This window comes from Pseudomonas sp. Tri1 (assembly GCF_017968885.1).
GTDB lineage: Bacteria > Pseudomonadota > Gammaproteobacteria > Pseudomonadales > Pseudomonadaceae > Aquipseudomonas.
The window spans coordinates 690155-747825 of sequence record NZ_CP072913.1 but is presented as its reverse complement, the minus strand read 5'-3'; the positions used below and the strand labels follow the sequence as shown (position 1 = coordinate 747825).

The 57671-nt window shown below is 61.9% G+C and carries 43 protein-coding genes (2 of these 43 running past the window's edge); 28 read left to right on the top strand and 15 right to left on the bottom strand.

The genetic code is table 11. From position 1 onward, the window contains the following. A protein-coding gene (locus J9870_RS03215; RefSeq protein ID WP_210642675.1) for an MATE family efflux transporter crosses the window boundary here: on the top strand, nucleotides 1-226 show its final stretch. The gene continues 1124 nt to the left of window position 1, outside the view; the window shows 226 of its 1350 coding nt (coding positions 1125-1350); its start codon lies beyond the left edge, outside the window; the stop codon is at nucleotides 224-226. A 4-nt stretch (nucleotides 227-230) separates the two neighbouring features. Here the strand turns inward: J9870_RS03215 and J9870_RS03210 are convergent, their stop codons facing one another. From J9870_RS03210 to J9870_RS03185, 6 genes are all read right to left on the bottom strand, one after another. After that, nucleotides 231-1028, bottom strand: a complete 798-nt coding sequence (locus tag J9870_RS03210; protein WP_210642674.1) for a DUF4123 domain-containing protein — start codon at nucleotides 1026-1028, stop codon at nucleotides 231-233. Next, on the bottom strand, nucleotides 1025-2332 hold the full coding sequence (locus tag J9870_RS03205) for a contractile injection system protein, VgrG/Pvc8 family (RefSeq protein ID WP_210642673.1): 1308 nt from the start codon (nucleotides 2330-2332) through the stop codon (nucleotides 1025-1027). The genes J9870_RS03210 and J9870_RS03205 overlap by 4 nt, the downstream gene beginning before the upstream one ends. A gap of 234 nt (nucleotides 2333-2566) precedes the next feature. Further along, nucleotides 2567-4480 carry an arginine decarboxylase gene (speA, locus tag J9870_RS03200; RefSeq protein WP_210642672.1) on the bottom strand — a complete coding sequence of 638 codons (1914 nt, stop codon included), beginning with the start codon at nucleotides 4478-4480 and terminating at the stop codon, nucleotides 2567-2569. A gap of 211 nt (nucleotides 4481-4691) precedes the next feature. After that, nucleotides 4692-5063, bottom strand: coding sequence for a translation initiation factor Sui1 (locus tag J9870_RS03195; protein WP_025211628.1), 372 nt, complete (start codon nucleotides 5061-5063; stop codon nucleotides 4692-4694). A gap of 170 nt (nucleotides 5064-5233) precedes the next feature. After that, nucleotides 5234-5791, bottom strand: a complete 558-nt coding sequence (locus J9870_RS03190; protein WP_210642671.1) for an NUDIX hydrolase — start codon at nucleotides 5789-5791, stop codon at nucleotides 5234-5236. 4 nt (nucleotides 5792-5795) lie between these two features. Further along, the gene (locus J9870_RS03185; protein WP_210642670.1) at nucleotides 5796-6863 is read right to left on the bottom strand and encodes a DUF2333 family protein; all 1068 of its coding nucleotides are present in this window, start codon (nucleotides 6861-6863) and stop codon (nucleotides 5796-5798) included. A 285-nt stretch (nucleotides 6864-7148) separates the two neighbouring features. Here J9870_RS03185 and J9870_RS03180 point away from each other — a divergent pair, with 285 nt between their 5' ends. The 5 genes from J9870_RS03180 (at nucleotide 7149) to accC (ending at nucleotide 13469) form a co-directional block, all read left to right on the top strand. Continuing rightward, nucleotides 7149-8819, top strand: a complete 1671-nt coding sequence (locus tag J9870_RS03180; RefSeq protein WP_210642669.1) for a PleD family two-component system response regulator — start codon at nucleotides 7149-7151, stop codon at nucleotides 8817-8819. Nucleotides 8820-8871: 52 nt separating this feature from the next. Beyond that, nucleotides 8872-10818 carry a methyl-accepting chemotaxis protein gene (locus J9870_RS03175; RefSeq protein WP_210642668.1) on the top strand — a complete coding sequence of 649 codons (1947 nt, stop codon included), beginning with the start codon at nucleotides 8872-8874 and terminating at the stop codon, nucleotides 10816-10818. Between the two features lie 306 nt (nucleotides 10819-11124). Next, on the top strand, nucleotides 11125-11577 hold the full coding sequence (aroQ, locus tag J9870_RS03170) for a type II 3-dehydroquinate dehydratase (protein ID WP_210642667.1): 453 nt from the start codon (nucleotides 11125-11127) through the stop codon (nucleotides 11575-11577). Between the two features lie 48 nt (nucleotides 11578-11625). Then, a complete protein-coding gene (gene accB / locus J9870_RS03165) occupies nucleotides 11626-12090 on the top strand; it encodes an acetyl-CoA carboxylase biotin carboxyl carrier protein (RefSeq protein ID WP_025211623.1) in 465 nt (154 codons plus the stop codon). Between the two features lie 17 nt (nucleotides 12091-12107). Continuing rightward, complete coding sequence (gene accC / locus J9870_RS03160; RefSeq protein WP_210642666.1) at nucleotides 12108-13469, top strand: acetyl-CoA carboxylase biotin carboxylase subunit; 1362 nt, start codon at nucleotides 12108-12110, stop codon at nucleotides 13467-13469. A 75-nt stretch (nucleotides 13470-13544) separates the two neighbouring features. Here the strand turns inward: accC and J9870_RS03155 are convergent, their stop codons facing one another. Further along, complete coding sequence (locus tag J9870_RS03155; RefSeq protein WP_210642665.1) at nucleotides 13545-17519, bottom strand: DUF6543 domain-containing protein; 3975 nt, start codon at nucleotides 17517-17519, stop codon at nucleotides 13545-13547. A 191-nt stretch (nucleotides 17520-17710) separates the two neighbouring features. On the opposite strand from J9870_RS03155, the gene prmA reads away from it, so the two are divergent. The 7 genes from prmA to J9870_RS03120 all read left to right on the top strand — a co-directional run bounded on the left by prmA (nucleotide 17711) and on the right by J9870_RS03120 (nucleotide 27417). After that, nucleotides 17711-18589, top strand: a complete 879-nt coding sequence (prmA, locus tag J9870_RS03150) for a 50S ribosomal protein L11 methyltransferase (protein WP_210642664.1) — start codon at nucleotides 17711-17713, stop codon at nucleotides 18587-18589. Between the two features lie 30 nt (nucleotides 18590-18619). Continuing rightward, a complete protein-coding gene (locus J9870_RS03145) occupies nucleotides 18620-19855 on the top strand; it encodes a DUF3426 domain-containing protein (RefSeq protein ID WP_210642663.1) in 1236 nt (411 codons plus the stop codon). A gap of 185 nt (nucleotides 19856-20040) precedes the next feature. After that, entirely contained in the window at nucleotides 20041-21048 is a 1008-nt protein-coding gene (gene dusB / locus J9870_RS03140) for a tRNA dihydrouridine synthase DusB (RefSeq protein ID WP_123345044.1), read from the top strand. Continuing rightward, nucleotides 21045-21365 (top strand): DNA-binding transcriptional regulator Fis, encoded by a 321-nt coding sequence (gene fis / locus J9870_RS03135; protein WP_025211617.1) that lies wholly within the window; start codon nucleotides 21045-21047, stop codon nucleotides 21363-21365. Before dusB ends, fis begins: the two co-directional genes overlap by 4 nt. Nucleotides 21366-21448: 83 nt before the next feature. Beyond that, nucleotides 21449-23056: a bifunctional phosphoribosylaminoimidazolecarboxamide formyltransferase/IMP cyclohydrolase gene (gene purH / locus J9870_RS03130; RefSeq protein ID WP_210642662.1), complete on the top strand. Its 1608-nt coding sequence runs from the start codon at nucleotides 21449-21451 to the stop codon at nucleotides 23054-23056. 188 nt (nucleotides 23057-23244) lie between these two features. After that, on the top strand, nucleotides 23245-24540 hold the full coding sequence (gene purD, locus J9870_RS03125; RefSeq protein WP_210642661.1) for a phosphoribosylamine--glycine ligase: 1296 nt from the start codon (nucleotides 23245-23247) through the stop codon (nucleotides 24538-24540). Nucleotides 24541-24639: 99 nt separating this feature from the next. Continuing rightward, a complete protein-coding gene (locus tag J9870_RS03120; RefSeq protein ID WP_210642660.1) occupies nucleotides 24640-27417 on the top strand; it encodes a hybrid sensor histidine kinase/response regulator in 2778 nt (925 codons plus the stop codon). A gap of 37 nt (nucleotides 27418-27454) precedes the next feature. Here J9870_RS03120 and J9870_RS03115 read toward each other — a convergent pair whose 3' ends face one another. The 3 genes from J9870_RS03115 to J9870_RS03105 form a co-directional block, all read right to left on the bottom strand. Then, on the bottom strand, nucleotides 27455-28135 hold the full coding sequence (locus J9870_RS03115; protein ID WP_246883071.1) for a hypothetical protein: 681 nt from the start codon (nucleotides 28133-28135) through the stop codon (nucleotides 27455-27457). Beyond that, complete coding sequence (locus J9870_RS03110) at nucleotides 28132-28836, bottom strand: hypothetical protein (RefSeq protein ID WP_210642659.1); 705 nt, start codon at nucleotides 28834-28836, stop codon at nucleotides 28132-28134. The genes J9870_RS03115 and J9870_RS03110 overlap by 4 nt, the downstream gene beginning before the upstream one ends. A gap of 63 nt (nucleotides 28837-28899) precedes the next feature. Continuing rightward, entirely contained in the window at nucleotides 28900-29709 is an 810-nt protein-coding gene (locus J9870_RS03105; RefSeq protein ID WP_210642658.1) for a hypothetical protein, read from the bottom strand. Nucleotides 29710-29961: 252 nt separating this feature from the next. On the opposite strand from J9870_RS03105, the gene J9870_RS03100 reads away from it, so the two are divergent. Then, nucleotides 29962-30558 carry a MarC family protein gene (locus J9870_RS03100; RefSeq protein WP_210642657.1) on the top strand — a complete coding sequence of 199 codons (597 nt, stop codon included), beginning with the start codon at nucleotides 29962-29964 and terminating at the stop codon, nucleotides 30556-30558. Here J9870_RS03100 and J9870_RS03095 read toward each other — a convergent pair whose 3' ends face one another. The 5 genes from J9870_RS03095 to cobG all read right to left on the bottom strand — a co-directional run bounded on the left by J9870_RS03095 (nucleotide 30559) and on the right by cobG (nucleotide 42199). Next, entirely contained in the window at nucleotides 30559-37614 is a 7056-nt protein-coding gene (locus tag J9870_RS03095) for a TcdA/TcdB catalytic glycosyltransferase domain-containing protein (RefSeq protein ID WP_210642656.1), read from the bottom strand. It abuts the gene before it with no gap. Nucleotides 37615-37835: 221 nt separating this feature from the next. Continuing rightward, a complete protein-coding gene (gene cobJ, locus J9870_RS03090) occupies nucleotides 37836-39530 on the bottom strand; it encodes a precorrin-3B C(17)-methyltransferase (RefSeq protein ID WP_210642655.1) in 1695 nt (564 codons plus the stop codon). Further along, a complete protein-coding gene (locus J9870_RS03085; protein WP_185057686.1) occupies nucleotides 39530-40264 on the bottom strand; it encodes a precorrin-2 C(20)-methyltransferase in 735 nt (244 codons plus the stop codon). The genes cobJ and J9870_RS03085 overlap by 1 nt, the downstream gene beginning before the upstream one ends. Next, a complete protein-coding gene (locus J9870_RS03080; RefSeq protein ID WP_047227378.1) occupies nucleotides 40261-40887 on the bottom strand; it encodes a precorrin-8X methylmutase in 627 nt (208 codons plus the stop codon). The genes J9870_RS03085 and J9870_RS03080 overlap by 4 nt, the downstream gene beginning before the upstream one ends. After that, on the bottom strand, nucleotides 40880-42199 hold the full coding sequence (gene cobG, locus J9870_RS03075) for a precorrin-3B synthase (protein WP_210642654.1): 1320 nt from the start codon (nucleotides 42197-42199) through the stop codon (nucleotides 40880-40882). Before cobG ends, J9870_RS03080 begins: the two co-directional genes overlap by 8 nt. A 369-nt stretch (nucleotides 42200-42568) precedes the next feature. On the opposite strand from cobG, the gene cbiE reads away from it, so the two are divergent. From cbiE to urtC, 14 genes are all read left to right on the top strand, one after another. Next, complete coding sequence (gene cbiE / locus J9870_RS03070; RefSeq protein ID WP_210642653.1) at nucleotides 42569-43780, top strand: precorrin-6y C5,15-methyltransferase (decarboxylating) subunit CbiE; 1212 nt, start codon at nucleotides 42569-42571, stop codon at nucleotides 43778-43780. Beyond that, nucleotides 43773-44870, top strand: coding sequence for a cobalt-precorrin-5B (C(1))-methyltransferase (locus tag J9870_RS03065; protein WP_210642652.1), 1098 nt, complete (start codon nucleotides 43773-43775; stop codon nucleotides 44868-44870). The genes cbiE and J9870_RS03065 overlap by 8 nt, the downstream gene beginning before the upstream one ends. Then, nucleotides 44867-45589, top strand: coding sequence for a cobalt-precorrin-6A reductase (locus J9870_RS03060; protein WP_210642651.1), 723 nt, complete (start codon nucleotides 44867-44869; stop codon nucleotides 45587-45589). The genes J9870_RS03065 and J9870_RS03060 overlap by 4 nt, the downstream gene beginning before the upstream one ends. A gap of 246 nt (nucleotides 45590-45835) precedes the next feature. After that, entirely contained in the window at nucleotides 45836-46234 is a 399-nt protein-coding gene (locus J9870_RS03055) for a DUF2946 domain-containing protein (RefSeq protein WP_210642650.1), read from the top strand. A 46-nt stretch (nucleotides 46235-46280) separates the two neighbouring features. Then, nucleotides 46281-46760: a copper chaperone PCu(A)C gene (locus tag J9870_RS03050; RefSeq protein ID WP_210642649.1), complete on the top strand. Its 480-nt coding sequence runs from the start codon at nucleotides 46281-46283 to the stop codon at nucleotides 46758-46760. Between the two features lie 57 nt (nucleotides 46761-46817). Then, the gene (locus J9870_RS03045) at nucleotides 46818-47222 is read left to right on the top strand and encodes a DUF2946 domain-containing protein (RefSeq protein ID WP_210642648.1); all 405 of its coding nucleotides are present in this window, start codon (nucleotides 46818-46820) and stop codon (nucleotides 47220-47222) included. 83 nt (nucleotides 47223-47305) lie between these two features. Then, nucleotides 47306-49432: a TonB-dependent copper receptor gene (locus J9870_RS03040; RefSeq protein ID WP_210642647.1), complete on the top strand. Its 2127-nt coding sequence runs from the start codon at nucleotides 47306-47308 to the stop codon at nucleotides 49430-49432. 192 nt (nucleotides 49433-49624) lie between these two features. Then, the gene (locus J9870_RS03035) at nucleotides 49625-51004 is read left to right on the top strand and encodes a PepSY domain-containing protein (RefSeq protein WP_210642646.1); all 1380 of its coding nucleotides are present in this window, start codon (nucleotides 49625-49627) and stop codon (nucleotides 51002-51004) included. Nucleotides 51005-51204: 200 nt separating this feature from the next. Next, nucleotides 51205-51993 (top strand): ABC transporter ATP-binding protein, encoded by a 789-nt coding sequence (locus J9870_RS03030; RefSeq protein ID WP_210642645.1) that lies wholly within the window; start codon nucleotides 51205-51207, stop codon nucleotides 51991-51993. Further along, nucleotides 51990-52937 (top strand): ABC transporter substrate-binding protein, encoded by a 948-nt coding sequence (locus tag J9870_RS03025; protein ID WP_210642644.1) that lies wholly within the window; start codon nucleotides 51990-51992, stop codon nucleotides 52935-52937. Before J9870_RS03030 ends, J9870_RS03025 begins: the two co-directional genes overlap by 4 nt. Next, nucleotides 52934-53944, top strand: coding sequence for an iron ABC transporter permease (locus J9870_RS03020; RefSeq protein ID WP_210642643.1), 1011 nt, complete (start codon nucleotides 52934-52936; stop codon nucleotides 53942-53944). The genes J9870_RS03025 and J9870_RS03020 overlap by 4 nt, the downstream gene beginning before the upstream one ends. A 324-nt stretch (nucleotides 53945-54268) precedes the next feature. Further along, entirely contained in the window at nucleotides 54269-55534 is a 1266-nt protein-coding gene (urtA, locus tag J9870_RS03015) for an urea ABC transporter substrate-binding protein (RefSeq protein ID WP_025211599.1), read from the top strand. A gap of 160 nt (nucleotides 55535-55694) precedes the next feature. Then, nucleotides 55695-57197 carry an urea ABC transporter permease subunit UrtB gene (gene urtB / locus J9870_RS03010; RefSeq protein WP_210642642.1) on the top strand — a complete coding sequence of 501 codons (1503 nt, stop codon included), beginning with the start codon at nucleotides 55695-55697 and terminating at the stop codon, nucleotides 57195-57197. Beyond that, nucleotides 57197-57671, top strand: the start of a protein-coding gene (gene urtC, locus J9870_RS03005; RefSeq protein ID WP_210642641.1) for an urea ABC transporter permease subunit UrtC. 605 nt of this gene lie beyond the right edge of the window; only the first 475 of its 1080 coding nucleotides appear in the window; the start codon lies at nucleotides 57197-57199; its stop codon lies beyond the right edge, outside the window. The genes urtB and urtC overlap by 1 nt, the downstream gene beginning before the upstream one ends.

The following is a 57671-nucleotide window of genomic DNA, read 5'->3' as shown; positions in this document are numbered from 1 at the left end:
GCTTGACGGCTTGTTCATCGGCGCCACCCGCGCCCGGGAAATGCGCAACGGCATGCTGCTGACCCTGTTGCTGGTGGTGCCGTTCGCCTGGGCGCTGCAAGGGCTGGGCAATCATGGGTTGTGGATTACGTTCCTGCTGTTCATGGCATTGCGCAGCCTGACCCTTGGGGCTATCGCCTGGCACTTGCAGCGGCGCGACAGCTGGCTCGGCGCCCAGGCCCAATAACGCGTCAAGCTTGGTCGTCCTGCCACAGCCGCCGCAGTTGCTCGAGCCGCTCGCGTTGCGAGCCGCCCGTCAGCTCCGACATTGGCCTGGCGTTAGGGTATTGCAGACGCAGCCACAGCCAATCGTCGAGCACCGGGCGCTCGGTGAACCCCAGCGCCAGGCCCTGCTGCAAGTCTCCCCAGAGCAAGCGGTAGTCCCGCCCGGTGGAGCGAGACCATTGCCAGGCATGACGCTCCAGCAGGCATCGCTGCAACTGACGCTGCTGGCGGTCGCTGAGGCCGTGTTCGTTTTCCAGCGCCGCCACCGGCAGCCCAGGGTTGGACAACTGCTGCCAACCCTGGCTGCCAATCGCCCGATCCGCCCAAGAACCACCGAACCAGCGCAACAGGTTGATCGGGCCCAGCCAGCAACTGAGTTCCTGAGGGTCACAGCCGTCGAAGAAATAGCTGGCGGTGTGCGGGTTGTAGTAGTTCAACAAGGCTTTGTGATGCAGGCCCAGGGTCACCGTGAGCATACGACGCAAATGCACCAGCAATGGCGCGGCTGCCGACGCGCTTACCAATAGCAGCCCCGGCCAGGCATGTGGATCCAGATGACACAGGCTGATCAGCGCTGGCGATTGCCGTACATCCACCAGCAGCGGGCCGTGTTCCCTCAGGCCGTGCAACTCGGTGCCTTCGAACAACGCAAAGCGTCGAGTTTCTGGGAACTGCTCCTGCAGAAACCGCGTGGCCCTGGGAGCGCCCGGCACGTCGAGCAGCAGCCATTGAGGCGAGGCTCCCGGGATGGCGGCGGCGCTCATGGCGCAACGTCCGAGCCACGTCGTGTGAGCATGCGGCAGGTACATACCGCCTGAGCGCAGGGGCTGAAGCTGCCGCCGCCGGGCAACAGGCACAACAAGACCAACGGCTCGGCATTCTGGATCGCGGACAACAGCGCTGGATCGACAACAGACTGCCAGAGCGTTTCGCTCGAAGATGGCTCATCCACTGTCTCTGCCGATGCAGGCTGGTCGAGGAACGCACTGATCAATGGGCGATCAGGGTCGCCTTCGATAAAACTCACCAGCACCTCGGTGCCGTCACGAATGGTGCCGGGCCCGCCAGCGGCCAATTCGGGTGCCAATGGCAGCCAGCAATGGCTGGGACTGGCGCCCTCCCCCTGATAGACCCAGTCGAACTGCACCGCCACCCGTCCTGTCATCTGCAGCGCCGGCTCATCCACCGCGACCACCCAGCCACGTTGCCGGCTCACCATGCGCGGCTTTGCAGGGACCCTGGATGCCACGAACGGGACGCCCCAGGGGATGGCCTTGAAGTGATTGCCATACACGCCGCTCTGGCCGCGATGCTCGACCTTCGTCAACAACCAGCGCTGGTTCCAGCCTTCAAAAGGATGGGCCGTCAACAACACTACCTGACCGCAATGCAAGTGCCTCAGATCACTGCGACCCTGGGCGACCTGCTCCCCCGACACATCGGTCTGCACACTGAAAGTGCGCACCGCAGCGGCCTGCTCATCGCCCCCGTATACCGCCTCGCCGAGAGGAGGAAAACTGCCCGCACTGTCCGCGAATACCAGGCAATGCCCGTCCCCGCCCTGCTCGAAATGGAAATGGATGCCCGCCTGGGCGCACACCCGCTGAAGAAACTGCAGGTCCGACTCGCGATACTGGGTACAGAAATCCTGCGGTGGATAATCGCCACTCAAATCCAGACACAGGCTGCGACCGCTGATGCCATGGGCCTTGAGCACCTGGCGGATGATCTGCGGTACCGAGCGGGCACTGAACACCCGTTGATTGAAACGTTGCGCCAGACAAGCCAGCTTCGGCCCGATACGCACCCGGCAGCCGGCCCCATGACAGAGCTGCACGAGCTCGTGGAGCTGCCCATGGATCCCCGCGCCCGAGGCCCCGAAACTTAACCAGACGTTGCGGTACAACAGCCCCGCCAGGTCCAGGCGGGTGTCGCTGACCAGCAGCTCCACCTCATAGACGAAGGGTTCACTGATGGCTTCGCTACCCGTGAAGGCCACGACGACAAAGGGTTCGGGCAGACCGGCTATCTCCAGACGAAATGATGGCTCGCTGGCTGGATCGGACATCGGCGTTTCTCTACAGGAGGGGCGGCCAGGGATTCTCGCTGAGAGCCATGGCCGAGTAGAGGGCCCAAGTACAAGTTAGGAAAGGGACTACACGAAATAAGGACACTGCCGGTTAAACGCAGCGGTATGCGGAAATAACGGTGGCACAAATGAAAACGCCCTCCGGGACTATCCGAAAAAACCCGCAGCACACGGAGTATTTTCTGACAGTCCCGGCGGGCGTTCAGTTGCCTATCAGGAAGACAGGTAGGACGAGCGAGTCAGCCCCAGGCGCAGCGCATCCAGGAACTGGGTGCGCTCGGCGGCGCTGATACGGGCGCTGGCGCACTTGTCGCGGTAGTGCGTCATCAATTCCTCCGGCGACAGGTGCACGTAGCGCAGCATGTCTTCGATGGTGTCGTGGGTTTCGATACCGGCGTGGTACACGCTGCCGTCGGCATTCTGGTAGATGTTCACCGAATCGGTGTCACCGAACAGGTTGTGCATGTCGCCGAGAATTTCCTGATAGGCGCCCACCAGGAAGATGCCCAGCAGATAATCTTCACCCGGGTTGAGGGAGTGGACCGGCAAGCTGGTCTCGATGCTTTGCTCGTCGACGTACTGCTTGATCTTGCCGTCGGAGTCGCAGGTCAGGTCTTGCAGCACGGCACGGCGCAGCGGCTCTTCGTCGAGACGATGCAGCGGCAGGATCGGCAGCACCTGGCCGATGGCCCAGGTGTCCGGCAGGCTCTGGAACACCGAGAAGTTGCAGATGTACTTGTCGGCGAGCTTGTCGTTGAGTTCATCCAATACCTGGCGATGGGAACGCTGACGGGCTTTCAACGAGTTGTGCAAGCGACGGCACACGGCGAAGTAGCACTGCTCGGCCAGGGCTTTTTCGGCCAGGGTCAGCTTGCCGTCGGCGTACTGGGCAGCCACGTCGCTCATGTAGTGGGTAGCGCGCCAGTAGGTTTCGGTGACCATTTCGATGTCGGTCGGGCCCAGCAGGTCCACCAGCCATTGCACGGTTTCCGGCAGTTCCTGCTTGTTGTCGATCACAGGCACGTCGTCGTGGTGTTTCTCGACGTCGGTCACCTGCACCACCAGCATTGCGTGGTGGGCGGTCAGGGAGCGACCGCTTTCGGAGAAGATGTGCGGATGCGGCAGGCTCTGGGCATCGCAGAACTCCTTGAGCATGCCGACCACGACACCGGCGTAATCGTCCATGTCGTAGTTGATCGAGCTGGCGTTGCGCGAATGCGTACCGTCGTAGTCCACGCCCAGGCCACCGCCGACGTCGATGTGATCCACCGGCAGGCCGAGGTTGCGCAGTTCACCGTAGTAACGGATCGCTTCCTTGAAACCGTGCTGGTAGTCCGCCAGGTTGGCGATTTGCGAACCCATGTGGAAGTGCAGCAGGCGAATGCCCTGGTCCAGGCCCGCGCTGCGGAAACGCTCGACCACCGAGAGCAGTTGCGCGGCAGACAAACCGAACTTGGACTTCTCGCCACCGGTGTCGGCCCACTTGCTCGACGCCAGGGATGACAGGCGTACTCGCAGGCCAACCTGTGGCTTGACCTTGAGCGCAGCGGCCTCTTCGATCACCAGGCCGACTTCGGACTCCTTCTCGATGACGATGAAAACGTTGTGCCCCAGCTTCTGGCCCATCAGTGCCAGGCGGATGAACTCACGGTCCTTGTAGCCGTTGCAGACGATGGTCCCGCCCTTCGGCGCCAGGGCCAATACGGCCAGCAACTCCGGCTTGGAACCGGCTTCCAGGCCGATGGAGACGTTCTGGGTGGCGATGATGTTCTCGATCACCGCTTCCTGCTGGTTGACCTTGATCGGATAGAGCGCGGTGTACTGGCTCTGGTACTCCAGGCGCGCGATGTTGCTGTCGAACGCGCCGGTGAGCTGGCGCACACGGTCTTGCAGGATGTCAGGGAAGCGCACCAGCAACGGCAGCGAAAGGCCGCTCTGGCGCAACTGATCGACTTGCTCGAACAGGTCGATGGGCGAGCTGTCGGGGCCATTCGGACGAACTTCGACGCGACCGGCGTCATTGATCGCGAAATACCCGGCCCCCCAATGGCGAATCCCGTAAACACTGCGGCTGTCCGCAACTGTCCATTGGCTGCCATCGTCTTTGCGTGTGCGTCGTACGGACATCGAAGTCCCCTATAAAGAAGTCAAAATGCACCATCCGGTCGGAGGCTGGCGCAGTCTAAAGAGTGAAAATGACGGATTGTCTGTCAGCAAGGTAGACCCTGCTCGCAGCGCTGAGTTTAGAAGCCCGTTCAGAACAGGCTCTGTGAAAACCATGTGGGCGATCTCGAACATCGGGTTCGGATCGGGCCGAGGGTGGTTTTCACAGAGGCTGCTAGCCGCCGGATTTTTTTGCCTTGAAACCGTGTTTGGTCAGTTCCGCCAGCAACAGCTCGACGTGATCGCCCTGGATCTCGATGATGCCGTCTTTCAACGCGCCACCGGTGCCACAGCGTTTCTTCAACGTGGTGGCCAGTTCCTTGAGCGCGTCTTCGGCCAACGGCACGCCGGTGATCGTCGTCACCGTCTTGCCACCGCGGCCTTTGCTTTCGCGGCGCACGCGAGCGATGCCATCACCTTCAGGGATGGCGGTCTGTTTGCAGATGCAGGCATCCACCGGTTGACGGCAATCAGGGCAATGACGACCGGCGTCGGTAGAAAATACCAGGCCGCCCAGGGCGGCGAAGGATGCGGCTTTTTTGGCCACCGGCAATCCTCTCGGGAGGACAAAGACTGGTCGAGGGGAGACAGTACCTCGACCGCGAAGCCCCACTCAGGCAGGGGCAGCGCTACTGGACCGCAGAGGCGATTCAGCTTGGAAAAGTCGCGCAGTGTAACGGCAAAAAGCCGACTTGCTAAGGGCCAATCGGCGCCAATTTATAGCTTCTTTGCGACGCCATCGCCATGGGCGCGCAAATAGCGCTCAAGCGCCGCCAGGGAGTCCGGGCAGTATGGCTTGTGCTGGATTTCATCGAGCACTTGATCGACGGGCAGGAAACGCGCCTCGAGCACTTCTTCAGGTTGCAGGATCAGCGGACCATCCCACACGGCCGAGAACGCCGAACACCACAGGCGGCTGCCGGTGTCTTCGAAGTAGAAATGGTCATGGGCGATAAGTTCGACACCACTCACGCCCAGTTCCTCCGCCAGCTCACGGGCGGCCGACTCGGCGTAGGTCTCGTCCGCCTGGACCATGCCACCCGCCGCCACGTCCCAGAAACCCGGGTAGATCGCCTTGCTCAAGGTCCGCCGATGAACGCACAGCTCACCGGCCGAGTTGAACAGCAGGATGTAGGTACCGCGTCCGATCAGGCCACGCTCACGCAGATCGGCACGTACCAGGCTGCCGAGCGGGTTGTCGTGTTCGTCGACCCAAGCGATCAGCTCGGCATCCGAGGCCGCCCGATGAGCGACCTCGCGGCTGCTTTCGTCCATCGAATCAGCCCTGGTTCAGCAATTGCCGCAAGTCGATCACCGCCGCGTTCGCGCGGGAGATGTAGTTGGCCATCACCAGCGAGTGATTCGCCAATACGCCGAAGCCGCTGCCGTTGAGGATCATCGGGCTCCAGACGGGCTCCTGGGAGGCCTCCAGTTCACGAATGATCTGCCGCACGCTGACCGTGGCGTTCTTTTTCGCCAGTACATCGGCGAAGTCCACCTCGATGGCGCGCAGCAAGTGCGACAGCGCCCAGGCCTGGCCACGCGCTTCGTAGAACACGTTATCGATTTGCATCCATGGGGTTTCGACCACCTCTTCATCCACCTGCGGCACCTGGCCCGGAACCGGAACTTCGGTTTTCAGCGAGGTGTTGAGCTTGACCCGGCCGACACTGGCCGACAGGCGCTGGGACAGCGAGCCCAGGCGGGTACCGACGTCCCCCAGCCAGTTGTTCAGGTTGTCGGCGCGAGCGTAGAACAAGGCGTTTTTCTGGGTTGGGTCGGACAGACGCGCCTGATAGCGGCTCAGGGAGTTGATGCCTTCCTGGTATTCCGACTCGCTGGAAGGCAGCACCCAGCTGCGGTTATCGAAGTTGAAACGCGGCTCGGCCTTAGCCAGGTCAGCATCCTCGGCGGACTGGGACTGGGAACGGGCAAAGTCCTTGCGCAAGGCGCGACTCAGGTCGCGGACCTGCACCAGTACGCCGTATTCCCAGCTCGGCATGTTGTCCATCCACAGGCCTGGCGGGAAGCGGTCATTGGAAATGTAGCCACCCGGCTTGGTCAGCAAGGTCCCGGCCACGGTCTTGAGGGTTTCGACGGTGGTATAGCCCACCACCATTTGCCGACCGTCCTTCTCGGCCGCCGCCTGGGCATTTTGCTGCACGGGGAACAGCGCCGGTTCCTGGCTCCAGTACCAGCCGACAGCAATGGTCACCAGCAGGTAAAGGCCGACCAGCGTGGCCAGTGCCCGACTGAAAAACAGCCCACCCAGGTAGCTGCGGGTGGCCGATTTCGGTTCGGCGGCACGTTCAGGCGCGCTGCCCGCGCGGTTTTTCCAGTCCAGCATGGCGATGTCCCTTCAATCACTTGAGTTCACGGTTCGACCACAACCCTACGCCATCGTGCCTGATTTGAAACGCGATAATGCGGCGCAAACCATACCGGCCACGACAGGGCAATCGATCTGCCACTATAAAGGAAGCGTCGTCATCGGCCTATGAGACTGACGGGTCATAAACTGAATTTCGCGCCCAGACATAATATTGACGTATGACACTCATGACTGGGGAAAGAGGTGCTAGCATAGAGCCACCAGTCGATCTCAGCATGCACCCTAACTAGTAGTCAGGATATGACCGAGCCAGAAGACCCCAGCCGTGAGCGCCTCAAGCACCACTTTGCCCAGCGGGTAATTCATCAGGCTCGCCAGATCCTGGAAATTTGGCAGCGCCTGCAACGCACAGAATGGTCAAGCACCGATCTGTCCGAACTCAGCGAAGCCAATCTGCGCCTGCTGCGCTTTGCCGAGCGCTTCGAACAGCCGGAGCATTCCCAGCTTGCCGAGGGCATCCACCAATCACTGCAAGCGGTGGACGCCAATCGCGGGCGCCTGAGCAGCCAGCTGATCACCGAAATCAATCGCCTGATGCAGCGCCTGTCCCGCACCGGCCTGCGTCATGGCGACCAGCTCGAACAAACCTTCCTGCCGCCGCTGCGCAAACCTATCTACGTGCTGCTGCAGGACCACGACCGCGCCGAGCGGCTGGCCAAGCAGTTGGAGTTCTTCGGCCTCAGCGCCCAGGCCCTGGACAGTGTCGCGGCGTTCCGCGCCTCAATGGTCGAGCGCCTGCCGGCAGCGATTGTCATGGATGTGGACTTCAGCGGCCCCGGCATCGGCCTGAAACTGGCGGCCGAAGCCCAGGAAGGCCTGGAACAGCCACTGCCGCTGTTGTTCTTCAGCCTGCTGGAGACCGACACCCCGACACGCCTGGCGGCCGTGCGCGCTGGTGGCCAGGAATTTCTCACGGGCACCCTCGAAGCCTCGAGCCTGCTGGAAAAGATCGAAGTGCTGACCTGCGTCGCCCAGTACGAACCCTACAAAGTGTTGATCATCGATGACTCCCGCGCCCAGGCCCTGCACACCGAACGCCTGCTCAACAGCGCCGGCATCGTCACCCGCACATTGATCGAGCCGATCCAGGCCATGGCCGAACTGGCGGATTTCCAGCCCGACCTGATCATCCTCGACATGTACATGCCCGCCTGCACAGGCACGGAACTGGCGAAGGTCATCCGCCACAACGACCGCTACGTCAGTGTGCCGATCATTTACCTGTCCGCCGAAGACGACCTGGACAAGCAGCTCGACGCCATGAGTGAAGGCGGCGATGACTTCCTGACCAAACCGATCAAGCCCCGACACCTGATCACCACAGTGCGCAACCGGGCGGCCCGGGCGCGCAACCTCAAGGCGCGAATGGTGCGTGACAGCCTTACCGGGCTGTATAACCACACCCACATCCTGCAATTGCTCGAAGATTGCAGCTTCCGCGCTCGCCGCGAAGGCAAACCCCTGAGCTTCGCCATGCTCGACATCGACCATTTCAAGCGGGTCAACGACAGCCATGGCCACCCCATGGGTGACAGGGTGATCAAGAGCCTGGCGCTGTTTCTCAAGCAGCGTCTGCGCAAGACCGACTTCATTGGCCGCTATGGCGGTGAAGAGTTCGCCATCGTCATGCCCGACACCGACATCGATGCCGCCTGCAAGGTGCTCGATGAAATCCGCCAGCGCTTTGCCGAAATCCATTACCCGGCCCAGCCCCATGACTTGTGGTGCACCTTCAGCGCCGGTGTGGTGGAAATGAGCGACGACTCCGACAGCCTGATGATGGCCAGCCAGGCAGACGAAGCGCTGTACCGTGCCAAGCACGCCGGACGCAACCGGGTGCAGAGCGCCCGGCAATCAAAGCAAAGTGCCACCTTTTCATCAGAATCGACCGATTCGGTCATAAACCTGTAACGCAAACGCAATAACTTCAGGCACTTACGATTCTGCCCCTGGTAGACCTTTGATGCGCCTGAAGCTGCTGACCAATCTCAACACCCTCCTTTTAGTCGCTGTGTGTCTTGGCCTGGGCGCCACGCTGTGGTGGTCGCAAATCGCCCTGGAGCGCCCCTATCTTCTGATGGAGCGCTACCTGGGCCTGTCGCGGCAGTTCCAAGGCGAAGTGGCGCGCAACATCGAGGAATACCTGGCCAGCGGCGATGCCTTGCGCCTGAGCGCTGCCACCCAGGCCTTGGAAACGCTGCAAAAAGGCCTGGATCAATTCCCCCCGGAATTGGCCAAGACCCTGCGCCCGAGCCTGTCGAACCTCGACGGCTTCAGCAAGACCGATCTGCTGGCCGCCGGCAAACTGGCGGGCGACCCACAGGCATTGCTGCTACAGGCCGAACGTGAGCTGAGCGCCAGCCTGGAGCAACTCGCCCAATATGCCAATGGCGCCCCAGCTTACTTGCCACCCCTGTTCGCCGCGTCGCAGCATCTGGGCCGGTTGTCCCTCACCCGGGACAAACTGGTCAGCAGCGGTCGCAGTGAACTGGCCGCCGATGTCGAGCGAGAGTTGGCCAGTATCCGTACCCAAGCCGAACGCCTGGATAACCTGCCGCTGCTTGGCGTAACAACCAACAACGAATCCGGTGGTGATGACTTCGCCGCATTGATGGGCTTGGAAACCCAGGAAAAAGCCGTCGCCGAAGATGCCGGCATCGCCCTCAAGCGCGAACTCAATAGCCTGCTTGGCCGCTACCCCGCAGAACTGGAGCGCACCCGCGAACTGATCCAGAAACGCACCGAGCTGAGCAACGCTACCCACCTGAAAACCGCTGATGTGCAACGAGCGATCGATGCCATGGAGCCTGCGGTTCGCGCCCAACACGGGCAGATCCAGGGCGAGGTACGGATGATCCAGGGGCTGATGATCGGCCTGATCCTGTTGATCGCGCTGCTGATCGACACCTTGCAGCGGCGCCTGGCCCGGACCTTGACGCACCTGGCACCGGCCCTGTCGACCTGGGCCGAAGGGGATTTCAGCCACGACATCCATGTAGGCGCCAGCAATCGCGAGCTGCAAGACATCGAAGCGTCGCTCAATCGCCTGCGCGCTTACCTGGTGGACCTGGTGGGCACCATCCGCGTCAATGCCGAACAGGTCGCTGGCAGCAGCCGGGCCCTGGCGGAACTGAGCGGCGAACTGCACAGCGGCGCAGAGGATCAGGCCGATGACACGGCACTGATCCGTGATTCCCTCAGCGAACTGGAAGCGACGATCCAACAGGTAGCCGGCGATGCCAGCCAGGCCGCCGACGCCAGTCGCAGCGCCGGACATGCCGTGGAGCAAGGACAGAAAGTCATCGGCCTGAGCCTCACCGGCCTGCACGCGTTGGTGGGGGAAGTGCAAGGCAACGCGCAAATGATCGAACAACTGGCGCAGGAGTCCGCCACCATCGGCGGCGTGTTGACGGTCATTCGCTCGATTGCCGACCAGACCAACCTGCTGGCTCTGAACGCCGCCATCGAAGCCGCACGCGCCGGGGAAATGGGCCGGGGCTTTGCGGTGGTGGCCGAGGAAGTTCGCTCCCTGGCCCAACGTACTGCTGGGGCCACGGCCGAGATCCAGACACTGATCGCCCGCCTGCAACTGGCCGCGCGCCAGTCGGTGGACGGTATGCGCGCTCAGGTCGAGCACGCCGAAGCCACCGCCAGCCAGGCACAAGCGGCTGACGGCGCGCTGGATGAAATCGTCGGCGCCATCCAGACCATTTCCGATACCGCAGTGCGCATCGCCGATGTCACCGCCCAACAAAGCGGCGCCGTCAGCGAAATCCGCGATCACAGCGAGCGGATTCATCAGTTGGGTGGAGATAACCTGCTGCGTATCGGCCAGGGGCGGGAACAGGGTGACAACCTACTGGTGTTGGGTGGGCGGTTGCACACCGCCGTGCAGGCGTTCAGGGTTTAAGCACCACAGATCCATTGTGGGAGCGAGCTTGCTCGCGATCGCGGTGGATCAGCTTGCATCGATGTTGGATGTGCCGCCGCCATCGCGAGCAAGCTCGCTCCCACAGTAATTCGGGCTGGTTGCAGGATTAATGTTCACCACAGGGCTCGGGTTCCAACCGTATGACCGGATCAGAGACCTCGGTCACAAATTTCGCGCAAACATCGGTCATCGTGCTGGCTATTGCAGAGAACTGGACAGTCACAAAGGCTTTGCGGCATAGTCTCCGGGTTCTGACACCTGCTCACAGACAACAAGGAACAGCAGATGGCGACCCTATTGGTCCTGCATGGACCCAACCTGAACCTGCTGGGCACCCGCGAACCGGGCGTCTACGGGGCCGTGACACTGGCCCAGATCAATCAGGACCTGGAGCAGCGAGCCCGCACCGCCGGCCACCATTTGCTCTACCTGCAAAGCAACGCCGAATATGAATTGATCGACCGCATCCATGCCGCGCGCGGCGAAGGCGTGGACTTCATTTTGATCAATCCCGCAGCTTTTACGCACACAAGTGTCGCATTACGTGACGCGCTGCTGGCGGTGAGCATCCCATTCATCGAAGTGCATTTGTCTAACGTGCACAAACGCGAACCTTTCCGCCATCACTCTTACTTCTCCGATGTAGCGGTGGGAGTGATCTGCGGCCTTGGCGCCAGCGGTTACCGACTGGCTCTGGAGGCCGCCCTAGAGCAGCTTGAAAGACCGGCAACAGCTTGAACAACAAGCGTTAAACGCCCCTGACCGACCCTTGGGAGTTGATGATTCATGGATATCCGTAAAGTTAAGAAACTGATCGAGTTGCTGGAAGAGTCCGGCATCGACGAGCTCGAGATCAAGGAAGGCGAAGAGTCCGTACGTATCAGCCGTCACAGCAAGACTCCGGCCCAGCAGTTCTACGCACCGGCGCCGATGCATGCTCCGGCCGCCGCGCCTGCTCCGGCAGCAGCGCCCGTTGCCGCCGCCGCTCCAGCAGCACCTGCCGCGCCAACGCTCAACGGCACTGTTGCCCGCTCGCCAATGGTGGGTACGTTCTATCGCAAGTCCTCGCCGTCCTCGCCGTCCTTCGTTGAAGTCGGCCAGACCGTGAAGAAAGGCGACACCCTGTGCATCGTCGAAGCCATGAAGATGATGAACCACATCGAAGCTGAAACCAGCGGTGTGATCGAATCCATCCTCGTTGAAGACGGCCAGCCGGTTGAGTACGACCAACCGCTGTTCACCATCGTTTGAACCGCGGAGAGCTTTCGATGTTGAAACCTGCGAAGTTGGAAAAAGTACTGATCGCCAACCGCGGTGAAATTGCCCTGCGGATCCTGCGTGCCTGCAAAGAGATGGGCATCAAGACCGTCGCCGTTTACTCCAAGGCTGACAAGGAACTGATGCACCTGGGCCTGGCCGACGAATCCGTCTGCATCGGTCCGGCGTCGGCTGCGCACTCCTACCTGCACATTCCGGCGATCATCGCCGCTGCCGAAGTGACCGGCGCCACCGCCATTCACCCAGGCTACGGTTTCCTGGCGGAAAACGCCGACTTCGCCGAACAGGTCGAAAACTCCGGTTTTGCCTTCATTGGTCCGAAAGCCGACACCATTCGCCTGATGGGCGACAAGGTTTCGGCCAAGCACGCCATGATCGCTGCCGGTGTGCCTACCGTTCCGGGTTCCGACGGCCCGCTGCCGGAAGACGAAGAAACCGCTTTGCGCATTGGTCGCGAAGTCGGTTATCCGGTGATCATCAAGGCCGCTGGCGGCGGCGGTGGTCGCGGCATGCGCGTGGTGCACAAGGAAGAAGACCTGATTTCCTCGGCGAAACTGACTCGCTCCGAAGCTGGCGCGGCGTTCGGCAACCCGATGGTCTACCTGGAAAAATTCCTGACCAACCCACGCCACGTCGAAGTCCAGGTGCTGTCCGACGGCCAGGGCCATGCGATCCATCTGGGCGACCGCGATTGCTCGCTGCAACGTCGTCACCAGAAGGTTCTCGAAGAAGCGCCGGCACCGGGCATCGATGAGAAGGCTCGCGAGGAAGTCCTGGCACGCTGCGTCAAGGCCTGCATCGACATCGGCTACCGCGGTGCCGGTACGTTCGAGTTCCTGTACGAGAACGGTCGTTTCTACTTCATCGAAATGAACACCCGTGTTCAGGTGGAGCACCCGGTTTCGGAAATGGTCACCGGTATCGACATCGTCAAGGAGATGCTCAGCATCGCCGCCGGCAACAAGCTGTCGTTCACCCAGGATGACGTGGTCATCCGCGGTCACGCGCTGGAATGCCGGATCAATGCCGAAGACCCGAAAACCTTCATGCCAAGCCCAGGCACGGTCAAGCATTTCCATGCCCCGGGCGGCAATGGCGTACGGGTCGACTCGCACCTGTACAGCGGTTATGCCGTTCCACCGAACTACGATTCGTTGATCGGCAAGCTGATCACCTACGGGGCGACCCGTGACGAGGCCATGGCGCGCATGCGCAATGCCCTGGACGAAATCGTGGTGGACGGGATCAAGACCAACATCCCGCTGCACCGCGACCTGGTCCGTGACGAAGGCTTCTGCAAAGGTGGCGTCAACATCCATTACCTGGAACACAAGCTGGGCAACCAGCACTGATGTTTCAAGTGATGTAAAAAGACCCCGGTCATTGGCCGGGGTCTTTTTTTGCCGGTTTTCAGCCCTGCGAATGGATCAACTCAGCGCCACGGTAGAGAACCCGTGCGCTTCGATCTGCGCCGCCGTCGCCGGCCTGCCCTGCAGGGTGCGAACCGCACCATTGGCATCGGCCACCAGCGGTTCGCTACGCAAGCGTGTCATGAACTCATGAGCACGCACCGACACCGGATCGGAACTCTTTTTCGCCCTCGCCAGCACCGGAATGTAGTAGCGCTCGACCTGGCTTTGTGAGGTCTTGAATACCGAGGTGACCCCGCTGCGCAGATCCAGTGACACGCCGTAGGTATTGCCGAAGCAGGAAGAATACGACCAATGATCCCAGGTGGGCTGCAGCCCCTTGCGCCTCATCGCCGACCTCACCCGCCCGCCAATATCGGCCCCCGTCAACCAGTCTCCACCCACCAAAGTGGCGCGGATATCCTTGGCGGCCCCTCCCAGACGCTGCATCACATCACGAACACTGCGTTCGATCAGAGCGCGGATATTGTGATCGAAATGAATGACCGCCCCCACCCTGGTGGTCGGGTTGTACAACGAAGCAATCACGCAGGTCTGCGCGTTCAGCGAGAACAGATAATTGTCCGCCGCCGCTTCGCTGAATCTCGCCACCACGGCCTCACCTTGCAACGCGCCCCGCGCCACATCCGGGAAAACATGCCCGGGAAACGCCTCCCGCAGATCGCTCACTCGCCCAAGGTTGCGTACGTCATCATTGCCGCCACTCAGGCCGACGGTTTTACGCCCCCACTTGCCATTCGCCATTCTGAATACGGGCGGCTTGTAGAACGCGCCGGGACGACGGGCATCCACCAGGCACAAACCATCGAAATAGATACTTCCCTGTACCTGGTAGTACCTGCCTTTATGCCGTATGTAGAAGGCATTTCGCGGCCGTGTTGCGCTGGACGGGCTGAGATAGGTGCCCTGGAAAGCCCCCTCGGTCACCCGCTGCAAATCCTTGGGCGGTTTCCTGACCGCCTGTTTCGGATTGAAACGAATAGGCTGGATCAGCGGCCCGATCTCCTTGGCGGCGACCGATGGCACATGCCTCAAGCGCTGGGCGGCCAGTGACATCGGCCTTACGGCGAGCTTCAGGCTCCTGACAGCCCGCCCCAGCAGTGTGGCCATGCTCATGACCCCAAGCATGCCAAACAGTGCCCCCCAAGTCGCTTGCAGCCAATGGCCGAGCGCCCGATCCGTGTCGCCCTGCACATGCGCCTCGACCGCCTGCCTGGAACTGAGGGCAATGAGGCCGGCATCCAGCAACAGGGCAAAGGGCGGATAAACCATGCACACGGGAGCAGAGGCAAAAAGCAGCCCCTTGAACACCTGATGCCTGATCATCTCGCCGCGACTTTTGGTGACGTCTTCCACGTCAGTGACAGCGCGCTCGATGTAGGCATCGAACTGCGACGAGATATCCATCACTCGATTGAGCTCGCGCACCGCATCGACACCGGTGCTCGTTACCGCCAAACCCACCAGCGAGCGCCTGACGGCGGCACGGGCGCCGACTGCCACGCGCTCCAGCACGTAATCACGCAGGCGTGCAGCGACCGCCCCGGGGAAGTCCTGGTATTTGCGAAACATGACGTCATCCGGAGCATCGGGGGTGTACAGCCAGTAGGCACCCTTCGGATCAAAGTAGGCGAAGACATATACGCCCAATACGACGTGACCGCCGACGGTAAACCTGAACACCCCTTCGCGCTGTGCGACAGCCTCTGAACTCACTGAGCCGTCCACAGACATCGACTCACTCAGCAGCGTGATTTGCCGGGTGAGCCACCAGAACTCACGAGCGTTCACCAAGGACTTGCCCGTCGCGACGCGCAGGTCGCGGTCCATCCTGGTCAGCAACAGGTTACGGTAAGCATTGCGCCGCTGGGTGTATTCGGGAGCACCGGCATCGAGGAACCGGGCGCGAATCTGGCGCGCATACTGCTCGCCCACGTAAGCCCGTCGAATGTAGGTCGCCAGATCTGCACTGCGGACCTGCCCAAGGTCCTGCCCAACCGATGAACGCACGCCTTTGCCGGGGTTGTCGATGCCCCAATTGTCGTCATACCCATGGACGGCAAGGTCCAACAGGCTAGCAACCTTCGCGGTGCCATCCGCCAACCCCGGGCGGTAGTCGATGAGCACCGTTGCCGGGTCGACCGCTTCTAGCACACCCTTGCTGCGCATGTACGGCGCGATGGCTTGGCTGACAGTACGCTTGGCGAAGTCCACAAAGACTTCATAGCCCGCAAGCTGTGCGTTGAAGACCTGCTGATGAATCCGAAACTCCTGGCTCAAACTGCTGATGATTCGCCGGGATTCAAGCGGCAGGGAGGCGTACCACCGAGGCGATTCGTCCTGCTCCACCTGCGCCAGGTTATTGGCCAAGCCCATTGCAACAGACGCTTGGAGGCAGGCCTTGAAGGCAGTCGTCGTGCTCCTGAGGTCTTTGTTCAAATCCCATGTCGTCGGCTTGTCCGTCACGACGGCAAAGTACTCCCGGGCCACATCACGCTCGGCCACAGAGAGTTGCTGCAGCAGGTATTGGCGACCCGCTTCGCTTTCAATCCATGCACCTATTTGCGCACTCACGGCCCGAAGCGAGGGCAACTCGATCCATTCCTGGCCATCAGGCTTGCCGGGGGCGTGCAACAACAGGTCACTGACCTCCCCCTGCCCGTCTTCGCGGTAAAACAACAGCAGATCGGAACACCTCAGTGCGTTTGGGAGGGCAAGGCAGGTCACCCGCCAATCGTTGGCCGATTGCGCCGAAGCGTCGTCTTCCCACAGGGTTTTGAGAGCATCGTGGTGGGCTGCCTGCAAATGACCGGCACAACGTGCGATAAACGCGCTTTGCTCCAGTCGCGCAACGAGCCAATCGAGCATGGCGTCTTTCAGATCCGCGCGGTCATATTGGCTGCGCAATGCTGACAAGTACCCGGCAGGGGCATCCACATCCGCCAATAGTTGGGTAATGAAGGCTGGCGAAAGTGGCTGGTTACGCAACATGCTGCCGTTTTCCACCAGAAATACCGACACGCTGTCCGGCCTTATCGGCCCTGCTGCCAGCAACTCGCTCAGGCTGTGGGTTTGCACCGGCTGGTCAATGATGGAGCGCCACTGCAACTGCACGCGAATGCTGTCGGGCTCGACCTCCATGTCCAGTTCGCGCCTGACATAGTCCTTGGCCAGATGCCGGGCGAACGCGTGCAGCGAACCCAGGCCATCGAGCAATTCATCCACCAGCGCCTGCGCTTGCGAGGTCTGGTCCTGAAAAGCCCTCAACTGTTTACGCTCGGCTTTGCTCAGGCTCCGCAGCCAATCCGGCAATTGCAACCGGGTTAGCGCCTTGAGACTCTGGCGCTCCCGAGCGGTTGCCAAGGCGGTCAACCGATTCGTCCGACGCCAGGAGTCCTGGAGTTTTTCAATGTTTTCCCGCAGCCCCTCGACATCCATGCCGACCAACTGGTCAGGCTGGAACAGCGTGTCGATCGCGACGCTATGCTCGCCGAGCTTTTGCCTGATCAGCCCCTCAAGCGCAGCGTCGCCCTCGGCCATTCGCCAATGGCGGCGTAGATAGTCCTTATAGTGCTGGATAACACCTGCGGCAGTTCCCTCCACCGCCTGGGCGATGACCTCCCGGCGCTCTACCGGAAAACCCAGGTCAGCCCCGTCCGGCCAGCGGTAGGGCGCATCCCGCTCGTCGTCAGCGACCACAGGCTTGTGGTCGATCATGCATTGCAGCACCGTGTCGAGCAGGGTGCCGATGAAGTGTGGGTCAATGTTGCCCTGGTAATAGTGAGTGCGCAGCTCGACCAACAAATACTCTTCTAGCACCTCCAGCAAGGTCATCTGGCTTTGCAGTCGCGCGTCGATAGCCGCCTGCCACCGGGACAATTTCTCCAAAGTTGCCTGTGCCGTTGCCACCTGCGGGGAAGCTACCGGCCCCGCGCCGTTCACATTTGTTTGCCGCTCGGCCGTGTTGTCCATCACATTGCTCCCTGTTGTGTGGACCCGCACCTTATCCGCCGTTCAACACGCCCATGTCATACATATATATATCGAAACACCAACCCCGCCGGCACAGACTCACTTATCCACTTTGACCGCGACCTGGCGTACACTGCGCGCCTTTGCAGCCCTGCGCTGCCCCCTGTAGATTTTTTCCAAAGGTGCCCGCCATGCCTTGGCTGCAAGTACGTCTGGCCATCAGCCCGGAACAAGCCGAAACCTACGAAGACGCGTTTCTTGAAGTAGGCGCGGTATCGGTGACCTTCATGGACGCCGAAGACCAGCCGATCTTCGAGCCGGAACTCAATACCACGCCGCTGTGGTCCCACACCCACCTGCTGGCCCTGTTCGAAGGCGGCACCGAGGCCGCCAGCGTGCTGGCCCATCTTGAGCTGCTGACCGGCAGCCCGCTGCCCGAGCATCACAGCGAAGTGATCGAAGACCAGGACTGGGAGCGCAGTTGGATGGACAACTTCCAGCCAATGCGCTTCGGCCGACGCCTGTGGATCGTCCCCAGCTGGCACGCCGCGCCGGAACCGGATGCGGTGAACCTGCTGCTGGACCCGGGCCTGGCGTTCGGCACCGGCACGCATCCGACCACTGCGCTGTGCCTGGAATGGCTCGACGGCCAGGACCTGGCGGGCTGCAACGTCCTCGATTTCGGCTGCGGCTCGGGGATCCTGGCAATTGCCGCACTCCTGTTGGGCGCCAGGGAAGCCGTTGGCACCGACATCGACGTCCAGGCCCTGGAAGCATCCCGCGACAACGCCGGGCGCAACAACATTGCCGAAGCACTGTTCCCGCTGTACCTGCCGCAGGACTTGCCACAGGTCCAGGCCGACGTATTGGTGGCCAATATCCTGGCCGGGCCGCTGGTGTCCCTGGCGCCACAGCTGTCGAGCCTGGTCAAGCCGGGCGGGCGCCTGGCATTGTCGGGCATCCTCGCCGAACAGGGCGAAGAAGTCGCCGCCGCTTATGCCGCGGACTTTGACCTGGATCCGATTGCCAATCGCGATGGCTGGGTGCGCATCACCGGACGTCGGCGCTAGAATGGCCGCCTGTATCGACCGGATTGCCGCATGACTGACAGTTTCGTCACCCAGTGTCCGCATTGCCACACCAGTTTTCGCGTCAGCCATGGCCAATTGAGCGTGGCTCGCGGAGTGGTTCGTTGCGGCTCATGCCTGCAAGTATTCAATGCCGCGCGGCAATTGCTGGAGCAACATGCCAGCAAGGAAACCGTCACGCCCCTGGCGCCGCCGATCAAGAGTCCCACCGCAGAAGCACCACCCCGAGCGATCAGCCAGAAGCAGTGGACCGCCGCCGAGCTGGACCTCGATGACCTGGACAAGGAACTGGCTCGCCTGGAACGGCGCGACAAGCGGGCACCGGACACCTTCGGCCGCCGCCGTGAAGACAACCTGAGCGCGCAACGCGACCCTCTCCCCGACGAGCAGGAGCCCTGGTCCGACAGCCTGTACAGCGAATCCCCTGCCGAGCGCGCCGAAGCCGTCATCCAGCCCATCGTCGAGTCGTTCGCGCCCCATGAGCCGGCCCGACCACCTCGCACCGAGCCATCCTTGTCCCTGGCGCTGGAACCGCTGGAGCCGGACGAAGAACCTGTCACCCTGCGCCTGGAACCAGACGACGAGCCCCTCGAACATCTCGAACGCCTGTCCGCCACGGATGATCACGACGATCACGACGAAGAGCCGATCCAACCGGTATCGCCGCGCAAGACACGCGAACGCCATGAGCCCGGGATACGCGCCGAAGCCCTCCACGACCTGGACGACGACCCGCTGCAACTGGACTGGCGCAAGCGCCGCTCGCCCTGGGGCCGACGCTTGTTGTGGGGCCTGTTGATACTGCTCGCCAGCGCAGGCCTGGCCGGCCAGTACATTGCCTACCATTTTGACGAGCTGGCCCGCCAGGACCAGTATCGCCCGTGGTTCCTGCAAATCTGCCCGAGTATTGGCTGCGACGTTCCATCCAAGGTCGACATCGCCAAGATCAAGAGCAGCAACCTGGTGGTACGCAGCCATCCGGAATTCAGCGGCGCCCTGGTGGTGGACGCGATCATCTACAACCGTGCGCCCTTCTCCCAGCCTTTTCCGTTGCTGGAGCTGCGTTTCGCCGATCTGAACGGGCACCTGATCGCCAGCCGCCGCTTCAAGCCCGGGGAATACCTGGGAGGCGATCTGGAAGGCCGCGGCGAAATGCCGCCGCAGACACCCATCCACATCGCACTGGACATCCTCGACCCAGGACCTAAAGCGGTGAACTACAGCCTGAGCTTCCATTCGCCCGAGTGAAACCGGCCAGGGTCGGCCGATTGACGACAGCTTTCTGACTTGGCCCACCCAGACCAAACCGCTGGCGATAACAAAATAGCTGTTCAGATTTTATCCAATCCGACCTTTATCCAGTCATCGAGAGCGGGTATCATGCCAACCCTTTTTCGAAGTCTCATGATCCGGCCCCACTTCAGGGAAGTCCTATGTCGGCGGTACGCATCGGCCCATATACATTGCAGAACGGCCTGGTTCTCGCCCCTATGGCGGGCGTCACCGACCAGCCCTTTCGTCAGCTGTGCAAGCGACTGGGCGCAGGTCTGGTGGTTTCGGAAATGGTCACCAGCGACATGAGTTTGTGGAACACCCGCAAATCGCGTCTGCGCATGATCCACGAAGGCGATCCCGAGCCCCGCTCGGTACAGATCGCCGGTGGCGACGCACAGATGCTGGCGGAGGCGGCCCGGGCCAATGTGGCGCTGGGTGCGCAGATCATCGACATCAACATGGGTTGCCCGGCGAAGAAGGTCTGCAACAAGGCCGCCGGCTCGGCACTGTTGAAAGATGAAGCCCTGGTCACCGAGATCCTGCAGGCCGTCGTCGCCGCAGTCGATGTGCCGGTGACCCTGAAGATCCGCACCGGGTGGGACCGGGAGAACAAGAACGGCCTGACGGTGGCGAAGATCGCCGAACAGGCAGGTATCACGGCGCTGGCGGTCCACGGCCGCACCCGTGCCGACCTGTACACCGGTGAAGCCGAGTACGACACCATCGCCGCGATCAAGCAGGCGGTGTCGATTCCGGTCTTTGCCAACGGCGACGTCGATTCGCCCGAGAAGGCCCGGTACGTGTTGGATGCGACCGGTGCCGACGGCCTGTTGATCGGCCGGGCCGCCCAAGGGCGGCCATGGATTTTTCGTGAGATCGAACACTTCCTGCGCACCGGCGAAAAGCTCGCTGCGCCGCAGTTGTCCGAGGTGGAACGTATTCTGCTAGAGCATCTGGCCGCGCTGCATGCCTTCTATGGAGAAGTCATGGGTGTACGCATCGCACGCAAGCATGTGGGCTGGTATCTCGCAACCCTGCCGGGCGCCAGGGAGTTTCGCGCCCGTTTCAATCGTTTGGATGGTACGCAAGCACAATGCGCCGACGTTCAGGCGTTCTTCGCTGAGCGTTACAAGAGCCTGACAGGGGACGAAGGGGTGGCCGCATGACGATGATGACCGAGACTTTAGTGAGTGGAATAACACCCGTGAGCGACAACGTGAATTTGAAACAGCACCTCAACACGCCCAGCGAAGAAGGTCAGACCCTTCGCGGAAGTGTCGAGAAGGCGCTGCACAATTATTTCGCCCACCTTGAGGGCGCTGCCGTCACGGATGTGTACAACCTGGTGCTTTCCGAAGTCGAGGCGCCTCTGCTCGAAAGCGTGATGAACTATGTCAAGGGTAACCAGACCAAGGCCAGTGAGCTGCTGGGCCTGAACCGCGGCACCCTGCGCAAGAAACTCAAGCAGTACGATCTGCTGTAAGCATTCAATCAAACCAGAAAGGCGCCCGCATAAAAAACGGTCGCCTTTTTTGCTGACTTCCCTTGCTTTTGATGGAAATTGAAATGACCGACCAGACCACCCGCCTGCCGATCCGCCGCGCCTTGATCAGCGTCTCTGACAAGACCGGGATCCTCGAATTCGCCCGCGAGCTGCAACAGCTGGGCGTCGAGATTCTCTCCACCGGCGGGACCTTCAAACTGCTGCAGGATAACGGCGTCGCCGCAGTGGAAGTCGCGGACTACACCGGTTTTGCGGAAATGATGGACGGTCGGGTCAAGACCCTGCACCCGAAAATCCACGGCGGGATCCTCGGCCGTCGCGGCATCGACGACGCCATCATGAACGAACACGGCATCAAGCCGATCGACCTGGTGGCCGTCAACCTCTATCCGTTCGAAGCCACCATCAACAAGCCAGGCTGCGACCTGCCGACCGCCATCGAAAATATCGACATCGGTGGCCCGACCATGGTCCGCTCGGCGGCCAAGAACCACAAAGACGTGGCCATCGTCGTCAACGCCAGCGACTACGCCAACGTACTGGAGAACCTCAAGGCCGGTGGCCTGACCTACGCCCAGCGTTTCGACCTGATGCTCAAGGCCTTCGAACACACCGCCGCCTACGACGGCATGATCGCCAACTACATGGGCACCGTTAACCAGGCCGCGCAAACCCTGAGCACAGAAGATCGCAGCGAATTCCCGCGCACCTTCAACACCCAGTTCATCAAGGCCCAGGAAATGCGCTACGGCGAGAACCCGCACCAGAGCGCGGCGTTCTACGTGGAAGCCAAGCCTGCCGAGGTCGGCATCGCCACCGCCACCCAGCTGCAAGGCAAGGAACTGTCGTTCAACAACGTGGCCGATACCGACGCCGCGCTGGAGTGCGTGAAGAGTTTCGTCAAGCCCGCCTGCGTGATCGTCAAGCACGCCAACCCATGCGGCGTGGCCGTCAGCCCGGACGCCGAGGGCGGCATCCGCCAGGCCTACGAACTGGCCTATGCCACCGACACCGAATCGGCATTTGGCGGCATCATCGCCTTCAACCGTGAATTGGACGCCGAGACCGCCAAGGCCATCGTCGAGCGTCAGTTCGTCGAAGTGATCATCGCGCCTTCGGTCAGCGAAGAAGCCCGCGCCATCGTCGCCGCCAAAGCCAACGTACGCTTGCTGGCCTGCGGCCAATGGTCGGCCGACCGTGCGCCGGCCTGGGACTACAAGCGGGTCAACGGTGGCCTGCTGGTACAGAGCCGTGACATCGGCATGATCGGCAGCGAAGACCTCAAAGTGGTGACCAAGCGCGCCCCGAGCGAGCAGGAAATCAACGACCTGATCTTCGCCTGGAAAGTCGCCAAGTACGTCAAGTCCAACGCTATCGTCTACGCCAAGAACCGTCAGACCATCGGCGTCGGCGCTGGCCAGATGAGCCGCGTGAACTCGGCCCGCATCGCCGCAATCAAGGCCGAACACGCCGGTTTGCAGGTACAGGGCGCGGTCATGGCCTCCGATGCGTTCTTCCCGTTCCGCGACGGTATCGACAACGCGGCCAAGGTCGGCATCACCGCGGTGATCCAGCCGGGTGGCTCGATGCGTGACGCAGAAGTGATTGCTGCGGCCGACGAGGCTGGCATCGCCATGGTATTCACCGGCATGCGCCACTTCCGTCACTAACAAGACGACGGCCGCACTGAAGCCGGTATCTGCTGCGTTGGAGCCGACCTCGATGATGCTCATTGCCAAAAGGCAACTCCGCTCATCGAGGTCGACTCCGCCTTGCATCTACCGACTTCATTGCGACCTCCTACGGCACAAAATGCCCTAGGCTCCAAACAGAATCAGCGTCATCCGAGGTTTTTGAAATGAATGTTTTGATCATTGGCAGCGGTGGCCGCGAACACGCCCTGGCCTGGAAAGTGGCTCAGGATCCGCGTGTACAGAAAGTCTTCGTGGCACCGGGCAATGCCGGCACCGCCATCGAAGCCAAGTGCGAAAACGTCGCCATAGACGTGCTGGCCCTGGAACAACTGGCCGACTTCGCCGAGAAGAACGTCTCGCTGACCATCGTCGGTCCGGAAGTGCCGCTGGTTGCCGGTGTGGTCGACCTGTTCCGCTCCCGTGGCCTGGATTGCTTTGGTCCGACCGCAGGTGCCGCGCAACTGGAAGGCTCGAAAGCCTTCACCAAGGACTTCCTGGCGCGCCACAAGATCCCGACCGCCGACTACCAGAACTTCACCGAAATCGAACCCGCCCTGGCCTACCTGCGCGAGAAAGGCGCACCGATCGTGATCAAGGCCGACGGCCTGGCCGCCGGTAAAGGCGTGATCGTTGCCATGACCCTGGCCGAAGCCGAAGACGCCGTGCGCGACATGCTGGCCGGCAATGCCTTCGGTGACGCCGGTTCCCGGGTGGTGATCGAGGAGTTCCTCGATGGCGAGGAGGCCAGCTTCATCGTCATGGTCGATGGCAAGAACGTCTTGCCAATGGCCACCAGCCAGGACCACAAACGTGTCGGCGACGGCGACAGCGGCCCGAACACCGGCGGCATGGGCGCCTACTCCCCGGCCCCGGTGGTCACTGCCCAAGTGCACCAACGGGTCATGGACCAGGTGATCTGGCCGACCGTGCGCGGCATGGCCGAAGAAGGCAACGTCTACACTGGTTTCCTGTACGCAGGGCTGATGATCGACAAGGCTGGTAACCCAAAAGTCATCGAATTCAACTGCCGTTTCGGCGATCCTGAGACCCAGCCGGTAATGCTGCGCCTGCAATCGAGCCTGGTGTTGCTTGTCGAAGCCGCCCTGGCCCAGGCGCTGGACAAGGTCGAAGCCCAGTGGGATCCGCGTCCAAGCGTCGGTGTGGTATTGGCGGCTGGCGGTTATCCGGGCGACTACGCCAAGGGTAGCGTGATCCGGGGTCTGGACGCAGCGGCCCAGCTCGAAGGCAAGGTGTTCCACGCAGGTACTGCATTGAAGGACGGCCAAGTGGTCACCGCTGGTGGTCGCGTGCTGTGCGCCACCGCCATGGGTACCAGTGTGGACGCCGCCCAGCAGCAGGCCTACAAGCTTGCCACTGAGCTCGATTGGGAAGGCTGTTTCTACCGTAAGGACATTGGCTATCGCGCCATTGCCCGCGAGCGCGGCGAAAGTCTGGAATAATCCGGTCATTCAGACAGGCAAGGGTCGGTGACCCTTGCCTGTCTACTCGGGCGCCGCGCATAGTTATAATCTGGCATCAACCTACGAAGGGATTTCGCCGTGCGCTGGCTCAGGATTGCCATAGGCTTAACCGTCACCCTGCTGACGCTGCTCTGCATGCTCCCGGCACAGGCCGCGCCAGGCAGTGGCTGGGCGGTATTGCTCGACGAACAGGGCGACCTGACGCTCAGCGACATCCGCTCTGCCCGCTACACCAATCAATTCAGCCCCATCGACCTGGACCGGCTCAAAGCAGCCGAACCTGGCGGGGCACTGTGGTTGCGTTTTCGGCTGGCACCCGACAAGCATGAACAAATCCTGCGCATCTTCGCACCCGACCTGTCTCGCCTGAATCTCTATGTGCTGGACGGTGATGCCGTGGTTGACCAACAAATCAGCGGCGATACCCTGCCACGCACCGAACTCCCCGTGCCCACCAGCGATTTCATGCTGGCGCTGCCGCGTAGCGATAAACCGCTGGACGTCTACCTGCGACTGGCATCGCGACACGAACTGCGCCCCTACGTCACCCTGCAACCGGCGGTACTGGCGGCGGCCAATCAGAACCAGACGCTGATCTATGGCTTGCTGTTCGGCTGCATCGCCATGCTGATCCTGCACAACCTCACCCGCTACGCCTATACCCGTTCACGCAGTTGCTTGTGGCTGGCGGCCTGTGAAGGTCTGCTGATGCTGAGCCTGGTACTGCTGCTGAATCTGGCGGGGCCGTGGTTACCTGACTGGCCTGCGATCCAGACACCCGGGGCCTACCTGGCGCTGCTGTTCACCGCGCCCTGTGGCTTGATGTTCGCCTACCGTTTTTTCGCGCCCTTGGGGCCGCATCCGTTGAACCGGCTGCTGCTGGGGGACATTGTGCTGGTCATGCTGTGCAGCCTGTTGCTGTTGTTCGTCAACACCTTGCCGCTCAATATCATGACCTATGCACTGGTGGCCCTGGCCGGCCTGAGCATGTTGTTCGTCAGTGCCTGGCACTGGCAAAAGGGTTACCGCCCGGCCCGGCTGTTCGTCGCGGCGATGGTGGTTTTCAACCTCGGCACACTGATCATCCTGCCGGCCCTGCAAGGTCTCACGGAAGTCCCGCCACAGGGCCTGATCGTCACCTTGCTGGTATTCATCTGCATCAGCGGCCTGCTGATGAGCGTTGCCCTGGGTGAACGCCAGCGCTCCATCAACGAGAGCCGTTTCAGCATCAGCCGCGACCTGGCGGCGAGCAATGCAGAAATCAATGCCAAGGCCGAATTCCTGGCCAAGATCAGCCACGAAATCCGTACCCCGATGAACGGCGTACTGGGCATGACCGAGCTGCTGCTGGGCACGCCGCTGTCGGTCAAGCAGCGTGACTACGTGCAGACGATCCACAGCGCCGGCAATGAGCTGCTGACCCTGATCAACGAGATCCTCGACATTTCCCGACTCGAATCCGGGCAGATCGAACTGGACGATGTGCAGTTCGACCTCAATGCCCTGATCGAGGATTGCCTGAGCATCTTCCGCGCCAAGGCGGAGCAGCAAAATGTCGAGTTGATCAGCTTCATCCAACCCCAGGTACCACGGGTCATCAGCGGCGACCCGACGCGGCTGCGCCAGGCGCTGCTGAGCCTGCTGGAAAACGCCTTGAAAAAAACCGACGAAGGCGAGGTGTTGATCGTCGTGGCCCTCGACGAGCGCAGCAATCAGCCGCGCCTGCGCATTGCCGTACAGGACAGCGGATCGCCGATGGACGCCGAAGAGCGCGACACGCTGATGCATGCCGAGCTGCACAGCAAGAACTTCCTCTCGGCCACGCGCCTGGGCGGTAACCTGGGCCTGGTCATTGCCCGCCAGCTGATCATCCTGATGCACGGGGAATTCGGCATCAAAAGCGGCAGCAGCCAGGGCAGCACCTTATGGCTGACCTTGCCACTGGACCCGGACCGCCTCGAACATCCGACCTCCGACCTCGACAGCCCGCTGCAAGGGGCACGCGTGCTGATCGTCGACGACAACGACACCTGTCGCAAGGTATTGGTGCAGCAGTGCAGTGCCTGGGGCCTGAATGTCAGTGCGGTGCCGTCGGGCAAGGAAGCCCTGGCGCTGCTGCGCACCAAGGCGCACCTGCGGGACTATTTCGACGTGGTGTTGCTGGACCAGAACATGCCCGGCATGACCGGCATGCAACTGGCGGCCAAGATCAAGGAAGACCCGAGCCTGAACCACGACATCCTGTTGATCATGCTCACCGGCATCAGCAACGCGCCGAGCAAGATCGTTGCACGCAACAGCGGGGTCAAGCGCATCCTTGCCAAACCAGTGGCCGGCTATACCCTCAAGACCACCCTGGCGGACGAACTGAACCAACGCAACAAGGGCCAGGCGCCGAACATGCCAGCGAACGCTGGGCCGGTCATCCCGGTGAAAGTGCCCAGCGATTTCCGCATCCTGGTGGCCGAGGACAACAGCATTTCCACCAAGGTCATCCGCGGCATGCTCGGCAAGCTCAACCTGCAACCCGACACCGCCAGCAATGGCGAAGAAGCCCTCAAGGCCATGAAGGAGCAGCGCTACGATCTGGTCTTGATGGACTGCGAGATGCCGATCCTCGACGGCTTTTCCGCCACCCAGCAATTGCGCGCCTGGGAGATGGGCAACCAGCGGACCCGCACCCCCGTAGTGGCGCTCACCGCGCACATCCTGGCCGAACACAAGGAGCGCGCCCGTCAGGCCGGGATGGACGGGCACATGGCCAAGCCGGTGGAGCTGTCGCAATTGCGCGAGCTGATCGAGCACTGGGTGGCCCAGCGTGATCAGCAGAACAGGTCGGCGGCGCACACATCCTAGGCGGCGACATGGCGGTCAGCGGGCCCCGCCGCTCTGTTCAAAGTTCCAACGCATGCAGATGGCGGACTGTCTCGCTCATCACCGCGGCGGCGACTTTTTCTCTGAACGTTGCGTAGTGCAGCGTGTTGAATGTAATAACCGCCATTTCTTCCTGGCTGCTTTCCACCACGTCCTCTATCGGCCAGAACAGAAATCTCGAAACCGTTCTGCGGGTGCGGAACTGCTTGTGGTAGAGCCCTATCTCTATTCTCCCGGAAGACTTGGGCGTGCAGGGAATCACCTGGAAGCATCCCGTGTCACGCATCAGGCTTGTTCTTTCAAATACCTCGAGCGCATCGGGATTACGCCTCAGGGTTCCTAACGCCTGGCTCGCCTGCCGGGAAAAACGTTCATCAAATGACCGGGATATTTGCCGCGAAACGCTATCGGCCATCAATCCCTGCCCCGCCCGCCCGGCACTGACAGGACGCGCCGAATCCCATCCCAGATACCTGAGTTTATTTTTGTAATAGTCAAACCAGTTGCCGACCAAACCGTCCTTGTAGGCCGAACGTGTTGCCAATTGCGCGTACAGGTTGCTCAGGTAGATATCTTCTCGATCCTGGAGGGACAGTCCCTCATCAAATGACACGATACTGCCGCCCACCACGGCAGCTGCCGGAGTGTCACTGCGCAGAAGCACCTGCCCATTGGCCGGTCGAATCCCCATGTCATTCATAAAGACACAGCCCCCGTCACTCCATGCTCAACTGCGTCGGAAATATCAAAGATGTTCCCGGCGGCCTTATCCCCGAGTTTCTTGATAATTGCATCGCGAACAGGCGCATAGAGCGCATCGGACAAGTTCGCCTGAAAGCACCGCAGTTGAATTGTGCCCGGTACCGGATCGGTGGAGAAAAGTGGCCCAAGAGGATTAGCGGTACTGTGCCTGGTGTCAAACTCCAAGCAGACAACATTCAGCACAGGCCCTCGCTGGGCCAGAATGACTTGCAGCCTGACCCTGCACGAAAGCTCCGGGGATTTGGGGCCCTGAACCCACTCGCGCAATCCTTCAATGGCCGGCAAGGCGCAAGGCAATTGAGCGACACGATTCAACAGGCGCGTGAATTCAGTCATTTTTGTTTGACCAACATACGCCCCCAGTCGTTTTTCCACCCAAGACATCATGGTGTATTTTGATGGAGTATCGAGTGTAAAGTTGTCCCACGTTACCGCCTTTTGCACCCAACCGTTCTGTAATACTTCCCGGTATGCCCCATACCATTCACCCGACGAAGAAAGAGCTGGATACTTCTTACTGGCTACCAACTGCGCAAACAACACCGAATTCATTACATCGCACTTCTCCTGCTCCAGCATATCGGCTGACAGCAAGACAACAGCTCCGGCATTGATAAAAACCGAACAATCATCACTCATTATAATCACCTGATTCGCTAAGGGATGGCGACCACTGCGTAGTCGCCAAGAGATCACATGAGGTTAAATCTCATACTCTTCGATCTTTTTCTGCGCACGATCACCCAACCTTGCAATGATGGTGGCGCGGGTCCGATTAATAATTGACGGCACCATGGTCATATGACATTCACCGCGATACAGATCGACCGAACTGCTGTCCCAATTCACAAACAGGACTTTTGTCTGATTCGTCCGATTAATGAAACGCACGGCCCCCAATGCCATGATGACTTCGCCGTGTGGGGTTTCGTGGCAGGTCGCCACACCAAAACCGCCCGCACCGGTCTCCCTGATATTTTGATCAAAGAGTTGAAGTGGCTTGTCACGGCTTTGCAGCGCGGCTATTGCGTCACCTGCCACTTTAAGCATCAGTGCCGACGTTGGACCAGGAACAGCGGCGGCAGCCACGGCCGAACCCAGGATCCTCAACACCAGTTGATCCATCTTGAAGCTCCTGCCCGATGCCGCGACTGTGTCGTAATAGCGTTGCAGGATCGTCCAGCCGCAGTCTTGCATGACTTGCATAAAGAATTGATACCACTCTCTACCTTGATCTTCCCGTGGATACGCCCTGTTCGCCGCCAGCGATGCATACAGATAGGAATGCTGGATATCCGCCTGATTTTGCTCAGTCATTCCCGAGACGAATGCCAGGATACTTTCCCCGACAATCGAAGCGCGGTCCGGCTTTTCCACAGCCGCTTTATACCCGACAGGATTGATTGCAACAGTGCGCGAAGAAACAACAACATTTTCCGGCATGATTTCATAACTATTCAGCCGATCAAGACGATCAGCCAAGGTTAAAACCGAATCAAAATTAACACTCATAGATATATTCCTTATTTAATTAAGGCCCTCCATGGACCCCGAGAACAACATGACTCAAACCCACCCCGAACAACAACTGCAAAACTGTAACGACACATAATGCCTTCGACACTAATATTTCAACGACACTCCGCTTTCCCACAATAAAGCGAAGTTTTCGGCACTTAAAAATTTCATGTTCACGGCGAGCCGACAGACACCCCCGGCGCCTGATAAACTCCACGCCAATTTCATTCGTCGTGAGCCTCGACCATGCTCCATGTGCTGTTCAGCGTTTACTTGAAGATGTTGGTGCTCTACAGCCCCTTCTTCGTGTTGTCGTGTTTCATCGGCCTGACTCGCGGCTACTCACGCAAGGAACAACGCCGCCTGGCCTGGAAGGTCGCGACCGCGACGCTGGTGTCCAGCGTATTGCTGTACCTGTTCGGGCGGGTGATTTTCAGCGTGTTCGGCATCACCGTGGACGCGTTTCGCATTGGCGCCGGCAGCGTGCTGTTCATTTCGGCACTGGGCATGGCCCAAGGCAAGTCGGCCGTCCAGACCGACAACGTGCAGCAGGACGTGGCCATCGTCCCGCTGACCATTCCATTGACCGTCGGCCCCGGTACCATCGGCGCCCTGCTGGTGATGGGTGTGAGTCAACCGCACTGGGACGACAAACTCATGGCCATCATCAGCATCGCCCTGGCCAGCTTCACCGTTGGCGTGGTGCTGTACCTGTCCAGCCGCATCGAGCGGATTCTGGGCGACCAGGGCTTGCAGATCGTCAGCCGCCTGATGGGGCTATTTGTCTGCGCGCTGGCGGCGCAGATCATCTTTACCGGGGTCAAAGGCTATCTGGTGCCGTAATCAACCCACCTCATTGGTTTCCACCGCAGGCGACACGCTCGACAACGCCTTGAGCGTGACGCCGCCCTGGGCGTCCGGCAAGGCATCCAACCGCTCTATCAGGGTCGAAACGGCATAATGCCGACTCCCGCCAAAACTGAGCAGGACTTCCCCGCGCAAGTTGATATCTGCCGCATACACCTCACGAACAATCACACTGTGCCCACTGTCCGGATCAATGATCACTAGGTGTTCATGGACGCGACTGAGCAACAACGGGGCAGGCTCATCCAGGTCCCAGATCAATTTGCCGGGGATTGTCACCGCGTTGCCCAGGGAATGGCGGCAGTCGAGGATGACCGACTTGACCCGCAACCAGGCCGCTTTTGACAGCCGGTAACTCACCGCGCCTTGCCCCATGCGCAGGATCAGGGTCGTGACACCGTCCGGCATCAGCGCCAGGAGATCATCGATTTTCACCTCCTGGCCCTCGACAACCAGCACCTCACCTTCACGCTGGACATAACTGAGTGGTCCCATTTGCCCCGTGCCGGGCAAGGTCAACAGCTGTCCATTCTTGCTTTCATGAAGTAATACCTGGGTCTGCCGCTGGGTTCCCAACAACTCGAAGGACTCCGGAATGGCGGCCCTGGGAACCCGGATCACACGTCCGGTCCTGGCGACGAACCACTTCAGGTTCCCGGGCTCCTCCACCGACAGCAGTGCGCTATGGAACGACTGGGCCACCAATTGCCTGAGCCCCTCATGCTCCCGGCCATCCTGAGCGACAACCCACTCATGAGTGACACCGGTGATCGAGGCCGGCTCCTGGTCTCGTAACGCGAGCACCACCCCCTCGAATGTCACGCCACGCAGCCCCACACCTTCAGACTTCAGCTCGACAAACTGCCAGGGCGCCCACTCACGCTCCGCACGCGGCAATGCATCAGCCTGCAGCAAACGTGAACCCTGGCCAAAAGCCGCCTCCAGTTTCTGCGGATCGATAAAGGCCTGGCGATAGACCTCGCCGCTCGACACATCGAATAACCACGCTGCCTCGCCGTCCGGGGTGGCGCCAAGCAGGCGGACTTCCTTTGCATGTCCCAGGTCAGCCAGCAACAGCCGGTTGCCGACATACCAGGCACATAACTTGGCATCGTCGTTGAAGTTGCTCAAGCCGATGAGGGCAAAGCGCTCGCTCGCGTATTGCCGGGCCAGCGACTCCAACGCCGACCACCAATGCTCCCGATCCTTGAACCATGCCTCGTTCACGCCGCCCAGCACGAGGTCGCCCTGGCTCGTCAGGTTGAAAAACCGGCCATCGGATGTCAGCGCCACGTAGCCGCTCTCGACAGCGATCACATTCTCCAGCCTGTCGGACTGCAACCACCTGTTGGACCACTGCCCTTTGCCCGCGACCAAGGTTCGCTGCCTGCGGCATAGCTCCTTTCTGAGCCGGTCATAAACCACGAACATATCGCGGTCGTCCGCCAGCGTGAGCAGCGTCAAATCAGTCATATTCTTGATCGAGTCGGGCCAGCCACGGTCCTGGTTGCGTCTGGACGAAGGACGAACGATCAAGCCGTCCCTGTGGCGAACCCAGGCCATGTCCCGTAACTGCGCCTCACTCTTCCAGCAGACCGAAACGAAGGGCGCCGGTTGCCAATTGACGGTGGCAAAGCTGTCCTCGGTGCCCACAGTCGGGACAAAGGGGTACTCGCCGCCCAAGACCTGCGACCAGTCGGCCAATGTCTCGCTGGCGCTGAAAATGGATTCCAGCGCCGGATCCAGATCGCGCGTGACCGAACTGAGCAGCAGTTGCCCTTCATGGATCACATACACCAGTACATCGCGGGTCTGATCCTGGCGAGTGATGTGCTGCACGACATGAATCACCCCCTGCGCATCCGCCTCGACACGCTGGATGGTGGCAGTCACATTCCTTGTACTGCGCAACCAATAGCGATGGCTCAGCAGCCCGGTGACCGCGTCGGCTTGCCAGATGATCAGGTTCTGTGGGTCGTAGAAATAGCAGGAGCCGCCCGCCACCGCGCCCAGCACCGCCGCATCGACGCCCGGCAGCTCATCGCGAATGAACAGGAAACGGTCGTCCTTGGCGTCGTACCAGGCCGTGACGTAGCGGGGCTCGTCCGGCTTCTCGAACGGCACCAGGTAACGATGAACCGGCGTATACGGCATCGCTAGGCGGTGTTGCCTGGCAAGGGTCCTGAAGTGCTCCTGCAAGGCCTGCCTATCCATGCTCGCAGGCACCTCCTGCTCGACAACCACGAGCTTGCCCGCTTCCATCTTGAATACTTGGTTCTGGCTGATCCGCAGCAGCACGTCATGACGCCCCGATCCACTGAGCGTCACCTGGACGTCACCGATGAACAGTCTTGCGTAACGCTCGATCCGGATATCACTCTCCTGGGCCCAAGGGGCGTCCAACACCCAACTCGAGTTCAACGGACGCGTCGCATCGAGGGTCAGGCTCACACCGGGATGGAGCACCAATGCACAGCGCTTGCCGGCGCCCTGGATCTCATAGGTGATTTTTCCGTGCCAGGCCGGTGGCAGCACGGGCACCACCAGAGAGCGATCGATGCCATCGAGCAACACCTTGATCGCTGTCGGTCGATAATCCGGGACCAGGCGATAGAGGATGTAGTCACTGGGGAACGAGTAGAAGGAAAACAGAAACAGCCATCCTCCCTGCGCGGTCTTTTTCTCCAGGCGCCGGGCCGTGTCGAACCCGGTGTCATGGCGCAGCCCGGCGAAGGGTAAGGCCTTGTACTCGTAGCGGTAACAGGTTTGCGGTGTGCAGGGCAGGACGATGACCGAGCCTGCCGGTGGCGTGAATCGGGCTCGACCTGGCAGATTCAGCTCTCGACGGATATCGATCACCCGCTCGTAATCGTCATCAAAGGTAGGCACCCCGAAATGATCGCGCAACGGATACAACTTGGGGCTGTCCAGCATCAGCTCGGCGCGGGTCAGGTCCAGCGTATGAACGATCAGCGATGAACGCGGCAACCACGCACCACCGCTGGCATCAGAGCGATAGGGCTGGAGATGGGCGGTTGCCACCTCATCGAAAAACAGCCCGACCTGCTTGGCTTCTTCGGCAATGGTGGCAAAACCCTGGGCCAACGCCGCCACCCCCACTGCCAACCCACCCAACATCACGGCAGCACCGCCCAGCACTGCTCCAGCGGTGGTGGCTCCGGCGGCGTAGGCGCCCACCGACAACATCAGGCTGGCCGAGTCGAACGCCAGTTGGGTACCGAACTGAGCGCGCTCGACTTCGTTTTGGGTGGTCGACAGCTGGTAGATGTCGAACCCGACATTCGCCAATTGCAGCAACCCCCCGGTCGCTTCGCTCACACTGCTTCCCACTGCCGCCTTGACCACTGGCGCGACGGTATGGGCAATCAGCTTCTCCTGGGCCAGTGCCTGCCGAACCAGGCCGACCAGGCCGGCGATATCGGCCACGTTGCCATGCATCAATTGCGCGTAATTGACATAGGCATGCAACCGGACCGCCAGGCTCAATGGCCGCTCAGGCCCCTCTCGGCCCCGCAAGGCGTTCATCAGCGCTTGTATGGCGAACCCGGCGTTCAGGGTGTGGACGCTGCCCACCTCGGTCGGATCGCTCGGCACGGAAGGTCTGTTGGCCAGGACCGAAAAGCGTTCCGAGAGGTAGTTCTTTATCCGCAAGAGTCGATGGTCGTCGGTCACGATCCGTACCAACTGCTCAGGCTTTTGCGGATCGATCAGGTTCATCCGGTACGACCCGTTCGACATGACCTCCAGGGTTTCGAACAACGGCACAAGGTGCGGCGCCAGCTGATTGGCTTGCTGAAGATGGGTCGTCACTTGCTCGATCTGCTGGCCCCACCAATGGCCATCCAGCGCCAGCAGACAGCTACCCAGTCGAGGATTGCTTTGCAGCGATTGCCCACGTGCGTTGGCCACCCGCTGCCTGATGGGGCGTTGCGACGGTCCGGACAAAGCCCCGGGTTGCAGCAGGTGCTTGACCGTGAACCCATCGGAGAGTTGCCAGGCCGCGACCTTTTCACTTTGCAGGTCGATCAGATCGAATTCAGGCCGAGCTTCGCTGCCATAGGCGGCGTAATAACGAGCCATGCCCTCTTTCTGGAAAAAATGCTCCAGACCACGTCGGAACGCATCCGGCTGCTCGAATTTACACAAACCAAAATTGGGGTCGAAAAAATGATAGGTGGCGCGTTCCGCACTGACGGTCTTGGCCACCAGCATCGAATGATTGTCAGAGTTGAGCATCAGCGTACGCGGGCCGGCGTGTTTCTCCAGAGCGGCGGTGACCTGATCGAGGCTAGCCTGTCCAAGCGTGCGACCAACGTCACTCATCGGTACGTCTCGCAGCTCTTCCAACGCTTGTAGAAAGCCTTGGGAATCGTCTTGCCCCGGCTCCAGCACCGCCAGAAAGAAGCGCTCGCGCAAGTGCCCGGAGGCGGCATCACCCTGCGCAAGTGCCGCACTCATCACCAGCGCCAGGGGATAGCAACGCCCACCAATCGTTTCGCCATCGCGGTTGAGCAGCAAATCCTGGGGAACCATCTGCACACCGTTATGCCCGAACCCATCAAGCAATTGCCCTGACCGCTCGATGACCTGGATACGGTGCTCAAGGGTGGCCACCTTCTGGATCCGCCCGACATGCCGCCCCCATTGATACAGGGTCCGCGCCTCCTTCAAGGCGGTTCTTTTCAGTTCCAGAGCGCTGTCGGATGGCATCGACGCGTACGTCGGATCACTCCCCAGGCCACTCATGAACCTCGCGGCCTTGCGCTTGTACAACTGGCGCTCGATGACCGCGTAACGCCCGGAAACGCCCTGCTCGGCGACGCCATTGGCCAGGTTCTCCAGCTCACTGGTGGCCGCATTGAAATGTGGGTTGTCCAGGGAATCCAGCCCCAACAACACGCCCAGTGCCAGTCTTTGCAAAGGACTCGCTTCAATGAAACGACGAGAGCCATTGGCGATGTCACTCAGCACCTCATCGATCCCCTGGTCGCGCATTTTTTTGTCACTCAGGAAGACCGGAACAAGCGCGTCGGGCGCCTGACTCTTGATGAGCTCGCGGTCATCGAAACTCAGCGGCAGCGGCTTTTCGAAGCGGATCTCACCGTCATGCCCCTGCCTCATCGCCTCGATGAATGGCTCGCCGAGCCCCTCGACCAGTCGCTCAAGCACATCGGTCAGCAGCACCGCACGCCCTTCGATCAGCGGCCATCCCTGCTGAAACTCAATCGTCGAATGCTTGAGCAACTGCGCGATATCGCCCTTGTAGCGGGCCTTGTACTGACCTTCGCGCCAACGCGCCTGCTCGTTGCTGACCCATTTCTCGGGATCGTTTCCATTCTCTTTCCAGGAGTGATCCTGCTCCTCTTCCGTGGCGCCATTGACCGTCAGATAGGGGGCAACGCCAGCCTCCTCGTGCAAAGTCTTGGCAACTGCCGCGCTCAAGTGCGCGTTCGCGTAGTCAGCCATGCCGTCGCGCATGGCGCCGGGGCCCGTCAGATGGACGGTTCCTTCGCTTTCGAAGCGAATGCCGTCGCCGAAGTGGGTCGCGACGCCCGATATCCGCGCTATCACCCTGAGCACTTCGCCCATCGGCAGGCGGCTCAGCGGCCCATGGTTTTTTTCGAATACTTCTTCCACCAGGGTCAACATGCCGGCAACGTCGCTCAATGCGACATCGCGCTGGGCAGCCAACTGGACCGACGCGTCAACCAACTCATAGTTGGAGCGCAGACGGTCGATCACGCTTTGAAGAATCTCGGCGCCCGGATGGGCCATCAGAAATGCATTGGATAACGACAGTTCCATGCTCAGGGCACGCAACGCGAAAGGTCGGGCCGACCGCTGCGCCGGCAACTCGAAGACCTCACTCAAGCTTGGCCGGCTTCGCGCGAACGCTTCCAGTGTTGGCAGATGTTCGGCGGGAATATGCGCGCGATAACGGGAGGAAGCCTGGCGGCCGGGCATCCATTCGGGATTCTCGTTCAGCAGTAATTGCAGGGTCCCCAGACGGGCATCATGGCCAAAACCGCTGATGTCGACTCCGCCCAGGGTTGCCGATAACGGCGGAAGGTGGTCGATATCGGTATACCCGCCACCTTCGGCAAACAGGACTTCCGCGCGCACGACATCCGACGCCGACGCCATATTGCCCAGCAACCGCATCTCTCGGTCATAGACATCCTGCAACTGCAACGAAACTGCACCGGCAGCAAGGTCACGCAACTTGAAGCCGTCCATGGCCAGGATACTGCGACGATTGCGTTCCAACTGTTGGCGCAGCACTTGCGCATCCTGACCATAGGCGCGGGTCAGTAAATCCAGCCGGGCTTCGTCGGCTGATCCGCCCTTCGCCACGGCGGCATTGATATGGGCTTGCATCTGTTGTTTCAGGACAATGGCCCGTTCGTTATACAGGGCACCCAGATCAACTTCGGCAATACGCTCATCTACATCATGTAAAAAGACATCGGCCTTGGCGGCTTCAACAATAAGCTTATTGGTTTGCCACGCCAGTAACGCATCACTGTCATACCAAAGATTCAGGGCATAGCCGTGCCGGGCCAATACCTGTCGCCATACATTGAGATAATCGCGCTGGATGTCGCCAAGTCCGCCACCGAGCCAGACGAAGTGCAACGTCTTGGGCACCTCCGCTGGCAACTTTCTCATTTGCTCGCTACTGAATTGAAGGCGTGCTTCGTGATGCTCGATTTTGTCGTATATCTGCGCCAGATCCACACCAGCCCCGGCGGGACCAGACACACGCCCGTCCTGGCTACGCTTGACCCTGCGGTTGCCCAATAGCTGGGCCAGCGTCTGTTTCAAAAGCCCCAATGGTTCGAGCAGCCTGTGGGATTCCGGCGTAGCGATACAGGCAAAGTAATAACGGAGGACCGCCTCGTATTGTTCGCTTTTTTTATACGGCGACAACGCCTGTTCAAGATCCGACAACTTGAAAAGACTGATGAACTTTACCAGGCCGTCGCTGCTTCTAACTTCTGCATCCTGCATAAAAACACTCCTCGTCCAACTTGACTAATAGCAAGACTAAAATAAATAAAGATCCACCGCCGCACCAGGCAAAACTAAGAAACGATAGAAGGCAGACAAACTAGCGCCTAAAACCCAACAACTCAAACAGGAAGGCTTTCAATGCATTTCAAAGATTCAAGATTCAATGACGAGAATCGAGAGTTGCAATCGAACAGGGCGGCCAGGCAGGCCGCCCTCATTCAGGAGGCTGGCTTGGATCCATACCAGCGAGGCGTATAGACCCAGCTGGCGCCGGACGCGCGCGGGAACACGCAGGTAGTGGAGGAACCGATCAGCACCATGGTGCGCATGTCCACTTGATCCGGGGTCAATGCCCCCAGCGTGGTGACACGCAACGTCTGCCCCGGACGACCGATATCGCGCCCCAGCACCACAGGCGTTTGCGCCGTGCGATGTTGCCCGACGATCTCCAGCGCCCGACCCAACTGCCATGGCCGGGAACGGGAGATCGGGTTGTAGAAGGCCAGGGCCAGGTCGGCTTCGGCCGCCAGGTCGAGGCGCTTCTCGATGATCGACCAGGGCTTGAGGTTGTCCGACAGCGACATCACGCAGAAGTCATGGCCCAGCGGCGCACCCGCCTGGGCGGCGGTCGCCAGGGAGGCCGAGACACCCGGCAGGATCTGCAAATCGACGTTGTGCCAATGAGCATCCGTCGACTCATGCAATGCTTCCAGTACGGCGGCAGCCATGGCGAACACGCCCGGGTCGCCGGACGACACCACCACCACCGACCGCCCCTGGGCCGCCAGTTCAAAGGCATGCCGGGCACGCTGCATTTCTTCGCGGTTGTCAGTGCAGTGCTGCACCTGATCGGCCCGGAAGGGCCCGGCCATGCGCACATAGGTTTCGTAGCCCAGCACATCGGTGGCACGGTCGAGTTCGGCGCGCACCGCCGGCACCATCAACTCGGCAGCGCCCGGGCCGAGGCCGATCACCGCCAGGCGCCCGCGCGGGCGACCGATCTGCCGCGGATCGAGGGGCTGCTCGGCCACGGCGATGGCATGACTGCCCATGACCTGTAGCGATGCGGGTTGGCCGAGGGCATCGCTCAACCACGTTTCGAGGTTGCTATTGGCCGCCGCAAAACGCAGCGGCACACCCAAGGCCGACGCCATTTCGTGTAACTCAGCACGGGCCATGTCGCTGTCCGCCGCCAACAGGCACGCCAGCGACTGCGGCGCGAGGCCGGCCTCCTTCAGGATCGCGCCGATGTCCGCCGACGCCCCTGCACTCAACGCCACCAGCACATTGCGCGGATAAATCCGCAGCTCATCCGCCGCGGGTGTTCCCGCAGCACTGTCGATACGGATCGCCAGCCGTGCCTGTATATCCTCAGGCAACTGCGCCTGATCCAGCCACGGCGCGGCGCCTTCGATGCGCACCGATTCACCGGCCAGCAGATCGGAGACAAACCGCTTGCCTTGCTCCAGGTCGCCGAGGCTGTAGCCACTCGGCGGATTGAGCAGGCAAGTGCCAAAACGCAATTCACCGCTGGTGGTGATCGCCGGCGCGACTTGCAGCGCGGCGGCGATTTCCCGGGCCATGACATTCACTCCGCCCAGGCCGCCCAGCAGCGGGACCACGGCGCTGCCATCCTCAGCCACCGCCAGCACCGGCGGCTCGAGGCCTTTTTCCAGCAGCAGCGGCGCCAGGGTGCGGATGACGATGCCGGCCGCGCACAAGGCGATGATCGGCGTGTCCTGTTGGTAGAGCTCGCGCAACGTCGCGCCGAATTCGAGGTATGAACGATCCGCGCCCTCGACCCGTCCGCTCAGGCCGTGAATCAGGGCATCAGGGTAGCGCTGCTGGATCCGCCGAGCGGTGGCGAGGCTGCCCGGGCCGAGGATGACGATGGCCGCTGTCTTGGATGTCATCAGCCTTGCCACCGTTCGCCCGGCACAATGATCAGCGAGAAGTACGGCGAGGACATCGGTTCGACGTCATCCAGCGGTACGATTTTCTGGTTGGCCATGGTCGCCCGTTCGACGTACAGCGCGCGCCCATCCAGGCCCAGTTCCTGGAGCACCTGGCGAACCTTGGGGAAGTTGCGCCCCAGTTTCATGATCACCGCCGCATCGGCATCGGCCAAACGCCGCTTGAGTTCTTCATGGGGTAGAACGCCGGAGAGCACCGACAGGCTCTGGTTGCGATAGACCAGCGGCGCACCGAGCACCGAGGCGCCACCGAGCATCGAGCACACGCCGGGAATGACTTCGGCGTCATAGCGCTCGGCCAGGCGATCGTGCAGGTACATGTAGGAGCCGTAGAAGAACGGATCGCCCTCGCAGATCACCGCCACGTCGCGCCCGGCATCCAAGTGCACGGCCAACTGTTCGGCGGCGGTGTCGTAGAAATCGGCGATCACTTGTTCATAGGACAACGGCGCCGGCAGGGCTTCGGTGGTGACCGGGTAGACCAGCGGCAGCAAGGTCTGCGCGTCCTGCAAATGCGCCTCGATGATGCCGAAGGCATTGCCCTTCTTGCCCTTGGCGACGAAGTACGCCACCACGGGCGATTCGCGCAGCAGGCGCAGGGCCTTGACGGTAATCAGTTCCGGGTCACCAGGGCCCACGCCGAGGCCGATCAGACGTCCAGGCTGCTGCATCATTCAATCTCCGTAGCGAGGGCATTGACGGCCGCGGCGGCCATGGCGCTGCCGCCCAGGCGGCCTTGCATGATCACGAACGGCACGCCACGGCTGTTGGCCGCCAGCATCGCCTTGGATTCGGCGGCGCCGACGAAGCCCACCGGAAAGCCGAGGATCAGCGCCGGTTTCGGCGCGCCAGCGTCGAGCATTTCCAGCAGATAAAAAAGCGCGGTCGGCGCGTTGCCGATGACCACGACGCTGCCTTCCAGGTGCGGACGCCACAGTTCCAGGGCGGCGGCCGAACGGGTGTTGCCCAGCTCAAGGGCCAACGCCGGCACGCTCTCGTCGCGCAAAGTGCAGATCACCGGGTTGTTCGCCGGCAGCCGAGCCCGGGTCACGCCTTCGGACACCATCCGCGCATCGCACAGGATCGGCGCACCCGCGGCCAACGCCTGGCGCCCCGCCGTGCCCGCGCCTTCGGAAAACTGCAGGCCATCGACGGCCTCGACCATGCCGCAAGCGTGGATCACTCGCACCGCGAGTTTTTCCAGGTCGGCCGGAATGCGCGCCAGGTTGGCCTCGGCGCGAATGATCGCGAAGGAGTTGCGATAGATCTCCTGACCGTCGCGGATGTAATCAAGCATCAAGGGGGCTCCGGGGGCGAGCGTCGAGCCAGTGGCCGAGCGCTTCAATAGTCAGATTGTGTGCCTGCAACGCGCCGAAACCCGGCAGCGTGGCATCGCGAAAATACAGGTCGTAACGACCGGGAGCGACCGCCAGCAAGGTGACGGGCGCGATATGGGCCGCCGCGCAGGAACGCTGGCAGCCTGATAGATGGACCTTCAGGACCCGGCCCTGGCCTTGCAGCAGCTCGGCCAGTTGGCGGGCGTCGGCCTTGGTGTCGGCCAGGGCCTTGGCGCAGCCACTGGAGCCGGTGCAGGCAATGAGTTGCGCCAGGGGTTGGTCGACCGTGCAAAAAAAGCCCAATCCCCCAAGCCGCGCCAGAACTCCTTCGGCCTCCTCGCGGCGCACGTTGGGCAACATCAGGCTTTGCCAAGGGGTAAAACGAAGGCTGCCGTCGCCCTTCTCCCGTGCCAACTGCGCCGCCCCGCGCAGCATGTGCGCGTCGAGCCGGCCAAGCGGCGCCGCGCCACCGACGTAGACCCGCTCATCGTGCTGGGGATGAATACCGATGTGCAGTCCGTCGATGGATACATCCCGTTGCCAATCGAGACACGGTTGCAACGGCACACGGCTGGCCAACTGGCTCATGAACTCATCCGTGGGGATTTCAGCCAGCAAGTGGCGCATGCGTGTCTGGTCCGGGCGGGCCAGGTCGAGAAACAATTCCAGCACTGTCACCACCAACGCGTGCCCCTGGGCCACGGGGACCCGGCCTGCCGGCTCATCCAGTGGGGAGCCGGCCAAGCCGAAGGCCAGCCAAGTCTCGCCGTCGCGGACCAGGGCCGACAGCCACAGGTCATGATGATGTTCAAGCATCGCCATGGCTTCACCGCCGTCCAGTTGCACGGCGAACTTGGCCGACAGCTCATGGAAGCGTTCATGGGTTTGCAAGGTGAAGAGAATCTGCGCGGCCAACGGGCCGGTGTCGAACAGCATCTGCCGGTCGATCCCGGCCGAGGGGCTGAGCATCAGGTTGCGCACGTCGTCGCCAGCCGGGGTTCGGGGCCCAAGCCCGGCGGCCAGCAATTGTTCGATCAACGCGCCGTGTTCGAGGCCGATGCCGCGGATTTGCAGGTTGCCACGGTTGGTTGCCTCGATCACGCCACCGGCAAACCGCTCGGCCGCCGACGCCACGGCTTCGGCCTGCCCCGCCTGAATGGAACCGCCATCGAGCTTGATCCGGCAGATCCCACCGTCCAACGCCTGGACAACCCGCAGCAACCCCGGGCAACCGGAGGGGCGTATGACGTTGGAGGATGGACGTTCGTTCAAGGGCAGACCGGAAGATAAGGCACGCCATGACGGCGAAGGACCGACATTATGCCTGCTTTGCCGGGGGTCATGAAAAGCTTGCCGGTCGGATTGAAGCGAGATTGCTCAAGAACACGGGTTCCCTGATCCAAATAGGTTGTCTGTACCGCCGCCATCGCGAGCAAGCTCGCTCCCACAGTTTGATCAGATTGTTCACAAACCCTGTGTTCACCACCAATCCCCCGTGGGAGCGGGCTTGCTCGCGATAGCGGTCCATCTGTGCTGATGATGTTACGCCAAGCCCCTGATATGTCGGGGCGCGGTATGATGGCGAGCCGGTTCGCAAGCATAAACACCGGCAAATCAAATTCATCGTTTCGAGGAACACAGATGACACCCTGGCTGACCGTAGTGGGCATCGGTGAAGACGGCTTCAAGGGCCTGGGCCGAACGGCTCGCCATGCCTTGCTGCGGGCGTCACACATTGTCGGCAGCGACCGGCAACTGGCGCTGTTGCCGGTGTGTATCCGTGGCGAACGGGAGCTGTGGCCCAGCCCGTTCTCCCTGGAACCGCTGCTGGCGCGACGGGGCGAGTCGGTGTGCGTACTGGCCAGCGGCGATCCAATGTTCTACGGCGTAGGCGCCAGCCTGGCCAAGCAGGTGCCAAGCGATCAGATGTTGATCATCCCCGCGCCATCCTCTTGTTCGCTGGCGGCGGCGCGCCTGGGTTGGCCACTGCAGGACGTGGTCACGCTGTCGCTGGTGGCACGCCCGCTGGCGGCGCTCAATGTGCATTTATCCACTGGCGTCAGGCTGTTGCTGCTGAGCAATGACCGCCAGAGTCCGGCGGCGGTCGCGGCACTGCTGCGCGAACGTGGGTTCGGCCCCAGCCCCATGACCGTGCTGGAACACCTCGGCGGTGTGGCAGAACGACGGCTCGACAACAGTGCGGCACACTGGTCCGATCCCACCGTCGCCGACCTGAACCTGATCGCCATCGAATGCCGCGCCGAACCCTCGGCGTTGCGCCTGTCGCGCCTGGCCGGTTTGCCGGACGCGGCCTTTGAACATGACGGCCAGTTGACCAAGCGCGACGTACGCGCCATCACCCTCGCCCGCCTCGCCCCGACGCCCGGTGAACTGCTCTGGGATGTCGGCGCCGGCAGCGGCTCCATCGGCATCGAATGGATGCGCGCCCACCCCAGCTGCCGCGCGCTGGCCATCGAGGCCGACGAAGGTCGTCAAGCGCTGATCGAACGTAACCGCGACACCCTCGGCGTGCCCGGCCTGCAACTGATTCGCGGGAAAGCCCCCCAGGCGCTGGAAAACCTGGAGCGGCCAGACGCAGTATTCATCGGTGGCGGCGTCACTCGCGAAGGCGTGCTCGACGCCTGCTGGGAGCAGCTCAAGCCCGGCGGCCGGCTCGTGGCCAACGCCGTGACCCTGCAAAGCGAGATGACGCTCATGAACTGGCGCGAACGTCACGGCGGCGAACTGACCCGGATCCACATCGCCCAAGCCCAGCCATTGGGCGAGTTCGATACCTGGCGCCAGGCATTGCCAATCACCTTGCTCGACCTGGTCAAACCCCTCGATGCGTGACGAAACCGCCGAACAACCCGCGCCCCTGCGCAGCGGCCTGACCACCGGCAGTTGCGCCACCGCCACCAGCCTGGCGGCGGCCCGCTTGCTGCTGTGCGGCATCCACGCCGATGCCGTGGAGATCGTGCTGCCCAAGGGCAAGCAGGTGCAGATGCGCCTGGAGTTCTGTCGGCTGACCGAACAGGGCGCCGAGGCTGGGACGATCAAGGACGCTGGCGACGACCCGGACGTGACCCACGGCGCCCTGTTGTTTTCCCAGGTGCGCTTGATCGACGAACCCGGTGTGCGCTTCATCGCCGGTCGCGGCGTCGGCACGGTGACGCGACCAGGACTGGTGCTGGATGTCGGTGAACCGGCGATCAACCCGGTGCCGCGCAAAATGATCAACGACCACCTCGGTCGGCTGGCCGAGGAAAGCGGTTACGCCGGCGGTTTCGAAGTCACGGTCAATGTCGAGGGCGGCGAAGCCCTGGCACTGAAAACCATGAATCCACGCCTGGGGATTCTCGGCGGCCTGTCGATCCTCGGCACCAGCGGCATCGTCCGGCCGTTCTCCTGCGCGGCCTACATTGCCTCGATCCACCAGGGCATCGACGTGGCGAAAACCAACGGCTACCTGCACATCGCCGCCTGCACCGGCAATGCCAGCGAAGACACCATGCGCCGGGTCTACAACCTGCCGGAAATCGCCCTGATCGAAATGGGCGACTTCGTCGGCGCCGTGCTCAAACATGTGCGCAAGGTGCCGGTGGAAAAACTCAGCCTCTGCGGCGGCTTCGGCAAAATCAGCAAACTCGCCGCTGGCCACATGGACCTGCACAGCCGCCACTCGAGCATCGACCTGCCACAACTGGCCGAATGGGCGGCCGCCATCGGTGCCGATGAGGCGTTGCAGCAAGGCATCCGCCAGGCCAACACCAGCCAGCAAGCCCTGGCAATGGCCAGCGCCGCCGGCATCGCCCTCGGCGACTCGGTGTGTGAGCATGCGCTGGCCTTCGCTCGCAGCGTGGTGCCGGCCCAGGTCCAGGTCGAAGTCTTCGCCATCGATCGCCAGGGCGGGATCGTTGGACACGCCGGAGCCTTGCAATGAAACGTATCTTGCTACTGGGCGGCGTCACCGAAGCCCTGGCCATCGCCCGCACACTCGGGCCCCAGCATATCTACAGCCTGGCAGGTATCGGTCGCGTCCCCACCGACCTGACCTGCCAGGTGCGCGTCGGCGGCTACGGCGGCGCCGAAGGGCTGGCGCAATTCGTCCGTGCCGAAGGCATCGACCTGCTGCTGGACGCCACCCACCCCTACGCCGCGCAGATCAGCCACAACGCCGCCCAAGCAGCTCAAGCCTGCGCCATTCCCTGCTGGGCCCTGCGCCGTCCGGCCTGGCAACCCCAGGCCGGCGATGACTGGCGCGAAGTGGCTGACTGGAGCGAACTGATCCAGGCCCTGCAACCCTTCCACCACCCCCTGTTCACCCTCGGTCGCGAGCCACTGCAACACCTGCACGAAATTCCGCCAGAGCAGTTCTGGACCCTGCGCGCCCTGGACGTTTACCCCGGAAATGAGCGCTGCGAAGTCATTGGTGCCCGTGGGCCGTTTCACATCGAGGGTGAGCGTGAGCTGTTCGAACGGCGGCGGATCGATGTACTGGTCAGCAAGAACAGTGGCAGCACGGCTACTGAGCCGAAACTGGAGGTGGCGCGGGAGCGAGGCGTGCCGGTACTGGTGTTGAAGCGGCCGGTGTTGCCGGGGGTGGATCGGGAGTTTGGGACAGTGGATGAGGTGTTGCAGGGGCTACGGCAGTTGGCCTGACTGCCTGTTCTGTTGCCACGCCAAAAACAGCAGATGCCACTCCCTGTCAAACGCTGTATCAGGATTGAGGACCGCTTCGTCGCCCAGCGAGGGTAAGCTTCCCCGCGACAACAGCACTCACTCGACGATCTGTTGCTACTGTTAACACCAGCCCTGCGACCCTACACCGCACGCGGCCTTTTTACTTCTCAACCCCGATCAGGCTAAATACCGCCACCTGATCGCCCAACCGAGCGGATTTGCCCCATGTCCCGACAACGGCTTGCATTTGCCTGGATCGCCTGCTTCGCAGTGCTGTTCAACATGCTTGCCATGCCCCTTTCCGGCAACGGTGGCACGGTGGCGAGTGCACCGACCGAACAAGTGCTGTGGGGCAGCTTCTGTTCCTCCAGCGGCACGAAAATGCTGGCGATTTCCCTGGGCAAGCTCGAGCAAGGCACGCCGCAGCAGGACAATCATTCGACGATGCAGCATTGTTGGTGCTGCTCAGGTTCCGCGCCGTTGGTGGCGCTTGCCGGGCACGCGCCTCGGTTGTATATGGATCTACGGCCGGCCCATCGCGGTGTCGCCCACTCAACACTCGACAGCCCCACACCGCGCCAGCAATGGCCGAGCCTCAACCCCCGCGCCTCTCCTCTGGTCTGATTCCCCGCATTAAACCCGCGTCCTGAATCGTTCTGGAGAATCACCCATGTTGAACAGACTCGTCCTGCTGGCTGCCCTGTTGCTTCCAGTGAGCTTCGCCCATGCCCATCAATACAAAGTTGGCGACCTCGAAATCGCTCACCCCTGGTCCCAGGAATTGCCGCCCAATGCACCGACCGTGGCCGCGTATTTCGTGATTCACAACAAGGGCACCACCGCCGACAAACTGCTCAGCGTCGACTCGCCGATTGCCGGCAAAGCCGAGCTCCACGAGCATGTGATGCAAGGCGGCCTGATGAAAATGCAACCGGTGCCCGCTGTGGATATTGCCCCCGGAGCGACGGCTACCTTCGCGCCGATGGCCTACCACGTGATGCTGTTGGAGCTGAAAGACCGCAGCCTGCTCAGTGATGGCAAACGCTTTGCCATGACCCTGCATTTCGAAAAAGCCGGCGACGTGACCGTTGACGTCGCGGTGCAGAAAAAAGCGCCTGACGGCGACAAAAACCAAATGCACATGCACTAAGCGCGTCTACCCGTGGCGCTTCCCCGCAACAGGTCCGCCCTGCCCCGCCGTCAGCCCATGAGCCTGACACGCGGCAGCTGGCTCAGCCTGTTCGCCATGCTGATGATCTTTATCGGTCCACTGATTTCTCAGTCGATGCCGATGGATCAGCGCATGTCTTCGTCCATGCCTGTGTCTATAAGCATGAGCATGGAGATGGACATGTCGGCGGGTACCCACGCCGAGCATGCGGCACCGGCAGCCGAACACTGCCGGCCCAAGAGCGAGCATCACGCGCTGTGGGAAAAGTGTGGCTATTGCAGCCTGCTGTTCAACTGTCCCGCGTTGCCGGGCGGCCACACCTTCGCTGCCTTCGATGCACCGTCGGCCAGTACCTACACCAGCCCTTCCCCGCGCCTGGGCCATGCCCGGCAACCGTTCTTTCCGGGTGCCCGCACCCGCGCACCGCCCCTCGTCGCGTAAACCCGACACTTACCTCACCCGGTCGCACAAGACAGTCCCAGGCTGCCCGACCATGTCGTTTACGTCTGTTCGATGGAATCATCATGTCCAGGTTTTCTGCTGGCACCGCTTTGGGCACTGCCCAGGTTCGCTGCCCCCCGAACGAGCCACGGGTTCGTTTGCGTCATACGGTCGCCGCACTGTGCGGCCTGCTTCTCACGCCCTATGTACTTGCCGATGAGCACGAGCATCACGAGGCTCAGATCGAAGAGCTAAGCCCGACGGTCATCACTGCCATCGCGCCCAGCTCACCCTTGACTGTCGTCACCAACCCCAAGGATCCGCGTCAGCCGGTGCCGGCCAGTGACGGCGGCGACTACCTCAAGACCATCCCCGGCTTTGCCCTGGTGCGCAACGGTGGCACCAATGGCGACCCGGTGCTGCGCGGCATGTTCGGCTCGCGGTTGAACATCCTCACCAACGGCAGCATGTTGCTGGGCGCCTGCCCGGGCCGGATGGACGCGCCGACGTCCTACATCTCGCCGGAAACCTACGACAAGCTCACCGTGATCAAAGGCCCGCAAACCGTACTCTGGGGCCCAGGAGCATCGGCCGGGACCGTCCTGTTCGAGCGCGAGCCGGAACAGTTCGGCGAGCTCGGCACGCGGGTCAACGCCAGTGTGTTGGCCGGTTCCAACGGACGCTTCGACAAGGTCGTGGATGCGGCGGCCGGCGGGCCGCTGGGCTACGTACGAGTGATCGGCAACACCGCCCATTCGGACGATTACCGCGACGGCAACAACGACACGGTGCCGTCGCGCTACGACAAGTGGAACGGCGACGTGACGCTGGGCTGGACGCCGGACGCCGACACCCTGTTGGAGCTGACCGCCGGCAAGGGCGACGGCCAAGCGCGCTATGCCGGGCGCAGCATGGACGGCTCGCAGTTCAAGCGCGAAAGCCTCGGGCTGCGTTTCGAGCGCTCGAACATCGGCGAGGTGCTGGATAAGATCGAGGCACAGGTCTATTACAACTACGCCGACCATGTGATGGACAACTACACGCTGCGCACGCCATCCGGCACCGGGATGATGGCCGGGCCCATGGCTTCCAACGTCGACCGTCGCACCCTTGGCGCGCGCATCAAGGCCACCTGGCGCTGGGCCGATGTGCAACTGATCAGCGGCCTGGACGCCCAGACCAACGAGCATCGCCAGCGCAGCAGCATGGGTGTCGACACCTACAAGGACCTGCCGTACACCAAGGACGCCGACTTCCACAATTACGGGGTGTTCAGCGAATTGACCTGGTACGCCGCCGACCGCGACAGAGTGATCACCGGCGCCCGGCTCGACCGCGCCTCGGCCAAGGACTATCGCCAGAGCATCGGCTCCGGCATGTCGGCCCGGCCCAATCCGACTGCCGACGAGACCCGCGCCGACACCCTGCCCAGCGGTTTCGTCCGCTATGAGCACGACCTCGACGACAGCCCCACCACCCTCTACGCAGGCGTGGGTCACGCACAACGCTTCCCCGACTACTGGGAGCTGTTCTCGGCGAACGCCGGCCCCAGCGGTTCGCTGAATGCCTTCGACTCGATCAAGCCAGAGAAAACCACCCAACTCGACTTCGGCCTGCAGTACAAGACCGAAACCCTCGAGGCCTGGGCATCGGGCTATGTCGGGCAGGTGCGCGACTACATCCTGTTCGACTACACCCCCGGGATGATGGGCACCACCTCCCGAGCCGAGAACATCGATGCGCGGATCATGGGCGGTGAACTGGGTGCGGCCTACAAGCTGACCGAACACTGGAAAGCCGACGCGACCCTGGCCTACGCCTGGGGCAAGAACAGCAGCGACGGCAGCGCCCTGGCACAAATGCCGCCGCTGGACGCACGCCTGGGCCTGACCTACAGCGAAGACCGCTGGAGTGCCGGCGCCCTGTGGCGTGTGGTGGCGGCGCAGCACCGGGTCGACGAGAACAAGGGCAACGTGGTGGGCAAGGACTATGGCAAGAGCTCGGGCTTCGGCGTGTTCTCACTCAACGGCGCCTACCGCATCAACCAGCACTGGAAGGTCAGCAGCGGCGTCGACAACCTGTTCGGCAAAGCCTACGCCGAGCACCTGAACCTGGCCGGCAACGCCGGGTTCGGCTACCCGGCGAGCGACCCGCAAGCCATCAACGAACCGGGGCGCACGCTCTGGACCAAGGTGGATATGAGTTTCTAACCAGCACCGGAGATCTGTCAGCGAGGACACCCACTGTGGGAGCGAGCTTGCTCGCGATAGCGAAGGCACATTCAACATCGATGCAAGCTGATCCATTGCTATCGCGAGCAAGCTCGCTCCCACAGGGTTTTCGTTCCACCTTGACTGACCGCACAACATAACAACCCAATTTGCCCTGCGGAGCGCTTTTCAATGAGCCAACCGAAACCCAATTTCTACAACCTGGCCTGGCGTTGGCATTTTTACGCCGGGCTGTTCGTGGCGCCTTTCATGGTGATGCTGGCCCTGACCGGCATCATTTACCTGTTCAAGCCGCAACTCGACCCACTGATGTACGGCAGCCTGCTGAACGTACCCGCCGGGCATCACACCCTGGCGGCGGACGACTTGCTCAAACAGGTCCGCCAGGCCTATCCCGAAGGCCAGGTCAAACAGTACCTGCCACCGGTCAACGCCGAGCGCAGCGCGCAGTTCGTGGTGATCGACAAAGGCCGGGAACTGAACGTGTTCATCGACCCGTACCATGGTGATGTTCTCGGCGAGCAGGATGCGAAAAACAACCTGCAAGCCATGGCCCGGGCCATCCACGGCGAGTTGCTGATCGGCACGATCGGTGATCGCCTGGTGGAAATGGCCGCTGGCTGGGGTGTGGTGCTGGTGGTGTCGGGGTTGTACCTGTGGTGGCCGCGCGGGCAATCCTCGGCTGGCGTGCTGTGGCCCCGCTGGAGCAGCCGCGGTCGTTTGTTCTGGCGCGACCTGCACGTGGTCATCGGTTTCTGGGGCGCGGCGTTGCTGCTGGTGATGCTGCTCAGTGGCATGACCTGGACCGGCTTCTGGGGCAAGCAATACGCCAACCTCTGGAACCGCTTTCCGGCGGCGATGTGGAACGACGTGCCCAAGTCCGACGTCGAGGCCGGCAGCCTCAACAACGCCCACCGCCAGACCGTGCCCTGGGCCATGGAAAATACGCCGATGCCGATGTCCGGCGACCATGCCGAACACATGGCCCACGGCGGTATGCACCAAGGCCCCGCCGCTCCGACCGTCAGCCTGCAAGCGGTGCAGGACATCGCCAGCGAACGCCAGGTCACGCCCGGCTACAGCATCACCCTGCCGACCACGTCCACCGGCGTGTTCACCGTCTCGGTGTTCGCCGACGACCCGCGCAACGACGCCACCCTGCACGTGGACCAGTACACCGGCAAGGTCCTGGCCGATGTGCGCTGGGCGCATTACAGCGTCGTGGCCCGCGCCACCGAAACCGGGGTGATGCTCCATGAGGGCAAGATGTTTGGCCCGCTGAACCAGATCATCGTGCTGCTGATTTGCCTGATGATCCTGCTCAGCGCCGTGAGTGGCGTAGTGATCTGGTGGAAGCGCCGGCCAGAGGGCAAGTTCGGCGTACCGCCGCTGCGTCACGATCTGCCAACCTGGAAGACCGGGGTCTTCATCATGCTGGCATTGGCGGTGGTGTTCCCGTTGGTGGGGGCTTCACTGGTGGTGGTCTGGTTGCTGGACCGGCTCGTCACCCGGTTCAATCGCCAGCCTGAGGTCGTCTCATCTTCAAGCTGAAGACGGTGCATTAACGGAAGGCGGCGCGAAACCTCTACAATCGCGCCCGTCTTTCGAACTGTGAACATCATCCCCTGTGGGAGCGAGCTGGCTCGCGATGGCGGCAGTACTTCAACAAAGATGCAAGCTGAACCACCGCTATCGCGAGCAAGCTCGCTCCCACAAGGGTTGCGCGCGCCACCCATGATTTGAGTAGATCCATGACCTCGCTAACCCTCTCCCAGCTCGCCTGGACGCCCCTGGGCCATGGCCACTGCCATCACCAGTTCCAGCTGCGTGACGTGACGCTGCAGGTGGCGGCCGGGGAGTTCGTCGGGTTGATCGGGCCCAACGGCAGCGGCAAGACCAGCCTGCTGCGCTGCGCCTACCGTTTCAGCCGACCGGAACGGGGGGAGGTCAAGTTCGAGCATCACAACGTCTGGAAACAGTCCTCGCGCTGGTGCGCCCAACGCATCGCCGTGGTGCTGCAAGAGTTCCCCGACGCTTTCGGCCTGACGGTAGAGGAAGTGGTCGCCATGGGCCGCACACCCCACAAAGGCCTGTTCGATGGCGACAACCTCGAGGACCGCCGCCTGGTCCTCCAGGCACTGCAATCGGCCGGGCTTGAAGGCTTCGGTGACCACGAGTTCGCCACACTTTCGGGCGGTGAAAAGCAACGGGTGATCCTCGCCCGGGCTCTGGCCCAGCAGCCGCAATTACTGATCCTCGACGAACCGACCAATCACCTCGACCCCCACTATCAATTGCAATTGCTGCAACTGATCAAAGGGCTGGGCATCGGCACCCTCGCCAGCCTCCACGACCTGAACCTGGCCGCTGCCTTCTGCGACCGCCTGTATGTGATCGAACACGGGCGCATCGTCGCCAGCGGCGCACCGGCAGAAGTCCTGACCGCCGCGCTGCTACGCGAAGTGTTCGGCATCGACGCCCTGGTGGACGAACATCCCCTGGCCGGCTACCCACGAATCACCTGGATAACCCAACCATGACCCTGCGTTCCCTGCTGTCGCTTGCCCTGCTGCTGGGCAGTACTCACGCTCTGGCCGAGGCCACCCGCTACCCGTTGACGGTCCAGAGCTGCAACCGCCAGGTGGTGTTCAACGAAGCCCCGCGCCATGCCGTCAGCCACGACATCAACATGACCCAGATGATGCTCGCCCTGGGCCTCAAGCCGCGTATGGTCGGCTACAGCGGCATCAGTGGCTGGAAGTCGGTGACGCCCGAGATGGCGAAGATTCTCGATGGCCTGCCGGAACTGGCGGCCAAGTACCCGTCGGTGGAAACCCTGCTCAGTGCCAACGTCGATTTCTTTTTTGCCGGGTGGGACTACGGCATGCGGGTGGGCGGCGACCTGACGCCTCAGACCCTGCAACCGCTGGGCATCAACGTGTACGAGCTGACCGAGTCCTGCGCGTTCGTGATGAAACGTCCGGCGGCCTCGCTGGAAGACACCTACAACGACCTGCGCAACCTCGGCAGGATTTTCGACGTCCAGGATCGCGCCAACGCACTGATCGCCACGATGCAGGCCCAGGTGGCAGAAGTGCGCAAACACCTGCCAACCGACCAGCCCCGGGTGTTCCTGTATGACAGCGGCGAAGATCGCGCCATGACTTCCGGCCGCCTCGGCATGCCCCAGGCCCTGATCGACGCGGCGGGCGGGCGCAACATTCTGGATGACGTGGAGACCAGTTGGACCCGGGTGAACTGGGAGAACGTGGTCGAGCGCAACCCGCAGGTGATCGTGATCGTCGACTACGGCGAAGTCAGCGCCGAGCAGAAGCAGCAATTCCTGCTGGACAACCCGGCCCTGCAAACGGTGGAGGCGATCAAGCAGCGACGCTTCATCGTGATCCCTTACGTGCAGGCCACGCCGGGCATCGATAACGTGCTGGCGGTGCAAACCCTGGCGCAGGGTTTCCACGGCCAATGAACGGTCGTCGCTATGGCGCCCTGCTGGCATTCCTCGGCGCGCTGATGCTGGTGTCGTGTGTGGTGTCCCTGGGCTTCGGTCCGGCGCGGGTGCCGGTGGCGGTGGTCTGGGACATTTTGCTGAACAAGGCTTTCGGTGTAGGTGACGTTCATTGGACGCCGGGCCAGGAACACATTGTCTGGCTGATCCGCGTACCACGCTTGCTGCTCGGTGCCCTGGTGGGCTCCGGGTTGGCGTTGATCGGTGCGGTGCTGCAAGCGGTCACGCGTAACCCGCTGGCCGATCCGCACTTGCTGGGCGTGACGTCCGGCGCGACCTTGGGCGCGGTCATCGTGGTGCTGCATGTCGGCGAGATCGTCGGCCTGCTGACCCTGCCACTGGCGGCGTTTATCGGTGCATTGCTGAGCATGCTGCTGGTGCTGGCCATCGCCAGCCGTCAGGGTCGCCTGGAAAGTGATCGCCTGCTGCTCTGCGGCGTGGCGGTGTCGTTCGTGATGATGGCGGCGGCCAATCTGCTGTTGTTTTTGGGTGATCATCGCGCCAGTTCCGCGGTGATGTTCTGGATGCTCGGCGGCCTGGGCCTGGCGCGCTGGGAGCTGCTGGCGGTGCCGGCCGCCAGTGTGTTGCTGGGGCTGGTATTGCTGCTGGGCATGGCCCGCCCGCTGAATGCGCTGATGGCTGGCGAACAGACCGCCGTGACCTTGGGCTTGAACGCGGCGAAGGTGCGCTTGTGGATCTTCTTGATCGCGTCGTTGATGACCGGCGTGCTGGTGTCCATCAGCGGCTCGATTGGTTTTGTCGGGCTGATGGTGCCGCACATTGCCCGGCGGCTGGTGGGTGCCGAGCATCGGCGGCTGTTGCCGGCCTGCGTGCTGCTGGGCAGCCTGTTCCTGGTGTGGGTGGACGTGGCGGCGCGGACGCTGATCGCGCCGGAAGACTTGCCCATTGGGGTCGCCACCGCCGCTATCGGCGGGCTGTTCTTCATCGGCCTGATGCGCCGCCGCTGAGCTCTACCTGACGTGCAAAACAACCTGTGGGAGCGAGCTTGCTCGCGATGGCGGTAGATCAGTCAGATTAGAAGTGACTGACACACTGCTATCGCGAGCAAGCTCGCTCCCACAGGGGACTTGCAACTCTCTCGCCCCAATGTGGCGCATCCCTTCGCACCAACGCCCGCAACGCGGTCGCTCATGGTGCGTCGCCCGTTTCCCTGCGCCACACCCATCCCGCATTTCCAAGCCTTTTGCCAACCGGGCACACCCCTTGCAAAAGCGCCTTCAGCGTTTGCATCTGCCCTCGAAAAAAACTCAAAAGACCACGGAGATCGCACAATGAAGCGTCGTAGCTTGATCAAGGCTTTTACACTCTCGGCAAGCATTGCCGCGATGGGCATGGCCTGGACCGTCCAGGCTGCCGAGACCATCAAGGTTGGCATCTTGCATTCGCTGTCCGGGACCATGGCGATCTCCGAAACGTCCCTCAAGGACATGGCGCTGATGACCATCGATGAGATCAACGCCAAGGGTGGTGTGAACGGCAAGAAGCTCGAAGCGGTGGTCGTGGACCCGGCGTCGAACTGGCCGCTGTTCGCGGAAAAGGGCCGTCAGTTGCTGACCCAGGACAAAGTCGCGGTGGTGTTCGGCTGCTGGACGTCGGTGTCGCGTAAATCCGTGTTGCCGGTGTTCGAAGAACTCAACGGCCTGCTGTTCTACCCGGTGCAATACGAAGGCGAAGAGATGTCGCCAAACGTGTTCTACACCGGCGCAGCGCCGAACCAGCAGGCGATTCCTGCGGTGGAATACCTGATGAGCGAGGAAGGCGGCAGTGCCAAGCGCTACTTCCTGCTGGGCACCGACTACGTCTACCCGCGCACCACCAACAAGATCCTGCGTTCGTTCCTGCACTCCAAAGGTGTGGCGGACAAAGACATCGAAGAGGTCTACACCCCGTTCGGCCACAGCGATTACCAGACCATCGTGGCCAACATCAAAAAATTCTCGGCTGGCGGCAAGACCGCAGTCATTTCCACAGTCAACGGCGACTCCAACGTGCCCTTCTATAAGGAACTGGCGAACCAGGGCCTGAAGGCCACCGACGTACCGGTCGTGGCCTTCTCGGTGGGCGAAGAAGAACTGCGCGGCATCGACACCAAACCGCTGGTAGGCAACCTGGCGGCGTGGAACTACTTCGAGTCCGTGGATAACCCGGCGAACAAGAAGTTCGTTGATTCCTGGAAGGCCTATGCCAAGGCCAAGAACCTGCCAGGCGCCGACAAAGCCGTGACCAACGACCCGATGGAAGCCACTTACGTCGGTATCCACATGTGGGCGCAAGCGGTGGAAAAAGCCAAGTCCACCGACGTCGACAAAGTCCGCGAAGCCCTGGCCGGCCAGACCTTCGCCGCACCGTCGGGCTACACCCTGACCATGGACAAGACCAACCACCACCTGCACAAGCCGGTGATGATCGGCGAAATCCAGGCCGACGGTCAGTTCAACGTGGTCTGGCAGACCGAAGGCCCGATCCGCGCCCAACCGTGGAGCCCCTTCATCGCCGGCAACGACAAGAAACCTGACTATGCGGTGAAGAGCAACTGAGCCCATGGGTGTCGGTCCGAGCATGACGCTCTGACCGACACAAATCCCTGTGGCAGCGAGCTTGCTCGCGATAGCGGCCCCATGTTCAACACTGATGTGACTGACCCACCGCCATCGCGAGCAAGCTCGCTCCCACATTGTCCGCGCAAGGCGACTCTCTATGCCCACCGCCCTTTACCGCCTCATCCTCGCCCTGGTGCTGCTGTTGCCACTGGAGGCCCACGCCGGTGACGCCGAAGACTTCGTCGCCGCCAACCCGACCCAGCAGGCCAAGCTCCTGGAAACCTGGGCCGCGCAGCCCGAGCCGGAGCGTGTCGAACTGATCAATGCCTTGCAGCAAGGCCAGTTGACCGTCGATGGCCAGCCCAAGACCCTGCGCCTGAACAACCGCTTGCGCGGGCTGATCGAAACAGCCCTGGCCAGCCATCAACTGCTCGCCGTCGATGCCCGCGTACGCCTGGCTGCCGCGCAGCAATTGCAAAAAAGTGCCCGCCCGGCCCAACTGGCCTTTCTCGATCGGCAACTGGCCGGCGAGCAGGACGAAGACGTGCACGCCGCCCTGAGCCTGGCCCTGGCAAACCTGCAACTGGTGGACGCCAACCCGAGCGTGCGCCTGGCCGCCGTGCGGTTGCTGGGGGAAACCGGCGATCCGCTGGCCCGCACCCGCCTCGAAGGTTTGCTCGAACCCGGCGTCGAAACCGATGCCAACGTACGCACCGCCGCTGAAACCAGCCTCAGCCAGGTCAAGCGCAAACTGTTGGTGGGCGAGTTGTTGGGCCAGGCCTTCAGCGGCATGTCCCTGGGCTCGATCCTGCTGCTCGCCGCCCTCGGCCTGGCAATCACCTTCGGCTTGCTGGGGGTGATCAACATGGCCCACGGCGAGATGCTCATGTTGGGGGCCTATTCCACCTACGTGGTGCAGATGCTGTTCCAGCGCTTCGCCCCGAACGCCATCGAGTTCTACCCACTGATCGCCCTGCCGGTGGCGTTTTTCATCACCGCCGCCATCGGCATGGCTCTGGAGCGCACGGTGATTCGCCACCTCTACGGGCGTCCGTTGGAAACCCTGCTCGCCACCTGGGGCATCAGCCTGATGCTGATCCAACTGGTGCGCCTGGTGTTCGGTGCGCAGAACGTCGAAGTCGCCAACCCGGCCTGGCTGTCGGGCGGGATCCAGGTGTTGCCGAATCTGGTGTTGCCGTACAACCGCATCGTGATCATTGCCTTCGCGCTGTTCGTGGTGGTGCTGACCTGGCTGCTGCTGAACAAGACCCGCCTGGGCCTGAACGTGCGCGCCGTCACCCAGAACCGCAACATGGCCGCCTGCTGCGGCGTGCCCACCGGTCGCGTGGACATGCTCGCCTTCGGCCTCGGCTCGGGTATCGCCGGGCTCGGCGGCGTGGCCCTGAGCCAGATCGGCAATGTCGGCCCGGACCTGGGCCAGAGCTACATCATCGACTCGTTCCTGGTGGTGGTGCTCGGTGGCGTCGGCCAGTTGGCCGGTAGCGTGTTCGCCGCGTTCGGCCTGGGCATTGCCAACAAGATTCTCGAACCACAGATCGGCGCCGTACTCGGCAAGATCCTGATCCTGGCGTTGATCATTCTGTTCATCCAGAAGCGTCCGCAAGGTCTCTTCGCGCTCAAAGGACGGGTAATCGACTGATGAACCAGCCCCTGATGCTCACGGCCACGCAAAAGGCCGGCCCCAAAGTCACTCTCGCCGTCGGTGTGCTGATCCTGGCCGTGCTGCTGAGCCTGCCACTGTTGTCGCTGTTGGCGGCGGACAACCCGCTGCATGTTTCGGCATATACCCTGACCCTGGTGGGCAAGATTCTCTGCTACGCCATCGTCGCCCTGGCCCTGGACCTGGTCTGGGGTTATGCCGGCTTGCTCTCCCTCGGTCATGGCCTGTTCTTCGCCCTGGGCGGCTACGCCATGGGTATGTACCTGATGCGCCAGGCCGCCGGTGATGGCTTGCCGGCGTTCATGACCTTCTTGTCGTGGACCGAGTTGCCCTGGTACTGGGCCGGTACCAACAGTTTCCTCTGGGCAATGTGCCTGGTGGTGCTGGCGCCGGGCATGTTGGCGTTGGTGTTCGGTTTCTTCGCCTTCCGCTCGCGGATCAAGGGCGTGTATT

Bases quoted from the DNA above. Each gene is read 5' to 3' on its own strand.
- J9870_RS03085 (WP_185057686.1), bottom strand. From the start codon at position 40,264: ATGATGCAGCAGCCTGGACGTCTGATCGGCCTCGGCGTGGGCCCTGGT.
- accC (WP_210642666.1), top strand. From the start codon at position 12,108: ATGTTGAAACCTGCGAAGTTGGAAAAAGTACTGATCGCCAACCGCGGT.
- J9870_RS03095 (WP_210642656.1), bottom strand. From the start codon at position 37,614: ATGCAGGATGCAGAAGTTAGAAGCAGCGACGGCCTGGTAAAGTTCATC.
- fis (WP_025211617.1), top strand. From the start codon at position 21,045: ATGACGATGATGACCGAGACTTTAGTGAGTGGAATAACACCCGTGAGC.
- J9870_RS03105 (WP_210642658.1), bottom strand. From the start codon at position 29,709: ATGAGTGTTAATTTTGATTCGGTTTTAACCTTGGCTGATCGTCTTGAT.
- aroQ (WP_210642667.1), top strand. From the start codon at position 11,125: ATGGCGACCCTATTGGTCCTGCATGGACCCAACCTGAACCTGCTGGGC.
- prmA (WP_210642664.1), top strand. From the start codon at position 17,711: ATGCCTTGGCTGCAAGTACGTCTGGCCATCAGCCCGGAACAAGCCGAA.
- J9870_RS03020 (WP_210642643.1), top strand. From the start codon at position 52,934: ATGAACGGTCGTCGCTATGGCGCCCTGCTGGCATTCCTCGGCGCGCTG.
- J9870_RS03205 (WP_210642673.1), bottom strand. From the start codon at position 2,332: ATGTCCGATCCAGCCAGCGAGCCATCATTTCGTCTGGAGATAGCCGGT.
- J9870_RS03180 (WP_210642669.1), top strand. From the start codon at position 7,149: ATGACCGAGCCAGAAGACCCCAGCCGTGAGCGCCTCAAGCACCACTTT.
- J9870_RS03065 (WP_210642652.1), top strand. From the start codon at position 43,773: ATGCGTGACGAAACCGCCGAACAACCCGCGCCCCTGCGCAGCGGCCTG.
- J9870_RS03175 (WP_210642668.1), top strand. From the start codon at position 8,872: ATGCGCCTGAAGCTGCTGACCAATCTCAACACCCTCCTTTTAGTCGCT.
- J9870_RS03030 (WP_210642645.1), top strand. From the start codon at position 51,205: ATGACCTCGCTAACCCTCTCCCAGCTCGCCTGGACGCCCCTGGGCCAT.
- J9870_RS03210 (WP_210642674.1), bottom strand. From the start codon at position 1,028: ATGAGCGCCGCCGCCATCCCGGGAGCCTCGCCTCAATGGCTGCTGCTC.
- J9870_RS03050 (WP_210642649.1), top strand. From the start codon at position 46,281: ATGTTGAACAGACTCGTCCTGCTGGCTGCCCTGTTGCTTCCAGTGAGC.
- dusB (WP_123345044.1), top strand. From the start codon at position 20,041: ATGTCGGCGGTACGCATCGGCCCATATACATTGCAGAACGGCCTGGTT.
- speA (WP_210642672.1), bottom strand. From the start codon at position 4,480: ATGTCCGTACGACGCACACGCAAAGACGATGGCAGCCAATGGACAGTT.
- cbiE (WP_210642653.1), top strand. From the start codon at position 42,569: ATGACACCCTGGCTGACCGTAGTGGGCATCGGTGAAGACGGCTTCAAG.
- J9870_RS03060 (WP_210642651.1), top strand. From the start codon at position 44,867: ATGAAACGTATCTTGCTACTGGGCGGCGTCACCGAAGCCCTGGCCATC.
- urtA (WP_025211599.1), top strand. From the start codon at position 54,269: ATGAAGCGTCGTAGCTTGATCAAGGCTTTTACACTCTCGGCAAGCATT.
- purH (WP_210642662.1), top strand. From the start codon at position 21,449: ATGACCGACCAGACCACCCGCCTGCCGATCCGCCGCGCCTTGATCAGC.
- purD (WP_210642661.1), top strand. From the start codon at position 23,245: ATGAATGTTTTGATCATTGGCAGCGGTGGCCGCGAACACGCCCTGGCC.
- cobJ (WP_210642655.1), bottom strand. From the start codon at position 39,530: ATGACATCCAAGACAGCGGCCATCGTCATCCTCGGCCCGGGCAGCCTC.
- accB (WP_025211623.1), top strand. From the start codon at position 11,626: ATGGATATCCGTAAAGTTAAGAAACTGATCGAGTTGCTGGAAGAGTCC.
- J9870_RS03145 (WP_210642663.1), top strand. From the start codon at position 18,620: ATGACTGACAGTTTCGTCACCCAGTGTCCGCATTGCCACACCAGTTTT.
- J9870_RS03100 (WP_210642657.1), top strand. From the start codon at position 29,962: ATGCTCCATGTGCTGTTCAGCGTTTACTTGAAGATGTTGGTGCTCTAC.
- J9870_RS03080 (WP_047227378.1), bottom strand. From the start codon at position 40,887: ATGCTTGATTACATCCGCGACGGTCAGGAGATCTATCGCAACTCCTTC.
- J9870_RS03045 (WP_210642648.1), top strand. From the start codon at position 46,818: ATGAGCCTGACACGCGGCAGCTGGCTCAGCCTGTTCGCCATGCTGATG.
- J9870_RS03025 (WP_210642644.1), top strand. From the start codon at position 51,990: ATGACCCTGCGTTCCCTGCTGTCGCTTGCCCTGCTGCTGGGCAGTACT.
- J9870_RS03190 (WP_210642671.1), bottom strand. From the start codon at position 5,791: ATGGACGAAAGCAGCCGCGAGGTCGCTCATCGGGCGGCCTCGGATGCC.
- urtB (WP_210642642.1), top strand. From the start codon at position 55,695: ATGCCCACCGCCCTTTACCGCCTCATCCTCGCCCTGGTGCTGCTGTTG.
- J9870_RS03110 (WP_210642659.1), bottom strand. From the start codon at position 28,836: ATGAGTGATGATTGTTCGGTTTTTATCAATGCCGGAGCTGTTGTCTTG.
- J9870_RS03035 (WP_210642646.1), top strand. From the start codon at position 49,625: ATGAGCCAACCGAAACCCAATTTCTACAACCTGGCCTGGCGTTGGCAT.
- J9870_RS03055 (WP_210642650.1), top strand. From the start codon at position 45,836: ATGTCCCGACAACGGCTTGCATTTGCCTGGATCGCCTGCTTCGCAGTG.
- J9870_RS03040 (WP_210642647.1), top strand. From the start codon at position 47,306: ATGTCCAGGTTTTCTGCTGGCACCGCTTTGGGCACTGCCCAGGTTCGC.
- J9870_RS03155 (WP_210642665.1), bottom strand. From the start codon at position 17,519: ATGGACAACACGGCCGAGCGGCAAACAAATGTGAACGGCGCGGGGCCG.
- J9870_RS03185 (WP_210642670.1), bottom strand. From the start codon at position 6,863: ATGCTGGACTGGAAAAACCGCGCGGGCAGCGCGCCTGAACGTGCCGCC.
- J9870_RS03115 (WP_246883071.1), bottom strand. From the start codon at position 28,135: ATGAATGACATGGGGATTCGACCGGCCAATGGGCAGGTGCTTCTGCGC.